Source organism: Apilactobacillus kunkeei (assembly GCF_005930975.1).
Classification (GTDB): Bacteria; Bacillota; Bacilli; order Lactobacillales; family Lactobacillaceae; genus Apilactobacillus; species Apilactobacillus kunkeei_E.
This window is the reverse complement of sequence record NZ_VBSE01000042.1, coordinates 1-57,671: the sequence shown is the minus strand read 5'-3', so window position 1 is coordinate 57,671 and position 57,671 is coordinate 1. Positions and strand designations below refer to the sequence as shown.

Genomic DNA, 57,671 nt, shown 5'->3' with positions numbered 1-57,671 from the left:
GTTTTCCATATAGAACACCAATACCGGTTGGAGCCATCATTTTATGTCCGGAGAAGGCTAACCAGTCAATTGGCGTTTTTTGGACATCGATTGGTAACTCGGGAGCAGCTTGCGCACCATCAACTAGGATGTCAGCGTCATGTTCATGAGCCAATGATGTTAGTTGATCAATGGGATTAATGTTCCCTAAAACATTGGAAACAGCGGTGACGGCCACTAATTTTGTTTTGTCGGAAATGATTTTTTTAGCGGCATTTAAGTCGAGGTTGGCATCTTCATTTAGAGGGATGAATTTTAAAGTTGCACCGTTGTTTTTCGCAATCTTTTGCCAAGGAAGGAGGTTACTGTGGTGTTCAGCTATTGAAACCACAATCTCGTCACCTTCCTGGATATGCTTGGCATAATATCCGTTAGCAATTAAGTTGATGCTATCGGTGGTACCAGCAGAAAATACAATTTCTTTTTCACTCGTGGCATTAATAAAAGAGGCAATGTTCTCTCTAGATTGTTCAAACATTTCAGTCGTCTCCCCAGCATCAGAATAGACACTTCTATGCACATTAAAATTATGGTGAGTGTAAAAACTACTGATTGCATCAATGACATACTTTGGCTTTTGAGTGGTTGCAGCGTTGTCAAAATAAATCATATCTGGGTGTTCCTTGAAGATGGGAAAGTGATGACGAATATTTAAGCTAGCCATGAATACGCTCCTCTAGATTATTTAATAAGTGTTTTTGTACAGATTTATCTGGGAATTTTTCAATTAGTGGTGTCAAAAATCCGCGGGTTAATAGGAAACGAGCTGTTTGAGCATCAATTCCGCGGGTTTTTAAATAGTATAGTTGTTCGGGGTTAACTTTACCAACACTAGCAGCGTGACCGGCAACCACATCATGATTATCAATTAGAAGAATTGGGTCAATTTTCCCTTTGCTTTCGGGATTTAAAGTTAATAAACGACTAATTTGATCGGAATCAGAATCACTAGCTTCTAGCTTGATTTGACCGGTAGTATCGTAGGTAGTCTTAGAATTATCAGCTACGATACCGCGTTGTGTTATTAATCCACTTGTATTGGGACTTTTATTGATAATTTTGGTTTGAACTACCTGTTTTTGTTTTTGATCGGATAGACTCACTAGATTTATTTTAGCGGAGCTACCCATACCATCTAAATCGATATTGCTGTAATAGCGACTGTCGCCGTGATTAAATAGGCTAACGTATGTTTTTAAATTCGCATTTTGAGCGAGATAAGCATTTAAAACACGGTGAGACTTTTCACTGTTAGTCATTTCGGCGTCATAAAATGAAACATTAGCGTGATCACCAAGTAATACTTCAATCATTAAGCGGTCATTATCGGGATGTTCTTTGGAGTCTTTGTAGGTAAAAGAAACTTCACTTCCAGACGCTGCAATGATGAGGAGGTGTTTTTCCTGCATGTTGTGATCGACTAAGTCGGAGATGTCGATTGATTCATCAACGCAGACATCTTTAGGGATGAAAACAAACCCACCACTTTGTAGATACGCAAGATGGTTCGCATTTAATGCGTTATCACGCCAATAAATTGCTTTTTCCATCAAGTTTTCTTGGATTAATTCTGGAAACTCGTTTGCAGCGGCGAACAAATCCATCATGATGATGCCCAAATCTTTTAGATTTTTCGATGCTAAATTTTTCGTATCTATTGAACGGCAATTAAGTTTTGGTGATGCAAAGTAAAACTTTCTTAGTGATGCTGGAACCTTCAATGTTTTTGTTATGTCGTTTGCAACAACGCGTTTAACAGTTAACCATTGAGGTTCGTTATGTGATTGAGCAAATTCTTGAATAGACATACTCATTATTCATCCACCAGCTTTACATCTATTCCTAATTGGTCACGTAATTGAGCGTATCCGTTTTGTTCTAGTTGTTCGGCTAGGCGATAGTCACCGCTGGTAACGACGCGACCACCCATCATAACGTGCACAACATCTGGCTTTACGTAGCGAAGAATACGATTATAGTGAGTGATGATAAGTGAAGAGAAGTGATTGTCTCGCATGTGATTGATTCCCTTTGAAACAACTTTTAAGGCGTCGATATCTAGCCCAGAATCGATTTCATCTAGGATTGCTAGGTTGGGTTGAATCATCATCATTTGCAGGATTTCATTTCGCTTCTTTTCACCACCGGAGAATCCTTCGTTAAGGTATCTGTCAGTGTATGATTCATCGATGTCTAGGAAATCCATGACGTAATCTAAGCGTTTCATGAAATCTAAAACGGATACTGGCTTGTCAGTCACCGCATTCATAGCGGCGTGAATGAAGTCGACATTTTTAATTCCGCTGATTTCAGTAGGGTATTGCATACCAATGAAGAGACCCAAACGGGCACGTTCATCGGTTGCCATGTTGTTTAATTCTTTGCCATCAAATGAAATGGTTCCGTCGGTAATTGAATACTTGGGAGAACCCATGATGGTTTGAGAAAGAGTCGACTTACCGGTTCCGTTGGGGCCCATGATGACATGGACTTCACCGTCGGGAATGGTTAAGTTTAATCCTTTGATTACTTCTTCATTGGTTTCGTTGATTTTAACGTGTAGGTTTTCAATTTTTAACACAATAATCCTCCTAGTGAACTAACTTGTCCCAAAGTACAACTTTGTTTTCTTCGAGTGACTTTGGCACATTGATAATTCTTTGGTTAGCACTACCGCGGAATTGAAGAGTTAAATCTTTTTGATCTTCCATGAAACGACCATCAACTAGGATGTCGATCATTGAAAGGAGTTTTAATTTGTCATATGAATCTTTTAGTAGTTCATCGAATGTGTAACCTGACCATGACCAGATGTCCTTGGTGTGGCCGAATTCTTCCCTAACTCGTTTGCATAGACGAAGGCACACTTGCGTATTCAAAAATGGTTCTCCACCCAAGAGGGTAAGACCTTGAACGTAATCTTTTTTCATATCTTCAATTATTTGGTCTTCCAAGTCTTGTGAATAAGGTTGTCCGTAATGGAAGTTTTGTGAGGCGACATTATAACAGCCGGGGCATAAGAACTTGCAACCAGAAACATAGATACTGCAACGGATTCCCTCACCATCAACGAAATTAAATGGCTTATAGTCAGCAATATATTGTTGGCTTAAGTCTTTTGCAAGCCATTCCTTAGGCTTTGGATTGTTTGGCTGTCTCTTCATGTGCGACACTTTCTACCATTCCTTTCGACATATTTTTTTGACGTGATGAAATTTCAACATGACGACCGTGAACCATTGGACGTGCTTGAGGGTTACCCAAGTAACCACAAGTTCTCTTAACAACGTCGCAGTACTTAGGATCGTGATTACCACATTGAGGACACTTGAAACCACGGGCCGTAGCTTCAAATTCACCCTTGAAACCACACTTGAAGCATTTATCGATTGAAGTGTTAGTACCTAGGTATCCGACGTGATCGTATGCCCAGTCCCAAACGGCTTCTAGTGCCTTAGGATTTTGCTTTAAGTTAGGGTATTCACAGTAGTGAATGAATCCAGCTGAAGCATAGTGGGGATAAGCCTCTTCAAATGTTAGTTTTTCAAATGGGTTAGGACGTTTTCTAACATCGTAATGGAAACTGTTTGTGTAGTATTCCTTGTCGGTGATGTCTTTTACTTTACCAAATTTTTCGATATCGTCTTGAGCGAATGTATCGGTTAATGATTCGGCTGGAGTGGAGTATAGACTGTAGTGATATCCACTTTCCTCACTCCAAACCTTGCATAGACGGTTTAATTCAGCAACGATGCTGACAGTGAAGTCATGAGCTTCTTGATTTGATTCCCAATCTGGACCAAAGAATGCAGTCCCTACTTCGTATAGTCCGATGTAACCAAGCGATACCGTGGCACGTTCGTTTCTGAAAAGTTCATCAACACTATCAGTTGATTTTAGTCGTTTCCCAAATGCACCATACTTGTATAGTAGTGGAGCGTTATCTGGTTTTGCTTCCTTAGTTCTTTCAATACGGTATGCCATTGCTTGGTGGACAATACCTAGTTTTTCTTCAAAAATGTGCCAGAACAAGTCCACGTTACCTTTGGATAATAGAGCAATACGTGGAAGATTTACGGTCACAACACCTAGATTCATACGACCGGCGTTGACGGCTTTGCCTTTTTCATCGGTCCACTTAGGTAGAAATGATCGACATCCCATTGGCGCTTTAAAGTCACCAGTAATTTCACAAAGCTTGTCGTACATCAAAATATCAGGGTACATACGCTTTGTAGCACATTCAATGGCTAATTCTTTGACGTCATAGTTTTTGTCGTTAGGGTTTAAATTTAAGCCTTTTTTCAATACATAGATTAGTTTAGGGAAAATTGCTGTACGACGTTCTTTACCAAGTCCTTTAATTCTGATTCTTAGAATATCTTTTTGAATCTCTTTTTCAATCCAATTGGTTCCTAGACCAAAACTAACAGTGGTGAAAGGAGTTTGACCTTGTGATGAGTATAGGGTGTTAATTTCGTATTCTAGTGATTGCATCGCATCAAAGATATCTTTTTTAGTACGATCTTTTGCGTATTCTTCACGCTTATCTTCTTCAACCCATTTAGAAGCGGTCTTTAGATGTTTTTCATAGTTGATTTCGGCGAATGGTGCCAATACTTCATCGGCACGGTCGAATGATAGGCCACCGTATTGTAGGGATGCAACGTTTGCGATGATTTGAGAAACTTGAGCGGTTGCAGTTTGGATTGAACGAGGTGATTTAACTTCGGCGTTACCAATTTTAAAACCGTTATTCAACATTTCTGCAAAATCAACTAAGCAACAGTTGGTTTCAGGAGTTGCTGGTGAGTAGTCTAAATCATGCCAGTGAATGTCACCTCTAAGGTGTGCTTTTGCAACGAGTGGAGGTAGCATTTGAAGTCCAATGGCTTTGCTAGCTGCTCCTGCTTCTAGGTCTCTTTGGGTGTTAAAGACGTTACTATCTTTGTTGGCATTTTCGTGAACAACACGGTCATAACGGTTGAATAGTTGGTCGATACGAGCCTTTACATCGGTTGCTCTTTTGAATTTTTCAATGTCTTTTTGTTCATATTTTAAGTATTGCTCTTTAGCATCTAAGAAATCATTTTCTTCAAGAAATTGAATGATGAAGTCATGAATATGACTTGAAGTAATTTCTTCTTGATCCTTAGTAAATAGGTTCAAACGTTCAAAGAAACGTTTGTTATCTTCTTTACTAATACCCAATTGATTTAGTACAAAATCAATTTTGTATTTATAGAATTTGGTCTTGTCGCCAGAATTCTTTATAACGTTTAAATGAGCAAAAGTTTTATCAAACATTATATCAGTCCTATCCTTAAAATATACACTATAACTTGTGTCTGAAATAATGGTAACACGCATATATAGTGTAAAAACATTCTTGAATGTCAATTTGAATAGTGCGTACTGAATGATTATAATAATTTAATTTTCTCATAATACGTAGTGTAGAGTGATTCCGCATTTTTTCATCGAACATTTTTGAAATTTTGTCTAAAAATGTTCAAATTGAATACTTACATATCGTGCCCAAAGTATTGATATACTAACGTTTAATAAGTAAAATCCGAATAAAAAAGAACTTCTTTATTGAAGTTCTTTTTTATTATCTTTGAATATTTGGAAGTAACCAGTATCCACTTGTTCTTAAAGAATCCAAAATAATTTTATTTACTGCAGGATCATTTTCATTTAAAGACTTTAGAGAATTTTGTTTATCGATTGAAACAAGTTGGGAAAGTCCATATCTACCGTTTGAAACTAATTTAGCGACTTCGAATAATGTGTAAGCTCTACGCATATGTGATGCACTGGAAACAATGGTGGCATGTTTAGCATGATTTTTATTTAATATTTTTGTCACGTTTAATGCGTTACTGACGGTGTCTAATGATCCTTCTTCTGTAATGATTCGATTACTAGCTACCCCGTGTTTGACTAACCAATTTTTCATTACCGTAGCTTCAATCTTTGGTTCCGCAGGAAGTTCACCACCAGAGACGATAATTTTGGAACTTGGTTGTTCTTTTGCTAACGTTAGTCCTTTTTCAAGTCTTTGAACCAATGTCATTTGAGGCTTTCCATTTTGATTTAGTACGAAACCTAAAATGATAATATAGTTATTTTTCTTTTGCTTGTTATTAATGGTTTGATTTAGATTCATAGTTAATGATTTTTTGATTAATTGAGATATTTTTTTGATTTCATTTGTTTTTGTACTATTTAGACGATTTAGATTTTGAATTGATGTCGCGAATCTTTTCGGTTGTTTGAATAATTCATTATTCATTGCTAATTGAAGTAATGATTGGTAGTTACTCGGACTTAGATGTCTGATTCGATTTAATACCAATTGTGCTTCTTTTGGATTGTCATTTAATTGATAGACAGACGATAATCCTAGTAGATATTTAATGTTATTTGGACTGATTTTTAATGCTTTTTCATATAAAGAGATTAACTCTTCATTGTTTGAGGAGCTGGTTACACCTACCTTTTGAGTTGAATTGAAATCAGGCTTGTGCCAGTAATTATATTTGATAGCTTCATCTATAGATTTTAACTTTAATTGGTTGTTTTTATCTTTTTTAATATGATTTAAAACATATTTGTAAGAAAAGTTATAATTGTATGGTTTGGCTTTAGTTTCATTACGAGCATGAGCCGTAAATTTTGGTGATATTGCCGATTGACCCATAAATATAAGTGTTGATAGTAGCAAAAGATATTTATGCTTTTTAATCATCTAACCACTCCTCTGTGTTTTTGTAACTATAGATTAGCAGTGTAATGTCATTTTTAAGTAAATTGAACGTAAAAAAAGAGTAAATTTTCTATTTACTCTTTTTGTAATTTATTTTCATGTTTATAGATCAAGATAAATTTAAACTGGAATAGCAAAATTATGATTAATTCAACGCTAACCACCCAAATAGTCTTGGTATGTAGGAATATCGATAATATACTTGCTTCGAATGCTCCACATAAGAAACTAAATACTAAGCCACTATAATAAATTAATTTAGTTTTAAATTCATCTTCTTTGGTTTTTAAATATAAGAATAAATTATTCATTGTCTTTTGCAGGTTTCCAGTACTAAACATGTTGGAATAACCCAATCCTGACATTGTATTAAACGTTGAAAGTTGAAGAGCGGTTGTTAGAGACATGGAAGTGGTAATGACTAGTTGGGGAACGTTATGTTTTAAAAAACCGACTATAATAGTCAGAGTTATTTCAATTATTAGAATGTAAACCTTCCAATAATTTAATTTATATTTATCGAGATTATGGTGAATCCAGTTAGCTAATAAAATACCAAATGAAAAAGCGATAACTGGCAAAATACGTTCTAAAAAGTGACCAAAGTTGAATTGTGTTAATGCTAAAGCAGATAAAATTAAATTACCGGTTTGTGTACTAGCGAATATCCCACCGTGTTCTATGTAAGTGTAGGCATCTAGGCATCCGCCAATTGAAGTAAGAAAGAATGCAGTGGAAATCTTTTCGCCAAAATGAGCGGGATGAGGCGCATCCATAATGTTGACTCCCTTTCCTTAAAGTAATAAGTTATTTATAAATGTTACTACTTTATTATTTTTTTATAAACAAGATTGTTTCATCGGGGGAGAATGATTTATTTGAATTATTTAATTGCATTGTTTTTGATGATTGCGTTTGCGAAAATTTTCGGACTAATCGCATCAAAAATACATATTCCAGAAGTAGTCGGACAGATTTTCGGGGGAATCATCTTAGGCCCTTCATTTTTAGGATTAATTCATCGTCAGGATGTAGTCGTCTCATTAGCGGGACTTGGCGCTGTTCTTTTGATGTTTGTAGCTGGACTCACTTGTGACGTAGACAGGTTAAAAAAGTATTTTGGTCCTGGATTGATTGTTGCTTTCATGGGAGTCATATTTCCGGTAGCTTCAATTTACTTTGTATGTCGATACCTTCAAGTTTCATTAATAGAAAGTGCTTTTATTGGTATTGTATTTGCAGCAACATCTGTTTCAATTTCGGTCGCTGTGCTAGAAGAGATGAATGAATTAAAATCTCCAGCTGGAACCACAATTTTAGCGGCAGCCGTTGCTGATGATATTATTTCTATTGTTTTATTGAGTGTGGCAATTCCACTTCTAGGAATTGGAAGAGGTCATGGTAATTCCGATGCACTATTATTAATTGTTTTACAAGTTATATTTTTTGTATTTCTATGGTTATGCTATAAAGTAGTCACCTTATTGATCGATGTTTTAGATTTAAGTCCACAAAAGATTGGATTATATTCATTTTTATTATGCTTATTCCTATCCGGAACCGCGGAAATGGTTAAGTTAAGCGCAGTAACTGGGGCATTCTTTGCTGGTTTGATATTTAGCAAAACAGAATTCCAAAAACCACTTACGTCAAGGTTAAAGGGGATGGGAGGATTATTAGCAGTTCCAATATTCTTTGTTAGCATTGGTGTGGAAATGCAAGTGACAGGAATATTAAAAAATGGTTGGTTGTTTGTAATTTTAACTTTGTTAGCAGTAGTAACTAAATTCTTAGGTGCATTTATTGGTGCAAGAATTAGTAGAATTGACAAGTTTAATTCCGCAGAAATTGGAGCGGGAATGATTAGTCGAGGAGAAGTTGGAATCGTTATTGCTCAAGCAGGATTAGGCAGCCACTTTATTTCCACTAGCTATTATTCTACTTTGATTGCAGTGATTGTAATGACAACCATCATAGCTCCTTTAATCTTAAAACCCATTGTATTATTAAAACGAAAATATAAAAACTAATGTCGGCGTGAGCCGACTTTTTTTATGGGAAATATGAAATTAACACTATAACTAAATCAATGACCAAGGCTGTTAGTATCGCAAAAATTAATGCATATAAAGGCAGAATTTTATCATCACCGAAAAAAGTCATGTGCTTTATTCTCTTATCAAAAGAATTCGTTAATCGTATGCATGATTTTTTTAAATCTACTTTTAATTGATTTTCGATCATTCTGCAGTATTTGCATTTCAACTGATTGAAAAATAAATTTCCACATATTGGGCATTTTAAATGGACGATTATTAAAGCCCCCCTTACTAATTTTTAACTTATTGTATCAGGGGTTTTAATTGATTTAAATTTAGTGAAAAAATTAGAAATAAACAACGTGTTCACTAATAAATGTTTTTTAGGCGATATTGATAAATTATTGAACAGATAGTGAAAATAAAAAAATTACAGATTCATAACAAGTTATTAAAATCACAATCGAATTTATGCAATTACTCCATAAAAATTTAAATAGTTAGCTTTGCTTAATATTGACATTTTGTATACTAAATATAAAAAAGATGATAAAAATTCATACGTATATGGATTGAAAATCGCCAACATCCTTATAAAATATGGATTGAACGGCGTATATATTAACTTTATATTATTAGAAGTTTGTTATTATGTAATAGACTTTATATAAATATTATAATAATATGAAAAAAAGTTAAATGAATTTTTAATATTATTACATATATATTTCGGGGGGATTTTGATATGAAAATCAAAAAGTCTTTTTTTGCCATTTTGGCAGTATTAACACTTTTTGCTGCGAGTGCATCAACTTCGATTAGTTCATTTACTTCAGTTGAAGCGAATGCTGCTACTCATCATAAGAATGAAAAGAAGCACAAGAAAGCAAAGAAATCTTCAAAGAAGCACAAGAAGACAACAAAGAAGAGCAAGAAGAAGGCTACTAAGAAGCATTCAAAGAAAAAGGTAGCTAAGAAAAAGAAGAAAGCTACTAAGAAACATGTAGCTAAGAAAAAAGTGGTAAAACATGTAGCTAAGACTCCTGCGGGACCTACTCCAATTACTTACAGTAATCCAACAATCACTATCAATACAAATAATAGTGATCCAATTAAGGTGGAATACACTAATAAGCAGTACAAATCGTACAATAATCAACTTGTTAAAGATGACAGTACTGATAATCAAGCACCAAATAAGCTAATACTAAAAGGTATTACCTACTATAATTTAACAAATAGTCAGTACCATACGGCAATGACACTTACTTTCTTGGTTCAAAATCCTGATAGTTATTCTCATGATTACTTCTTTGCTGCTGATAATAATAATTATATTGCGTCAAACAATGTTGATAAGAAGCTATACCCAGCATGGAATACTGATAGTGGATATGCGATGAATGTTCCAGCAAACAGTCAACAAGTAATCGACCTAACATTCGTTGGAAATGATGATTCAACTCCTGCGGACTTTAGTTCGTTTACGTTTAACTACACACCTGAGGTTACTGATGATACAATCGCTGTTAATCTTAACCTTTAACATCTAAAAAAGCCCACCGTTTCGGTAGGCTTTTTTATTTTGTTTTTTAAGAAAATTGGATTCCACCATCGACAATAATGGATTGACCGGTAATGTAATTTGATTTTTCACTAGATAAAAACGAAACAAGGTTAGCAACATCTTCGGGCTGTTCACCACGTCCTAACGCAATACTTTTAATCGCATCATTTAGAGCTGAACCTTTTTCACGACCGTCTAGTTTAGTCATTTTATCATCAATTTCGTCCCACATTGGCGTTAAAACTATACCTGGACAGTATGAATTTACTGTGATTTTATCTTTTGCTAATTCTTTTGCAGCAGCTTGCGTTAATCCTCTTATAGCAAATTTAGTTGCTGAATATACACTTAGCATTGGAAAACCCTCGTAGCCTGCAATTGAAGAAGCGTTAATGATTTTACCTGGTGTTCCTTGCTTTTTAAATTGTTTTGCAGCGGCTTGAATTCCGTATAAAGAACCTAAAACATTAATTTCTAATAGATTACTTGCATCTTTTTCTGAGATTTTTTCTACTGGATCCACGATAGCGATTCCGGCATTATTAATATAAACATCAAGTTGACCGAACTCTAAAACAGTCGATTGAATAATTTTTTCTACATCCTCTTTTTTGCCGACGTCACATTGAATTCCAATTGCTTGGCCACCTTTATTATTAATTTCTGTGACAACTTCATTAACTTTATCTAAGTGACGACCAGCTAATGCTACTAGAAATCCGTCATTACTTAGTTGTAAAGCGATTCCTTTTCCAATACCTTGACCAGCACCTGTAATTAAAGCAACTTTTTTAACCATAATCAGAACCTCCAAGCATGTAATAAAATAACTTCGAGATTATTATAAAATTATTTTAATAGTTAAAACAATATTTGTTAACAAAACTTATGCAATAATAAACATTTTTATAAATTTACATTTAATATTCCATTTTAATATGATTAATACCGGCTTCTATAAATGGTTCACTGGTAACTTTGAACCCACTTTTTTCGTAGTAACCAACTGCGTATGCTTGAGCATCGATTTCGATTCTGGTATTAGGGAAATATTGATTTATTACATTTAAAATTTTTTCTAGTAGTTCTTTTCCTTTTCCTGTTCCACGAACTTTTTTAGTCGTTAAAACTCTACCAAAAGTAATGTGATCATGATCTTTAAAAATTCTAGCGTAAGCAGTGATATTCCTGCCATCTGTTTCGAAAATATGAAGTGCTTTTTTATCGTTCTCATCTGGATCAGCATAGACGATATGTTGTTCCTCGACGAATACCTCTGATCTGACACGATAAATTTCAAAAAGTTCTTCTAAAGTTAATTCTGAAAATTGTTTAGTTTTCCACATGATTGATACCACCTTTTTCTAGTAGCTGATTCAATGTATTAATTGATTGATAAAAGGACTCTTGTTCTTCATTGCTGAGATTATCTATGATTAATTGAATTTGTTTATCGGAATTAATATTTAGTTGTTCAACAACTTGCTTTCCAGTATTTGTTAAATATATTAATTTTGTTCTTTTATCTTTTTTTGTATCTTTCTTTTCAATGTATTTTAAATTATTTAACTTGTTGATGACACGACTGACGTAGCTTTTATCAAGGTCTAAGTTGATTGCAATTTTCATTGGTGTAGGATTTTTCATGTACCCAACATCCATTAGAATTCGAGCTTCAGCCCAACTTATTTCGCTATTAAAGACGTTTTTCTGCAATATTCCTAATTGTTGTGTATATTTACGGTTAAAGTGTCTGATAGTTTCGATTTGTTTATTGTTGATATAATCACTTCCTTTTAAAGGATTATATCAAAGTAGTGGCTTTTGTCCACTAATTAATTTTGACTATTGCATAGAACTAATGTATTATTTTAAACATACAAACATTAATGGGGTGCCCTAAAAGGCTGAGATTATACCCAAGAACCTGATCCAGATAATGCTGGCGCTAGGGAAGATAACGCACTTGGACTGTCCCTATCTATCAAAGATAGGGACTTTTTTAATAAAGTACTGTATGGGTGCATCCATTGATGAAGTATACATATTTGAGAGGGGCTTTATTAATGGATTCAAAAGTTAGCATCAAGAAAGTAACAATTTTAGCAATTATGATTGCACTAGATTTTGTTTTATCACCAATTTTTAGAATTGAAGGAATGGCACCTATGTCATCGGTATTAAATGTTACTGCTGCAGTTTTGATGGGACCATGGTATGCGCTAGTTATGGCTATCGTCTGTGCTTGTCTTAGAATGTTACTGTTAGGGATTCCACCACTAGCATTAACTGGAGCAGTTTTCGGGGCATTTTTGGCCGGATTACTATATCTTATCTACCGTAAAAACTGGATGGCGGTCATTGGTGAAATCGTTGGAACCGGGGTATTAGGATCACTTGCTTCATATCCTGTGATGGTTTGGTACACCGGAAGTTCTAACCAACTATTCTGGTTCGTGTTCACTCCTAAATTCTTTGGTGGTGCAATTTCAGGATCCATCATTGCATACATTATCTTGTTGAGACTTTCCAAAACTCGTCAGTTTAAAGACATTCAAAAGTTATTTTTTAAGTAAACAAAAAAAGACACCCATTGGGTGTCTTTTTATATATTTTTGATTTTGAGTACGATTGGTTTCAATAGTATTGGCGTTAAAATAGTAGTGAATATGATTATAGCGATTATTGTCGAGTAGTAATTATCTGAAATTATATTGTTTTTTAAACCAATCTCAGCAATAATTAAACCAACTTCGCCACGACTAATCATTCCAACACCAATTTCAGTTGCTGATAAACGACTGAATTTAAAGAAACGTGATCCTAAATATGCTCCTAAAAACTTAGTAATTACCGCAATAATGGATAATGATAGGAATAATGATATATTGTCTATAATTCCTTTTATATTCATGTTAAGTCCAACGTTAACAAAGAAAACAGGAATGAATAACAAATTACCAAATTGATTCATTTCGTGGTTAATTGATTCTTTGTATTTAGTTTGTCCTACCAATATTCCGGAGAAGAATGCACCGGTAATGGCACTGATTTGAACGTGTTCAGCTAGAGAGGATAATAATAAACAAAGAATTAATCCGAGTATTGGTGCCAATGTAGGAATGAGTGTAATTCTGAATTTTTTGACTAAGATGAATAAAAACCAAATCAAAATAAAGAATCCAATTTGCATTAATATCAAAATGATAATGTTAGAACTGCCTTGTGACGAATCAATACCCGTAAACGTAATAACAATACTTAGCAATAAGATTGAAAGAATATCATCCGCAACTGCAGCACCTAGGATTGTCACACCAGCTTTTGTGTTCAAGGCTTTCATTGACTTTAGTACGGCAACCGAAATAGAAACGGATGTTGCTGAAAAGATGACACCGATGAAGAGACTTTCTACATTTGATAGGTGAAACAATTTACTAGTATAAAAAATACCAATAACCGGAAAGATGATTCCTAATATTGCTACCACTATACTTGGTTTCAAGTATTTTTTGAGTAGATTTAAATCACTTTCTAACCCAGCAATAAACATTAATAAAATTACGCCTAATTCAGCTAACGATGAAATTAAACTTGTAGTTTTAACGATATTTAAAATTGCTGGTCCAATTATTATTCCAGCTACTAACTGTCCAACTACTGATGGCAGATTTATTTTTGTAAAAATTGTTCCCATAATTAATGCGGACAACAAAATGATGGGAATTGATAAGAAATAATTCACTAAATCTTCCTTTCAAGACTATTTAAAATGATTATAGTGGTTGATCCTAATAGTGTAAATGTCATTAAAAATACGCTTATAAATATGAAAGAAACGTAGATATTTTTAATTAAATTATTCATTATAATGCTGTTGCAACAATGATTTTTACAATTATGATAAAAAAACTTCCAGAAATCAATCTGGAAGTTTTTTTGTGGTTATCCTTTATTGTTTTTGAAGTTTTCTTCAGCATGTGGAAGTTTGAATGTATCTTCACCCAACCATTTCTTTGAAAGTTTATCCAAATAGCCATCTTCTTTTAACTTCTTTAAGTCCTTGTTAATAGCATCTAACAATTGTTTGTTTTTGTCATTCTTACTTGCAACGATGTAGTCGTTTTTAACACCAATCGATGGTGATACGCTTAACCCCTTGGCTCCACCAGCTTTTTGAACTCCAATGAATGCTTGGTATGGATAGAAGACAGCATCGAATTGCTTTTCTTGAAGTTGTTTCAAAGCATCACCTGAACTGATGTCACCGATGGCAGATAGGTTAACTTTGTTTTTTGGATTATCTTTGTTGTATTGTTCAATAAAGTTGTATCTAGCATCATCACTTGAAATAGGAGCTAACTTAAGATTTCTTTTTGCAATATCTGTAAAGCTGTTAATTTTCTTTTCATTTGAACGGTACACTAGACGTAAATCAGCAATTGCTGTTGGATTGGAAAATAGGTATTGTTGGGCACGTTTTGATGAATACCAAAAACCAGATGATGCAATATCATATTTACCGCTTGATAAACCAACGAATAATGAGTTTTGTGAGGTTGTTGAATATTTAAATTTATATTGAGGTAAATCAGCGTCTAACTTACGTAGTAATTCACCATCATATCCACCGATCTTATTACCATCGGCATAAGTGTATGGATGATTATCAGCAACACCAGCAACGTTAATTACCTGAACGTGATTTTTTGAAGCTTTCTGTGAATTATTAGATAAGAAGTGTGCTGCACCAATAACGACGACAATAATTGCGATAATTCCTGTATAAATATAACCTTTTTTTGACATATTAATCTCTCCATTCTTCATGCAAATACATGTTTTTTAATTTTGTTCTCTAACAATGAAAGTAGATTTGCAAATACGAAACATACTACTAAGTAGATGATTAGGGCATCTAGATATGCCTCTAAATAGTTAAAACTAAATGAAGCTAAAATATTGGCCTGTCCCATAATTTCAACAATTCCAATGTTATATACCAAAGCAGTATCTTTGATTAAATCCAATAAGATGTTTGTAAAGTTTGGAATGAAATTGGGAATTAATTGTGGAATAATTATTTTTTGAAAAGCAGAAGCTTTAGTTAATCCGACTGATAATGCAGCATCATATTGTGATTTATCCACACCATGATATGCTGATCTAATTGCTTCTGATACATTGGCCGATGAGTTTAAGGCAAATGCGACAATTCCAATAATCATGCTCGGCATAGTGAAGCCTTTTGCCCCTGGATGATTCTGATTAAGCAGAAATAATAGTCTGGGTAGCCCATAATATACTATGTAAATTTGTACAATTATAGGTATTCCACGGAACAGTGATATATAAATATCAAATAATTGTGATAAAATCGGTATTCGTTTTTCTCTAATAATTGAAATAGGAACCGCAAGGATTAAACCAAAGATGATGCCAATAAATGATAGAAAAATAGTAACTGGTAAAACAGAAAGTAATTTTGGCATTGATTGAAACATAAAATTCCAATTCATTTGTTTCACCTCCTAACTGTAGTTATGTTTTTTGATATATAGACCGAATAGAAACTCAAATATTAGTGTAATTATCCAGTATATTATTCCTAGTACGATGAAAATTTTTAGCTGGAATACTCCTTGACTAGCATTAGCTAGTGTCGTGGCATCTCTATACATATCAGCAATTCCAATGACGTATACCAAAGAAGTGGCTTTTAAAAAGCTCAAGAACATCGTTTGAATATTGGGGAGTGCTAGGGTAAACATTTGAGGAATAATGATAACTTTTAGAACATCTTTTTTATTCATACCCACTGAGTATGCCGCGTCAAATTGGGCACTGTCTATGTCGTTATATGCTGATCTAAATAATTCACCCATATATCCACCGAATCCAATTGCTAGACCAAATATCGCAAAGAAATTTTTACTCCAATCATTAGCATCAATTCCTACGAATGATAATAGCCGAGGGAATTCATAATACGCTAATAGTAATACTAGTAAGGGGGGCGTTCCTCTTGATAGACCAGTATAAATTTTAGAAATTACTCTGGAAAATTTATCATTTTGTAGCGATACCCACATTACCAATAATCCGATTACACTCGAGATAATAAATGATGTAATTAGAATAAAAAGAGTGTTGGGTAGTCCAGATAATAGATTTTTTATAATTTCTGACAAGCTCATGTATTAGTCACCTTCTTTCATTACTTATCTCTAGATACAGCTGCTAGGAATGTTTTAATTCGATCATTTTTGGGATGATCAATGATTTCTTCAGGCGTCCCAGCTGCTAGTATTTCACCGTTTTCAAAGAAAATAACTTTATTAGCAATTCTTTTGGCAAATGAGATTAAATGGGTAACTACAATCATGGTTTGTCCATTTCTAGCTAATTGATCAATGTCGTCCACTACGGTTCCGACTAATTCTGGATCAAGTGCTGAAGTGGGTTCATCGAATAGAATTACAGATGGTTTAAGAGCAGTGGCTCTAGCAATTCCGATTCTTTGTTGCTGACCACCTGATAGTTGAGATGGATAAAAGTCTTTTTTATCTAGCATATTTACTTGCTTTAGTTCTTCTTCGGCAATTTTTTGTGCTGTTTTTTTATCAAGATGTTTTCCGTAAATTAATCCGGTTGTAATGTTTTCGAATGCGTTTTTATTTTTAAATAATGCGTAATTTTGGAAAACCATCGCAATATGTCGACGTAGCCATAATTCATCTTGTGTGCTGACATTTTCTAATTCTATTTTTTTGGTTTCAATTGATAATGAACCACTATCAGGATGTTCTAGTAGATTAATATTTTTTAAAAATGTTGTTTTTCCTGAACCACTTGGACCGATTATTGCAATTACATCACCCTGATCTACTTCCAAATTTACGTCTTTTAAAATTGTTTTTTTATTAAAACTTTTTTTCAGATGGTTAATTTTTAACAATGTCATTTTGAATGTCCTTTCCTTTGATTATAGGTATGTGCTGCTTGAGATGCCCATCTAATGTGATTATCAGGAGTATCTCTAGGAACTGTACAATCTGCCCCAATAATTACTCCGGCTGTTCCCGTTTCATCTAATAATTTATCGATTTCGTTTTGGATGTCTTCTTTACTGCCTTTTACTAGTACATCTTCATCAGTGTTACCTAATCCACCTAAAACGACTTTATTTTTAAATAGTTTTTTTCCTTCACTAAGTGAGTATCCATCGAATTTAGTTGCCCAGTTAAATACCGGTAAATCATAGTCAACAAACCATTTTAGATGGTTTTGTGCACCAGCGAATCCACAGATATGTAAAATACCAATGTCAAAGTTTTGATTAATGTAATCAATTAATTCACCGTCCAAACGTTTTTGAACTTCATCGAAGAATGATTTATCAATTCTTGGGTCTTGAATTTCCTGAGTACTGAAGAAAATTCCATCAACTCCAGCATCGTGTCCTAACTTGATTTGTTTCTTAATGTCTTTGTTGATAACCTCCAGCGCATGAATTACAACTTGGGGATCTTTTTCGTATAAATCAGCAAATTTTTTATTAGATATCTCAACGTCGATATCTGGTTGATCGGCGATTAAAATCCATTTAAATATTGTAATGGCGGAGAATACATTACTAAATTTAAATTTGTTTGAATCAATTGATTTAATTTGTTCTTCTAAAATTTTCTTTTGATTAGTTAACCAGATATTATCGTTATTAATTTCAGTTATTTTATTCAGTGAACTTATTTCATTAGGATTTTCAACATTGTTTAAATTGTATGTAAAAAATCCGTCATTCATTAACTTTACAAAATCTGAATCTACACTTTCGACAAATTTTGATTCATTGGAAATATCTGCATTGACAAAATATTGATCATTATCTGCTTGGACATGTTCGTTTGGCGTGAAGTGATGCCAAACAGAAAGCGGAACTATACTTTCTTCTTCATTGTTAAATGCTCTGATTAAATCATCACGAATGTTACTCATACTAACCACCCCTATAAATTTTTTAATAATAAAAAAGGGACCACCTATCAGCATTACACTGAAGGTAGTCCCTTACATTTAATTCGAATATTTTAAAGCCCAAGTTAAGGTTTTATCAATTCAACAAATTAAGTGTATGAAAAAAGAGTTACCACTCAGTGCTAACTTGTTCATACACATACACATCATTGCTGAATTGTTAAACATAAAAATGGTACCCCTTTTCTTTTTTATTATTGACCAAAGTATATCACTTATTTTTTGTAATACAACCATTGTTCTCATTTTTTTCTAATTTTAATATAAAAGTTACATTTACTATAAACGTAGGTAATACGAATGAAATGACTAAATCACTTAGCTTTTGATCATTTATAAATGAGTTAAATATTAGAAAATATGATGAATTAACATTGTTGATATAAAATGAACAACTATCTATTTTTAAAAATATAAATATAATTTATTATGTTGTGATATGATTTTAATGTTTGGTGAAATGTTAAAAGACAATTTGTCAAACTTTAATCTGAGGAGATGTTATTTAAATGGCAATGAAATTTTGTCCAAATTGCGGAGATAAGCTAGTCTCAGTTACCAAATTTTGCCCAAATTGTGGTAACAGTTTAACTGAAAGCAGTGGTTTTTCATCTGTTGATAATGAAAAAGTACATAGTATTAATGTTAATGCACCTGTACCTGCTAAAATTGGGTATGGAAATGATATTAAATCTGATCGTGTTATTGCATATAAGCGAGCCATGGGAATAGAACCCACTGCCGATAATGTTGTTGTTGCTCAAACTGCAAATATGGGGAGAATGATGATTTCTACAGCATTTGCAGCATTAACACAAAAATGGTTTGTTTTATCTTTTGAAAAAGATGGTATTTTATTCATTGGAATTAATAATCTTTCAAGATTTACCGGAAAAAATATTTTTGTTCCAAAAGAGTCTATATCTGATATAGGTTATCGAGGTGGGTTCCTTAGAAAGGTCTTCAGTTTTAAAACTGATGGTCGGAATAATAAGTATTATCTAAGTACAGTCATGTTAGTTTCTGACTTTCAAGGACGAAACATGAAAAAATTGGATGATTTTATTGAACTATATAAGTAAAAACAAAAAAGCAGGATCCTCGCTATCAAAGCGAAGTCCTGCTTTTTTTATATTGTAAGTATTATTTTTTGTCTTTGCTCAATTTATTAATTAATTTATATGCAGCTAACCAAAGTAGCATAAATAAAGTTAAAATAGCGATTCTTTCAATTTAACTTAAGTTATCAAGTCTAATACTGGATAAACCATGCGGTATTTTGTTACTGATTAGTGAATGGGGTGAATATTGCAGAAAAATTTTTGAAAACAAAAAAATCTGATGTAATAGGTTATTAAACCATCACATCAGATTTATCAGTTATGGGCAGTCAGGGGATCGAACCCTGGACCCACGGATTAAGAGTCCGTTGCTCTGCCAGCTGAGCTAACTGCCCAAAATATTATCTGTCGGCTATCAACCAACAAAAACTATAATACCACGTTGGAGTAAGGATTGCAACACTTTTTTTTAATTAATTAACAAGATGTTAATCAATTCCTTGCCTCAAATCAACGATATTTATAATAGCATGATAATTATTATTTTGACAACCCCTATTTTTGGAAAAAGTCATATTTTAAATCTTCATTGCAAGAACATTACGTTTAGAAAACAAAAGTCCAAGCGTGTTATAATGTAGTAAGTTAACGGTTTAAAAATAGATAAAAGTATAAATATCCTTGAAGTGATAGCTTTTCGTTAACGTTAAAATAAACAAAAACAAATCAATTCCTGTTAAGGAGATAGAATATTATGGCAAAAATTTTAGTAGTAGATGATGAAAAACCGATCACAGATATTGAAAAATTTAATTTAGAAAAAGAAGGATACGACGTTGTAGTCGCATATGACGGGGAAGAAGCACTTCAAAAAGTTGAAGAAGAATCCCCAGATTTGATTATCCTAGATTTAATGTTGCCTAAGGTTGATGGACTAGAAGTGGCTAGAGAAGTCAGAAAGACTCGCGATATGCCAATTATCATGGTAACAGCTAAAGATTCTGAACTGGATAAGGTCTTAGGACTTGAATTGGGTGCTGATGACTATGTTACTAAGCCATTCTCAAACCGAGAATTAGTTGCTCGTGTTAAGGCTAATTTGCGTCGTCAATCAAGCAACGACAATGGACAAGTTTCTGATAATGAAAACAAGGACATCAGGATTGGTGACTTAGTAATTCATCCAGAAGCTTACACCGTTACAAAACGTGGTGAAAATATCGAATTAACTCACCGTGAATTCGAATTGCTACATTACTTAGCTCAACATATTGGTCAAGTAATGACTAGAGAACATTTGCTACAAACGGTTTGGGGTTACGACTACTTTGGTGATGTTCGTACAGTTGACGTTACTGTTCGTCGTCTAAGAGAAAAGGTTGAAGACAACCCAAGTCACCCAATCTGGCTAATCACAAGACGTGGGGTAGGGTACTACCTACGCAACTCAGAACAAGAATAATCGACAGAACTAAGGAGTAGTTTGCGGTGAATAGTAAGATTAAGTATTTTCAATCAATTCATTTTAAAATTGCGCTTGTGCTTGCGCTAATCTTATTGGTGACCCTAGAAATTGTTGGGGCCGTTTTTGTTAACCAATTGGAAAACAAGAATATGGCTTCATTTAAAAAACAAGTTCAGGTTCCTACTTACGTGAACACAACCTTAACGAATGAGCTTTCTAGCTCTAATATTGCCAATGCCAACGTAAAAATTAAGTCATTATTATCTAACATTGATAGTAACAACTACACCGAAATTAAGGTTGTAGACGCTAAGAACACTATTCGTGGTACTAATGAAGTTGGTGATCAAAGCTCAGTCGGCCAAAAAAACTTTAGAACAGATATTAAAAACGCGATTATTAACCGTCGTTCATCTAGTTCAATTACTAGTAACCCGGGCGATAGTTCGCGTTATTATACTATTATCACACCGCTAATCAAGAGTAGTAATAACGAATTAGTCGGTGTTGTTTATGTGCACGCTAATTTAAATACCGTTTATAACGAAATTAACCAAATCACGGTTATTTACGTTGTTGCCGCTGTTGTGGCTATTTTATCTGGTTTATTAATTTCTATTGTTATTTCAAAGGCGATTACCAAACCAATCGATGAAATGAAGAAACAAACTCTCCAAATTGCTCGTGGGGATTACTCTGGTCAAGTTCACGTTTATGGACGTGATGAATTAGGACAACTTGCCAATGCTGTTAACAACCTTTCAGTTAAGGTTGAGGAATCCCAAGAATCAACTGAATCAGAACGTCAAAGACTGGATTCCGTTCTAACCAACATGACTGATGGGGTTATTGCGACCGACCGTCGTGGATATGTCATCATCATGAATGATGAAGCGGCAAGTTTCCTAGAAACGACTGAACAAGATGCGTTAGGTAATTCAATTCTAGACATTTTGGATATTAGAAAAGAATATAGTCTACGTGACTTAATCGAAAACCCTGATGAAACAATCATTGATCGTTCTGATAAAGATCATGATTTAATCTTACACGCACACTTCTCATTAATTCAAAGAGACTCTGGTTTTGTATCTGGACTAGTCTGTGTGCTACATGATGTCACCGAACAACAAAAGATTGATAATGACCGTAAGGAATTCGTTTCAAACGTTTCTCACGAATTAAGAACACCGCTAACCAGTGTTCACTCATACATTGAAGCTTTACAAGATGGTGCCTGGAAGGACCCAGAGATTGCACCAAACTTTTTAAAGGTTACGCAAGAAGAAACAGACCGTATGATTAGAATGATTAATGACCTATTAACCTTATCTAGAATGGACTCAGGAACACAGAAGATTGATAAGGAATTAGTTAACATCACCGAATTATTCAACTATATTTTGAATCGTTTCGACATGATTATTAAGTCAGATGACAACAATAGCGAAAAGCCAAATAAACATTACCGCATTGAACGTCATTTTACTAAACAAGACCTATGGGTAGAAGTCGACACCGACAGATTTACTCAAGTAATCGATAATTTAATGAACAACGCCATCAAATATTCTCCTGATGGGGGAGTAATTACTTGTTCACTATACAAGACCAAGCACAACGTTATCTTAAGCGTTAGAGACCAAGGACTGGGGATTCCTAGAAGTTCCATTCCACATATTTTTGATCGTTTCTACCGTGTTGATAAAGCTCGTTCCAGAGCGCAAGGTGGAACTGGTCTTGGATTAGCAATTTCCAAAGAAGTGGTTGAAGCACTTGGCGGTAAGATTTGGGTAGAAAGTACCGAAAATAGAGGTTCTACTTTCTATATCTCACTACCATATGAACCAATCGAGGAGGACTTATGGGATGAAGATTAAATATTTTATACTACCAGCATTATTAACGATTGCAGTTGTAGTCAGTTTTGCCCTTTCTGCCTCCATTTTGATTAATCCAGCTCACTACGATCGTTCAAGTCAAAAGGTTTCTACTCAAAGTAGTCAGATTGATGCTAAACCAATGTCGACAATTTACTCACCAACTCAGGTGATTAGAACCAAAGATTCTGGTAAGCAATACGTTCTAACCAACCAATCAGTTAACTTAACCACTGAAATTGGCCAACAAATGAATAACTACAAAGATCCTAAATTTACGGAATTAAATAGTAATGAAAAAAACTACCTTAAGTATCTAAATACGGATGATTCTGTGATGCTAAACTATCCGGATGATTTGAACCTAAAAATTGTTAGCCAATATATTAGTAAGAATTTCAAATCATTACCTAACGTTTCAATTAATCGAATCGTAATTCCGTTTGATGATAGTAATGATATTTATTTATTCTCTGATCACAACTACAAGGTCTACAAGGTTCACGTTTCAGACACTAATGTGAGCGGAATTAAAAAGGTTATTGAGGATAACGTAAGATCAATTCCCGTTAAGATGAAGATGATTAATCATACTCCATTTATTGATTTTTATAAGTCATTTACAATGCCTCAATATGGATACTTAATTAATCGAACTTCACAAAATTACTACGTGACGAGACTGCTATCTGATTCACAAGATATCAGTGTAAAACGTCATCGCAACTCAACTGTATACAATGACGAAAATTCCCGTCAATTGTCGTTTTCAAATGATGGTGAGGTCAACTACTATGATAGTCATCCAGGCAATATTTCTACCAATATGACTCAGTTCTTGACTGATTCTTACCAAAATATTTCTCAGCTATTAGTTAGTGATACATTGGCCAACATTCGTTTCTTCAATTACGATTCTAAGAATTCTAAAGTTGTCTATAGAAACTACGTTGAAGGTTTCCCAATCTTTGACCAAACTAATTACGGAGCAATCGAAATGAGATTAGTTGACAATACTTCCTTGAAGTACAACTTCTCATTGAATACCCTTCAAATTCCGGTACCAACCGGACGTAAGGATACTAAACTAATTACTACCGACGAACTATTGAACAGTTTACGTAATCATGGATACAGTTCCAATAAGATTACAGACATTGAATTAGCTTACCAATGGAGTAATACAAAATCATCAAACATTCTAATTACCTTACAACCAACTTGGTTCGTTAAATATAACGGTAAGTACATGAACTACACCCAAATGTTATCAAAGGGACCACAATAAGATAGGAGGAAAGCTACATGGACTTTAAAAAGATACAAATCATTTTCTTGATTATCTTTGTAATGATTGATGTCTTCTTATTCTCACTTTTTAGAGAAAATTCACATCTTCAAACTGAAAACAGTAATCAAGGTAGTGATACCGAAATCATTAAGCAAATGCAAAATGATCAAATCACTGTAGCACCTAAACTATCTACAAGTGGTCAAACCGGATACTATCTATCCGCAGTTAATGATGACACTTTAAATAATGATGTAAATAAGTTATCAAATCAAAAAGTAAGTTATGAAAATCACTTTTTAAGAAGTACGTTCAAACGACCAATCGGTCTATATTCTGGTGATTATAGTGACATTTTAGATAAGTTGATGAAGAAGTCCAGCTTCATTTCACATGGCACGGAATATGAATACAATTCTGACTTATCTACCAAGAACAGTGTTGTGTATTCACAAAAAACATCTGACGGATTATTATATGGTACAAAACATGGTCAGGTTACCTTCAACATTAGTAATGATCATCTATTAGAAGGATATACACAGAGTTATATGAATGATGTTAGTATTTTGCGTGAAAAAACTGATATCATTTCACCAGCAAAGGCTTTAGTCTGGTTATACCAATACAACGAAATTCCAGATAATTCAAAAATTAAATGGGTTCGTTTGTACTACACCCAACTACTATCAATTAAGAACAATATTGTTTTAATTCCGACCTGGGTAATTGGATATACCACTTCAGATTCCTCTTCAGTAGTAGTTAAGAGAATCAATGCCTTTAATGGTGCTATCTTGGATAGCAGTAGTGCTACTCAATCGACTACTAATTAGAATTTTAGAAAGAGGATTAAAATGAACAACGAGACAGACGATATGAAAGTTAGTGTTTTATCTAGTGGAAGTGGGGGAAATGTAACCTACATTGAAACTAATCAACATAAAATACTATTAGACGCTGGTTTGAGCGGTGTCAGAATTGAAAAATTGATGAAATCAATCAATCGTTCAATGAAGGATGTCGACATGTTGTTGGTTTCCCATGAACATACTGACCATAGTAAGGCGGTCGGTGTTTTGGCTAGACGTTACCCACAAATTAACGTCTACGCGAACCAACCAACATGGGATGCAATGCATGAAACCATTGGAGAGATTCCAAACGAACAAAAGAATATCTTCCCACCAAATATGGTAATGAACTTTGGTGATATCGATATCGAAAGTTTTGCGGTTTCTCATGATGCTGCGCAAGCGCAATTCTACGATTTTCATCATCACAATAAAAGTTTCGTTGTTCTAACAGATACTGGATATATCTCAGATCACATCTTCGGTGTTATCAATAATGCCAATGCATATGTTTTAGAATGTAACCATGACGTTGAAATGCTTAGAAGTGGGGAATACCCATGGTCATTGAAGCAGCGTATTATGAGTGACGAGGGCCATTTATCTAACGAAGATGGTGCTAACTCATTGATGGAATGTATCGGATATGATACTAAACGCATATTTATTGGGCATAGAAGCCATCACAATAACGTGAAGGAGTTAGCTCATCTAACGGTAGCATCAATGTTAGAAGAAAACGATTTTGGGGTAGGCACCGATTTTGATTTATTAGATACCGACGTTGAAAAGGCATCTAAATTATTTACACTTTAGTTTGATTTAAGATTATTTAATATAATAAGATTAATAAAATTGATAGGGGGAAAACCTTATGAAAAAAAGTGACCGATTTGTTTTAAAAACAGGATTAATTGCTTTAGTGGCTGGACTATTGGGTGGTGGAATCGCCTATGGTGGTGCGAGCTTGTTACAAAGCACTGGCGTCGATGTTGCCGTACCAACTGGTTCTAACGCCGGTGGAACAGCTTCAACATCTAATTTAAAAGTTAACGTGCAATCACAATCAGAAAAGGCATATCAAGCTGTGAAAAATTCAGTTGTTTCTGTAATTAACTTAAAATCAACTAGTTCAAGCTCATTTGATTCGATGCTAGGAAAGAGTTCTAGCAAACTAGAGGCGAACAGTGAAGGTTCTGGTGTGATTTACAAGAAGAGCGGTAACGCTGCTTATATCGTAACTAATAACCACGTTGTTTCCGGAGCCTCAGCAATTCAAGTGCTGTTAAGCAATGGAAAACAATTAGAGGCTAAGGTGGTTGGTACCGATAGTGTGACCGACTTAGCTGTGTTAAAGATTAACGGAAGCATGATTAAATCAGTTGCTTCATTTGGTAATTCCGACAACATTAAGGTGGGTGAAACTTCTCTAGCAATTGGTTCACCATTAGGTTCTGCATATGCATCATCATTAACGCAAGGAATCATTTCAGCTAAGAAACGTGAAGTTCCTTTGACTGGGTCAAATGGCCAAGCTACTGGAAACACCGCCACAGTAATTCAAACTGATACAGCTATCAACCCAGGGAACTCGGGTGGTCCATTGATTAATTTAGCTGGACAAGTTATTGGTATTAACTCAATGAAGTTAGCTTCTGATAGTGAAGGTACTAGTGTTGAAGGAATTGGTTTTGCTATTCCAAGTAACGAAGTGGTTAATATTATTAACCAACTGGTGAAGAACGGAAAGATTGAACGTCCGGCTCTTGGAATTCAATATGTGGATTTAACAAACATTGCCGTTAGCCAACAAAAATCAATTCTAAAATTACCATCATCCGTTGAAAATGGGGTTGTGGTTTACACAGTTACCAAGAATAGTCCTGCTGAAAATGCTGGATTGAAGAAATATGACGTGATTGTTGAACTTGCTGGTAAGAAGATTTCTAGCCAAGACGAAGTTAAGAATATTCTATACAGTCAAAAGCTTGGATCAACAGTAAGCGTTAAGTACTATCGAGACGGAAAACTAAAGACCGGAAGCATTAAGTTGACGGAAAGTACTTCTCAATTGAAAATCAATCAATAACATGCAATAAATTGAAAAAAATTTAAAGTTATGAAAACGCTGACATGCTGGACATTGTCAGCGTTTTAGCGTTTTTAAGGGGTTGTATTTAATTTAAATAAGATGTATAAATTTATATATCGGATTTTAAATTGATATATATAAAGGAGTTTTTCATTATCACTATTTTTGGTTTTAGTGTATGGACATTGCTATTATTCATCCCAGTTGGTATCGTTGCCGGTATCTTAAGTACAGTAACTGGACTAGCTTCACTTGCCTCATACCCAGCGTTATTATATTGGGGTGCTTTAAACCCTATTTCAGCAAATATTACTAATACTTCCGCTTTACTATTTAACGTAGTAAGTTCTGGTATTTCATCCAAGCGCGAATTAGATGGACACTGGAAGGAACTATTTAAAGTTATGACTATCATCTTCTTTGGTGGTATCGTTGGTGTTATTCTATTAACATTCTTACCATCAAAGGACTTTGAATATGCAGTACCTGTATTTATTGCTGCTGCTGGTATTGGTATCTTATTACCAAGTAAGGACACTACTAAGGCACCTACTGCTAAAGTAGTAGAAGAACCAACTATTGGCTCAAAGAAAATGCTTGTAGACTTCGGTATGATTGTTCTATTCTTTGCTATTGGTATCTACGGTAGTTACTTCGGTGCTGCTGCTGGTGTTATCCTATTAGCTGTTCTATCAAGAACAAGTAAAGATCCATTCCCTGTTTACAACGCAATCAGAAACGTGGCCATGGGTTCAGCTAACGTTATCGGTACTATTCTATACTCATTCAAGTATGGTCAACACGGTAGCACCCACATTTACTGGGCACTAGCTATTCCTCTAGGTATTGGTTTCTTAATTGGTGGTTACGTTGGACCTAAGATGGTTCGTGTATTACCAGTTAAGTTAATCAAGATCGTTACTGGTATTTTAGCGCTATACCTAGCTTACACTCAATTCGTGTCAGCTTACGGTATTCACTTATTCTACTTCTTCTAAAGATGAAATTTTTGCACCTATTGTTATTTATAACGGTAGGTGCTTTTTTTATCCTTTTCTTTTATTCGAAAAATGTTAATATGAAATTATGATTTTATTTTAGAAGAAAAAGAGATGAGAAGTCATTACTATTTTAGGTGTAAGTATTTGGATTATTTTATTGTTTATTCCTGTGGGTATCTTGGCAGGAATCTTGGGAACGGTCACTGGGTTATCATCACTAGTATCCTATCCTGCATTGCTATACTTTGCTGGCCTACCAGCCGTTTCTGCAAATGTGGTTAACAAGGCATCACTAATGTTTAATGCCGTCGGATCATGTATCTCTTCCACCCGTGAGCTTAGAGGTCACTGGAAGGAACTATTTAAGATTATGGTTATCATCTTCTTTGGTGGAATTACAGGAGCTATTTTGCTAACTGCGTTACCATCATCTAGTTTTACTCATATTGTGCCATTTTTTATTGCCTTTGGTGGTTTAATGATTTTGCTTCCTGACAAGAAAGAAATTAATGAAAATACTGAGGGTGCGATGAACTTTAATCCTGCAGCCAAAAAAGATACTCCATGGACTTGGTTAAAGAATATCGCCATCATTGTCCTTACATATTTAATTGGTGCATACAGTGGATATTTTGGCGCTGCATCAGGAATTTTATTATTAGTCCTACTAACTAGAACTACATATAACGAATACACTGTAAGCAACGCAATTAGAAATGTTGCGATGGGAGCTGCAAATATTGTTGCTACTGTCTACTATTCACTTTTTTCCCATGTTGTTTGGATCTTGGTTTTACCGCTGGGAATTGGCTTTTTCATTGGTGGATATATTGGACCTAAGATTGTGCGTGTGCTACCAGTTAAATTCATTAAGATTGCGACTGGAATTTTGGCTTTGATTTTAGCTTATACTCAATTTGTTTCAGCTTATCATATCCACTTCCTATAAAAAGAGCGAAAAAAGTTCGCTCTTTTTTTGTGCCTAAAATGTGAGTAATTTTAGAAAAGTTAAAATTGATAATTAAAGACTATTTATATTTATAAGTAAAAAAAGAAAATTACTTTATGCACGATTCAATCTTCTTGCTATTAGTTAATACTAAGTTTATCCATTACGTTTTTTGTGATTATGCCGTACAAGACTGAAAATTAAAATTAAGAGTTAAATGATAAAAGGTGATGTTGCAATGTTTCAGTCCTGTAATTATTAATTAAAACTTAACTGAATTATAACTACAAATTATGTAAAAGTGGTGCTACAATACAAAATTGTTCCTCAAGTGATGCACACAGATGATCATTTTTGTGGAGTTTACATCTTTATAATCTCTATATTTAATATATTGATTTAATTACCATTCTTATTTTTTCTAGAACGCGCGATGAAAAAATTCGGTGGACGAATGGTAGTTGAATGATGAATCAGTATGTTGTTTATATCGAAAATGCATATTGTTATGGGTTGTATGTAAAATACATGAACCTAAAACAATTTAAGCAATCTAAATAATGCACTTTTCGTTGATTACTTCTTAATTGGAATAAATAGTCTAACTTGAGAGACTATTTCTCATCAATAACTTTGCGATGGATATCTAGCAACAATGATTTGGTAGGATTATTGTGATGCTTTTATCTATTAGCATTGCTCCTTTTATTGGTTGAGGTGGATCCATTAGGACACATAGTGTTTAGCTATTATTTATTATTTTTGATTCATATGATTATGTACTGTTTTGTGTGATGGTAGACACACATGATAGTAAATTCCCCCAATCATTTATTAAGTTATGTTTCATAACGTACACGTAAGCTTTAATAATGACAGTTTCGTATGAATTTCATTTTTAAAAGTTGTTGAACCTTCTCTAGTATTTAGATGCTGCATTTAAAGATGTATTTAAGTGGCAATTCTTTTATTAAGATGTAATGGTCAAAAAGCAATTGGTAGTTATTTCGAGAATTTAAGCAATCGGTGATGCATCTCCGTCACGCAGATTTATCCCAAAATCGTAATACTTTTCATTCCTTATAATAAAAGCATTCTCGATTATGATTATTATTCAGATCATTATTATATTGCACTAAAAAAAGCTTATCCTTAACGGGATAAGCTTTTTTATTTATTCTTTACCAGTGTGAAAAGAATCCATTAGCACCAAAGAAACGGCAAGTACTTGGGACGAACCAGTTGTAAATACCAGTAACCCATTTGTCGATACAATTGAATAATCCATAACTTCTGTTTGAATAAACAGGATGGCACCAATTCCAACTCCAAATCCATCCACATCCCCATTTGTGAGGTCTGCAGTTGTTATTTGGTTGTTGGTTGTTGTTGTTATTGTCGTTATTTGGTTGTTGGTTATTGTCATTGTTGTTGTTATTATCGTTTGGTTTTGCATTGTCATATTTAACGTCTGCATTACCACCAAATGAAACAGCAGCAGTTACTGAAGAATTAGCATTGTTTTCAGTTCCTTGACCTGAAACAGCAACAGTGTTTTTGTAAACATCACCATCAGGATTTCCATTAGCATCAGTATCATAAGTTAGGTTGATACCGTTGTTGAATGCACCAGCAAAGCTAAATTCTAGGTTGTTGTTTACTTGATTTACAGTGATAGCAGGAACTGCCTTATTATCAGGGATGAAGTTGTTGTTTTCGTCCCAGTAACCAGAAGTTGCCTTGACGCTACCCGCAACGTATTTTTGGTTATTTCCTAGTGAATCAGTCAATTTAACATCTTTAAGATCCTTATGTTCAGGATTCATAGCAACATTCCAAGTTACTTGTTTATGATCATCTTTTTTAAACCAACCAGTTTTATTAACAAACCAATTTTTGCTTGTATGATCGATGTTTTTACCAGATACGTTCAAGTTGATGTCACCTTGGCGGTTAATCTTCTTATCCATCAAGCTACTGTTGAAAGTAAGAGTTGCGGTAGAGCTGTTGACGTTAACAGTTCCTACAGCAACGTTGTCGGTATTGTAAGCTGGGAAACTGTTAGCTCCATCAACTCTAACGTTTTGAGGGATGCTTAATTGAATACTGTCGTTTTCCTTAACACCAACGTTATCTCCCATGTTCCAATGGTATTTCAACTTATATTGTGTATAATAATCCAAATTATTTTGACTAGTTACATCTTTACCTTGGCTGTCTGAAACTTGATATGAGGAATTGATTTGATTTGTAATGTCATCGGCATGAGCTGATACATTAAAAAAGAACAATCCCAAACAAGCAAAGACAAGTAGGCTAATTACTTTCTTTACCATAATCCTCATCACTCCGTTCAATGTTCTGTCTTGTCCCATTTGAGTTCACCAACCATGATTTTATAAAGACTCACAATTGGAATGAAGAAGGTGATAACGTTAACCACAAAATAATATAAAGTATTGATGAAGGCTCTCCATATCGATAGATGCATTTTAGGATTTTCACGATTTTTAAAATACCAATTAATGTACCTTTGATACGAAATAGTAGCCAGAAAAGTTATTACTATCCAGATAAATAAAAGAGACATCAGCGTATAATCTACGGAATGGTAAGTAAAGAGTGTATATATTTGTCGATAAAGCACATAAATATTAATGATATTAACAAATATATATAAAAACGGTATTACCATATCGATTGTTAAATCGATTTTTAATCCAATTTGAATATACTTGCTTCTATAAAGATCTCCTAAGTATTTAAAGCATTGCAGACCGCCTGTACACCAACGAATTCTTTGCCTTATATACTTATACATACTACTCACTGCTTGTTGTCTGACGATAACATGATCATTAAAGATACTAGTGTACCCTTTAATCCACCCTCTAAGGGTAAACTCCATATCTTCTAAGAGGGCATTACCCCAGCCCACATTCTTGGCCATGTCAAGACTCACAAATTGACCATTCCCCGAGGCAATTCCATCGCCTAAATTGTCACGGGTGATTTGTGCTTTACGGTTCATTCCGCAAAACTCAACATCTTGAGCAATTTCTAGAGCATTGTTAATGTTAATCATTTTCACGGCTGATTGAACCATTCCGAGACCAGGATTTTCTTGAAAGTCAAAAATAGCGGTTTCGATGTCGACGGAACTAATTCGACCATCTGCATCAATGATTAAGATAATATTCTCAGCAGCCTCACTTTTATGTTGTTCAACGAAGTTTGTTGCGAAATTTAATACTGAACCTTTACCTGTATGGGCAATGTCAGACGTGGTTTGAATCACAATTTCTTTTTTTGATTGAACAATTGCAAAAGTGTCGTCATTGGATTGATCATCGACTACTAAAATATGACCGGTGATGTTTGGATTGAGCTTATCAATCTCGTTTCTTAGTGAAACAACGGTATCACCAATTACAGATTCTTCGTTCAATGCTGGAATTACAATCCACAAACAGTATCTAGATACAATATTAATTTTTCTTTTCTCGCGTTTATAATGTTTTGAATGATTAACCAATAGAAATAGTACTTGTAATATATACAAAATATAAAAAATCACGGATATTACAAATAGAATTTTCACTTTATCTACCTCCATTTTAGGGACAAGATAACTTCATTATATTCAGAAGTTTATAAATGTCTTGTCTAGCCTAAATGCATAGGTAGTTCACGATGACACCGTGTCTCCACTAGGATTGAGCACTTTTATATTTTTTGACTATATGTCATGTTCATGTGATTGGTATTTCTTTTACATAAACTTATGTAAAAAAGAAAAAAATTTACTTATTTTTTTGACTTTGAGTATAATTATTCAGCTTCTACATTGATGATTTTTTGTTGGTCGAAGTCGTATAGGCCCTGATCAGTTAATTTTAATGTTGGAATGACAGGAAGTGTTAGGAAAGATAAAGTGATAAAAGGATCGAAGTCAACGCCATCACTGATTTCTTTAAATGCAGATTCGATTTCTTCTAGTTCGTGACTAGCTGATTGCCAGGACTTATCAGACATTAGTCCAGCGACTGGTAGTGGCATGGTTGCTAAAGTCTTTTCTTCATCAACGACGGCGATACCTCCTTTTGATGCAGTTACTTCTTGAATGGCTCTATAAATAGCCTCCTTTGTGGTTCCAACAGCTACTATGTTATGTGAATCGTGAGCTACTGTTGTGGCGATTGCACCGTTTTTAATGTTAAAACCATGAACTAATGCTAATCCGTATGTACCTAATTGATGATGACGTTCGGCATCAACCATTAATAGGACGTCGTTTTTTAAATCAGTTTTGAAATAGCCATCTTCGACAGGAACGTCTTGAATTGAATGGGTAGTTTCAATGTGATTAGCAATAACTCCCATTACGTGGCATTTGTTTGAGTTTAAAGGTAGTTTTAAATCATCAACCGATAGATTTTGGTGGACACAGTTTTCGTCGAAATCCATAGGAGTGGTATTAAAACTGTCTTCGGTCATGACTTCCCCGTTTTTGATGACAGTCTTAACGTCAACCTGGTCTAGGTGGTCAACGATGACTAAATCAGCTTGATAGTTTTCTTTGATGGCCCCTAACTTATCTAGTTTGTGAGCAATTGCAGCGTTGTAGCTGGCCATTTTGTATGCTGTTTCAGGTTTTAGGCCGTATTGAATTGCTAACTTGATATTGAAGTTGATGCTACCTTCTTTAATGATGGTAGTGATGAATTTGTCATCAGTACAGAAGGAAAAACGGTCAGCATTTTCTTCATTTACTGCTTGGATTGTGTTTTGCAAATCTCTTTCGACGGTTCCTTCTCTTAAGAAGACATTCATTCCTGCAGTAAGTCGGTCTTTCATTTGATCTAGACTAACTGATTCATGATCGGTGGTAATACCATTTTCGCGGTATTCTTTTAGTTGGTCTAAGGATAATCCGGCACCATGACCATCAATTTGATATCCGTGGTCTAAGGCATCCTTTAGTTTTGCAATCATGTCCTTATCTTTATTATGTACAGCTGGATAGTCCATTACTTCGGCTAAACCGATAACGGATTCTTCATTATATAGGGGATGCAAGTCTTTGGCTGTTAAAGTAGCACCATTATGTTCGAAGCTGGTTGCGGGAACTGATGAAGGTAACATTACTAGGACTTCTAGTGGTGTTTGTTTAGCATCTTCAATCATGTATTTTATTCCATCTGCACCGGAAACATTCGCAATTTCATGTGGATCTACGACAATAGATGTAACTCCCATAGGAACTAAAACTTTACCTAATTCTGATGGAGTAACCAGTGAGCTTTCGATGTGAACATGAGAATCGATAAAACCAGGAACCACAAATTGGTTATTAGCATCTATGATTTCTTTAGCCTTAAGGTCTGGATGATTTCCTAAAGCAATAATCTTGCCATTATTAATGAAAATATCATTAATTTCGAAGCTGTTTGTGAATACATTTAAAACTTTTCCATTTTGAACAAGTAAATCAATTGTTTGCATTTTTCCACCCCAACATTTATTTAATTTTGATTAAAATTATCAAGTATTATGAAACATTAATGAATGAAAGTCAAATCTATTTTAATGTTCGGAAAAACACTGAAACATTAAGCCGTTGGTAGATATATTTTCTATAGATGATAGAGTAATTTTTCAGTAGTACCTAAAAAAATGTTTAAAAAGGGGTAAATGTAGTGTACAATTATATTGTTCTTAAAAATAGAAAGGGTGAAGAACTTTGAGTGAAAACGTTTCACATGAAAAAAAGGGCTTCGTTGAATATGCCAACGGTCCTTCACTAGAAGAAATTAACGGTGGAATTAAAGTTCCGAAGGACTGGGGATTCTGGAAGACTTTATTTGCCTACTCAGGACCTGGTGCATTAGTAGCGGTTGGTTACATGGATCCAGGTAACTGGGCTACTTCAATTACAGGGGGTCAAAACTTTGGTTACCTATTGATGTCTGTTATCTTAATTTCAAGTTTGATTGCGATGTTACTTCAATACATGGCAGCTAAACTTGGAATCGTGAGTCAGATGGATTTAGCACAAGCCATTCGTTCAAGAACCTCAAAGACATTGGGTGTTGTTTTATGGATTATGACTGAATTAGCAATCATGGCTACTGATATCGCCGAAGTTATCGGTGGAGCTATTGCTCTTTATCTTTTATTCCACATTCCTTTAATCTTAGCGGTATTCCTTACCGTATTTGATGTTTTATTATTGCTATTATTGACTAAAGTGGGATTCAGAAAGATTGAAGCAATTGTTGTTTGTTTAATTCTTGTTATCTTAGTAGTATTCATCTATGAAGTTGTACTATCTAATCCAGATTGGTTTGGTGCAATTAAAGGATTAGTACCAACTCAACGTACTTTTGCTAGTGACCATCCTGTTGCAGGTATGACTCCACTATCAGGTGCTTTAGGTATTATTGGGGCAACTGTTATGCCACATAACTTATACCTACATTCAGCCATTGCTCAAACTAGATCTATTGACCATAACGATGAAGAAGATGTTGCAAGAACTGTTCGTTTTGCTACTTGGGATTCAAATATCCAATTAACATTCGCATTCTTCGTTAACGCTTTACTATTAATCATGGGTGTGGCCGTATTTAAGACTGGTGCTGTTCAAGATACATCATTCTTCGGTCTATTTGATGCTTTAAACAATACTAAGATGCTATCAAACCCAATTCTAATTGGTGTTGCTAAGTCAGGTATTTTATCAACATTATTTGCTGTTGCATTACTTGCTTCAGGTCAAAACTCAACCATTACTGGTACTTTATCAGGACAAGTTATCATGGAAGGTTTCGTTAACTTAAAGGTTCCTCTATGGGCTCGTCGTTTAATTACTCGTTTAATCTCTGTTGTTCCAGTGCTTATCTGTGTGCTATTAACCGCAGGTGAATCAACACTAAAACAACATGCTGCAATCAATGATTTGATTGAAAACTCACAAATTTTCTTAGCATTCGCATTACCATTCTCAATGCTTCCATTGTTAATGATGACCAATAGTGCTCAAGAAATGGGTAGTCGTTTCAAGAATACTCTATGGGTTAAGATTTTAGGTTGGATTTCAGTTATTGTTCTTATTTACTTAAACGCAATTAACATGCAACCTGCTGTCGCTGGTTTCTTCAGTGACAATCCAACTGCTGCTCAAAATGCAGAAGCTGGTGTAATTGCTAACATCATTAACGTTGTTATCATTCTTCTACTAATCTGGACATTAGTTGAACTATACTTAGGTAACAGACGTTTAAGAAACAGAGAAGACTAAAATAAAAAATTCAAGAATAGAAGGCGAAAATTATGCAAAACATGGACGTCGAAATTAATTTCAAGAATATTTTAGTTGCTGTCGATGATTCAGATGATGCTTTATTAGCTTTCAAGTACGCTATTTCACGTGCTAAATCAGAAGGTGCAAAGCTAACCATCGTTTCAGTACTAGAAGACGAAGAAATCAATGTTTTCCAATCATTATCAGGACAATTTGTTCATGGTAAGTATGAAGATTTAGAAAAACATTTAGAAAAATACAAACAAACTGCTGAATCGGCCGGTGTAGCTGATGTTGATGTTATCGCATCAACCGGTGAAGCTGGGGAAACCATCATTAAAGATGTTCTTCCTAAGGTTAATCCAGATTTATTGATTGTAGGATCAGAATCAAGAAAAGGATTAGCTCGTCATTTTGGTAGTCAAGCTGCCTATATGGCAAAATATTCACCAGTATCAGTTATGGTGATTAGATAAAAACTATTGATTAATTACTCACTCCGAAAAAGGACTCAAGATAATATCTTGGGTCCTTTTTTTTGCATAAAATAAAAATCCATAGGTTATCCTATGGATTTTTTTATTTATGCAACATCTAAAACAGTGTTATCTTGTTTATATTGTTCTTTTACGAATTCATAGAACTTAGCTAGAGTAATGTAATAGTATGGGTAGACGTATAGTCCAACGATTCCATAAGTGATGGCAACTAGAATGTTCCATCCAATAAAGGATAATTGAAGGACAAACATGTCAGACTTGTATCCATACATCATTTTATTACTTAAAGTGATTGCTTCATATGCACTTACCGGTTTGTTGTCTAAAAAGGCATCACGGTAAATCCAAAGAGCTTGTGAATAAGCTAAAGTTTTAATAATTAAGAATACAGAAGTAGCAATAATTCCGATTGATCCAATCAATGCACCAACCACTGGGACCAAAAATAGTAGACTGAAAACGATTGATGGAACGATTAACCATAAACCAAGAATAATAATTCTTAGAATAAATACCCAGACAGTTCCCCAGAATAAACGTTGGTTATCAATGAAAGTTAAGGATTTTCTAAGTGGGTTTTGGAAGTCTGTTTTACCTCTTAATACGTTAAAAACGGTGTAGAATGCACCCATTAAAAAGATTCCAGCTAAAATGCTAAATACAATGATAGATGTGGAAGTAGTAAGGATATCAGTATTACTTAATTTTATTGATCCATCAGTACTTAAAATATCATTTAATCTACTTTGATTATTTACAATTGAAGAAGCAATTTCTATTAATAAAAATGGTAGAAATAAGATGAAGAAAAAACGTTGGTTTTCACGGAGCAGTGATTTTGCCTCTTGCTTTTGTTCTTGACGATTGTACATAATAATCCTCCTGTTTGTATAGTGCTTTAATTATAACAAAAAAACCCAATCGAATATATCTGACCGGGTTTTAATTTTTCGTTAATAATGATTTAAATGTTCTTCCAAGTATCGTGACCAATTGAAGGGAATAGGTGAACATTTCTTTCAATTTCAAGTGGGGTCATCTTCATGTTAATGGCAGGAACAATCATGTCAACTGCGTTATCAGCTTGATCTGAGATTTCAGTAAAACCAACTAAGCGATGTTCTTTGTCAAAAATGTAGGCATTCTTAACAACAGGTTCCTTAGTGATTTGTCTAAACCATGTGTTAGTTGCATCATGTTCTTCAACAGTGTATTCATCACTAGCGTTTGCTTCATCAACACTAACACCCATTTGACTGATACGAGGTGAAGTGAATACCACTGATGGAATTGCTGGAAAATCGATTGGTTGATCTGTTTCACCGGCAAATAAATGCTTTAGATATTGTGATTCGAATGTTGCCGTTGGAGTTAGATTTGGTTGACCTGTAGCAGCAACGTCACCTGAAGCGTAGATGTTTTCAACTGATGTTTGTAGGTATTCGTTAACTAGGACACCTTTCTTATCATCGTATTTAACACCCACTTCGTCTAGTCCCATGTTGTGGACCATTGGAACACGACCAGAAGCGTCTAGAATGTAGTCAACAGTTAGTTGTTGGTTGTCAGCGTAAGTAACAGTGTATTCGTCACCATCTTGGCTGAATGAACGCAAACCAGCGTTTTCAACAAATTTGATGCCTGATGCTTTCATTTCGTCCATTAGGATTTTTACGTATGGTTGGTAGAAAGGACGTAATGCCTTGTCGCTGTGCATGAACATAGTAACATCAGCACCTGCTTCGTTAGCCATAGTAGCAAATTCCATGGCAATGTAACCAGTACCAACAATTGCCATACGCTTTGGCATGTCTTCTAGTTCCATGAAGTCTCTTGAATCATGTGATAATTCAGTTCCTTCAATTTCAACTTTATGAGGTGTTAAACCTGTTGCGATAACGATTTTATCAGAAGTTACGTGTTCACCATTAATTTCTAGTGTGTGAGCGTCAGTAAATTTAGCGAAGCCATGGATAACATCCATACCTAAGCTTTTCATAGTTGCTTCACGATCTACCTTGATTGGTAGGATACCTTCTCGTTTGTGCTTGATGTTTTCTTTCCAGTTTAGCTTAGTGTCACCTTCAACGATGTCTTTCATACGTCTTTGGGTCTTAGCTAGAGTAACTGGTCCATCAAGTGAGATCTTGGCGTTACAACCCCAGTTAGGGCAAGTACCACCCACGGCGATTGCTTCTACGAACGCAATCTTGAAACCTTGTTTGCACAAAGTTTTAGCACCGTCGAATGCAGCGTGTCCTGATCCGATGTAAACAACATCGTAATCAAAGTTAGGATTTTTCATGTTATAGCCTCCGTATTTATTACGTTAATTATTTTTATCTATATTAATTAATGTACAATATTGTAGTGTTTCAAACAAATATATTGACTCGTTTTAAATTATTTTTCAACAATAAAAAAACCACCCATTTGGGTGGTTTTTGCTTAATATTTTATAGATGTTGCCAAGCGTCACTACCAATAGTAGGGAACAAGTGGACAATCTTATTAATTTGGGCTTTGTCTAATTTTAGAGCAACGGCAGGTAGGATTGAATCAATTACGCTATCTGCTTCATCAGAGACTTCTGTAGCACCAACTAAATGGTGTTCTTTATCAAAGATGTATGCACGTTTAGCGATTTTTTCATTGGTAATTGAACGATACCAATCAGCAGTCATATCGTGTTCTTCGACAGTGTAGTCATCACTGTTCTTAGCTTCTTCAACTGAAACACCTACTTGAGCAATACGAGGTGAAGTAAATACAACTGAAGGAATAGCAGGGAATTCAATTGCATCCTTGGTTGCACCTGAGAATAAGCTTGTTAGATATTGTGATTCAAAGATAGCTGTTGGAGTTAATTTTGGTTGACCAGTTGCAGCAACGTCACCGGAAGCGTAAATGCTATCAACTGATGTTTGTAGATGATCGTTTACTTCAATACCGCTCTTCTTATCGTACTTAACACCAACTTCGTCTAAACCAATGTTTTCGACATTTGGAATACGACCAGTTGCATCTAAGATGTAGTCAGTGAAGACTTGACGGTCATTTGATAGTTCAATGGTAGTCTTGCATTTTTCTTCATGGAATTCTTTAACTTCTGCATTTTCAACAAAGGTAACACCTTTTTCCTTTAAGTCGTTAACTACAGAATCAACGTATTCTCCATTGAAACCACGAAGTGCACGATCACCATGCATGATAACAGTAACTTCTGAACCAGCGGCATTAGCAATAGATGCAAATTCCATTGCAATGTATCCGGCACCGATAATAGCGATGTGAACAGGAAGTTCGTCAATGTTTAAGAAGTCCTTAGAGTCATGTGCCATTTCCTTACCAGGAACATCTAATCTGTGTGGACGTAAACCAGTAGCGATGACAATCTTATCAGCAGTGTAAGACTTACCATCAACATCAACAGTATGAGGGTCAGATAACTTACCATAGCCATTAATAACATCAATACCAAAAGCTTCTAGACCACCCTTGATGGCACCAGAAATACCATCGATTACTTTATGTTTGTTTAACATATTTTGGGTCCAGTCAATGCTTAATTCACCCTTAATGATGTTTTGTAGACGTTTTTGAGTTTCTAAAACTTGTGCTGGTAAATCTAAAGCGATTTTAGCGTTACAACCCCAGTTGGGACATGTACCACCAATTTTATCGCCTTCAACGACAGCAACTTTGTAACCTTTTGCAGCTAATGGCATGGCACCGTCAAAAGTACCATGTCCAGCACCGATGTATAATACATCATAGTCAAAATTTTCAGCCATAATTATCAAGTCCTTTTTTCAATTATTATGAATTACTAATTTATAAGATAAACTCATGTATTGTGTAATTCAATTAATTTGCCTCAAATTATATAGTGTAAGACATAACAAAATTTATGTATTTTATAAAAAAATAATAATAAAAGTACTGTAAAAATAATAAAAGTAGTATATAATTGCTTTGTGAATAAATAAACAAAAGATGAAAAGAGGATGTTACTATGACTCAAAAAGTTGCATTTGTTACAGGTGCCGGTCAAGGTATCGGTAAAGCAATCGCTGAAAGATTAGCTCAAGACGGTTTTGCAGTTGCAGTTGTTAACCGTACTGCTGAAAAAGGTGAAGCGGTAGCAAAAGAAATTAACGCAAATGGTGGTAAGGCAATTGCTGTTCAAGCAGACGTTGCTGACAGAGACCAAGTATTTGCTGCAGTTGAAGAAACTGTAAAACAATTGGGTGACCTAAACGTTGTTGTTAACAACGCCGGTGTAGGTCCTACTACTCCAGTTGAAACTATTACTCCAGAACAATTCAACAATGTATACAACATTAACGTTGCATCAGTTATCTGGGGAACTCAAGCAGCCAAGGCTAAGTTCAACGAACTAGGTCATGGTGGTAAGATCATCAACGCTACTTCTCAAGCTGGTGTTGTTGGTAACCCTAACTTAACTCTATACGGTAGCACTAAGTTCGCTATTCGTGGTATCACTCAAACCACTGCTCGTGATTTAGCTGGTGAAGGTATCACTGTAAATGCATTTGCTCCTGGTATTGTTAAGACTCCAATGATGATGGACATTGCCCATGAAGTTGGTCAAAACGCTGGTAAGGATGACGAATGGGGTATGCAACAATTCTCTAAGGATATCGCATTAGGTCGTTTAGCTGAATCAGAAGACATTGCTGCAGGTGTTTCATTCCTAGCAGGTAAAGATTCAGACTACATGACTGGTCAAACATTAATTCTAGATGGTGGTATGCAATTCCACTAAAATCATATCTTGGATATGAAAAAAGCCGTAGCTTATGCTATGGCTTTTATTATGTATAAAAGTTCTAAAAAAAGAGCCGCTTCAATTAAGAAGCGGCTCTTTTTTTGTGAGATATACAAAAACAAACTTTTATTCTTTAACAAAAAAGTACCCCAAAGATAAAATCTTCAAAGTACTTTAGTTAGTGAGCTGTGATGCTTTGAACACCATCTTCTCAGCAAAGGACTGAGTGCTTTTACCTTAAGCTAACAGCTCAAAATATTAAGTTTGTCTGTGAGATGTAACCTCAAGCGACATATAATATTAAACCATATCTATTTATTTTATGCAACATTTTTTTGAGAAAAAATTGAAAATTAGCTATAATTTTATCAAAAGATGAAAAACTAGGAGGGATTGGATGCTAGTGATCGGAATGATTATCATGGTAATTGTATTATTTATTATTTCTACATTATCCACTGTGTTAGTAATTTCTTTAAAAAACAAGCGTAAAAAAGACGACAAAGACTAATATGACGGTCTTTTGCTAGTTGATATAAAAAATATTTATAATGAACTTATCCTTTGACTATATCTTTAAATGTGTTTTATAGTACTTATCGTGTTTTAAATTAAGCAATAATTATTTTTAATATCAAATAGGAGGATTCATAATGGGAGTATTTATTAACTCAATCCAAAGTGTCCTTGTTGTTGTTCTAATTATGTTATTAGGATATGTATTAAGAAAAACCGGTTGGTTTGCAGATACATTCAGCAAGAACATTTCTAAATTAATCAAAAACATCGCCCTACCAGCTTCAATTTTCGTAGCGGTGTTAAGTCGTCTAACTAGAGGTAAGCTTGTAAGTTTCGGTAGCTACCTAATCTGGGGTGTTATCTCAGTTGTTATCGGTTACCTAATTGCATTTGCACTAGTTAAAATCATGAAGGTTAGACCAGGTCGTCGTGGTGTATTTATTAACGCTATTGTTAATGCCAACACTATCTTCATTGGTTTACCATTGAACATCGCCTTATTCGGTGATAAGTCAATGACTTACTTCTTGGTATACTACATCATTAACACTGTTTCTACTTGGGCATTTGGTGTCTTCTTAATCAGTAATGATGATCCTACTAAGTCAGGTCAACCAAAAGAACACCACAAGATTAACTGGAAACAAGTTATTCCAATGCCACTTGTTGGTTTCTTGGTTGCATTAGTATTCTTACTACTAAACATTCCAGTACTAAAGGTACCTTTCTTATCACAAACACTATCATACGTTGGTAGTTTAGTTACTCCACTATCACTAATCTACATTGGTATTGTATTAGCTGATGCTGGTCTAAAGAGTATCTCATTCGACCGTGATACTGTTGTTGCATTATTAGGTCGTTTCGTATTGGCTCCAGTTGTTATGATTGCTATCCTAACTGCTGCTGCTCATGGTGGTGTATCACTACCAACAATGTTTAGCCAAACTATGATTGTTCAATCAGCTACTCCAATGCTAGCTGTATTACCAATCCTAGCTGCTGAATCACACGGGGATGTTAAGTACGCTACAAACATTGTAACTACTTCAACTGTATTGTTCATCGTTGTTATTCCTATCTTGATGACAATCGTTCAATACATCTAATAAATATAAGAAACGTTGGAATTATTCCAACGTTTTTTTATTACATATAACAAAATTGACAAGTGCGGGCAGTTAGCCTAAACTTTAGATAAATTAAATGCGGAAGCAAAGAAGGAAATTCATATGTTTGAAAAGATTTGTTACACATTAATGATAATCGCCGTTATTATTATAGCCATAGTATATTTTGTATGTTATTAAAAATAAGAGGAGCTGACGTTTGTCAGCTCCTTTTTTATTAATAGGAAAAAATCTTATAGTGCCGATCCGTTAAAAAGGTTCGGCTTTTTTTGTGCGCAAAATATAAGCATAAGAATAATTAATGGACCAATTAATCAGAAACTTAAATGTATAAAAAATGAATTATATCTTTATAAAGACTTAACTAAAAAGTGGTAGCTAATTAAAAACTTAAGGAATATAATTTAGTTATCGATTAGTAAAGCGCTTACATTATTGCCGCTATAGTAATCATAGCCACTAAATGATTATATTTGATAAAGGAGAGTGAGCTATTATGACATCCAAACTAAAATTACCAAAACTATCTAGGTTCCAATTATTTAATATTACCTTCGGTTATTTTGGTTTAAACATGGCGTTCTTTTTACAAACTTCTCAAATGAGTAGAATTTTCCAAACTATTGGTGCAGACCCTAATAAGTTGGGATGGTTTTTCATCCTACCACCATTAGCAGGAATGATTGTTCAACCAATTGTTGGAAAGAGATCAGACAAGACGTGGAATCGTTTTGGTAGAAGATTGCCATATTTGATTATTGGTTCAATTATTTCCGCAATTGTTTTAATTGTTTTACCAAACGTTGGATCCCTAGGTTTAGGTTATGGATCATTAGCCGCTTTGCTATTTGGTGCGGTTACTATCATGCTTCTAGACGTTTCTTCAAACATGTGTCAACAACCATTCAGAATGATTATTGGTGACATGGTTAATTCAGACCAAGAAGACAAAGCATGGTCATTCCAAAACATTTACTCGAATGCAGGTGGGATGCTAGCAGCAATCTTACCATTCGTGATTACTGCAATTGGTTTTTCAAACGTTGCTCCTAAAGGTGAAGTTCCAACAACTGTTAAGATTGCCTTTTACATCGGAGCAGTCGTAATCGCTGCAACGACTATCTACACTGTTGTAAACGTTAAAGAATACGACCCGGTAGAATACGCAAAATACCATGACATCGAAGAAGAAGACAGTAAAGAAAAAGCACCAAGTCTATGGGAATTAGTAAAGACTGCTCCCAAGATTTTCTGGGAATTATTAGCAGTTATGATGTTCTCATTCATCTCAGTTCAATTTGTATGGACTTACAGCACTGGTGCTTTAGCAGAAAACATTTGGCATACAACTAACCCTGCTAGTGCAGGATTTCAAGCAGCTGGTAACTGGAATGGGGTATTAACATTCGTTCAATCACTAGCTGGAGTTCTATGGGGAACATTCGTATTGGCTCGTCTAAAACCAAGTCAAAGAAGAAAAATACTATCATTTTCATTGGTATTAGGTGGGTTAGGATTAATTATGATGTACTTTGTAACTTCAAAGATGTTATCCATTATTCCATTTACACTATTTGGAATTATGTACATCACAATTGGAACGGAAGCATTTGCAATGATTACAGGTGCTGTTAAAGGTAAAAATGAAGGTGCTTACTTAGGACTATTCAACTGGCAAATTTGTATTCCACAAATTGTAGCTTCGATTTCTAGTTTTGCTATCTTCCCAATGCTACACGGATCAATGAGTGCAATGTTATTCCTAGCAGGAATTTGCGCACTAATTGCTGCCGGAACAGTCTTCTTTGTAAAACCAGTTAAAGAATAATTAAAGGAGTTGAATTAAATATGACTAAGGATATTAGATTAAAACTAAAAGACGTGAGTTCAAGTAATCCCGGAAATTTAGAATCTGTTTTTTCATTCGGTAATGGTCACTTTGGGGTTCGGGCAACTAATCCAATTAAATCAAATGCAATTGAAGGAACATTAGTTAACGGTTTCTTCGAATACAGTCCAATCACTTATGGAGAAGCAGCTGCCTATTACCCAAAGAGAAATGAAACCATTGTTTCGCTACCTAACCTAAGAAAGATTCGCGTCTTTGATGACAGTCATGATGAATTCACTCATTCGACATTAGTAGATATGCAATTAGATTTATCTGACGGTAAGTTGGTTGAAGAATATGAATTAAGCAATGATGCACACCAAACAATTAAAATGATGGTCACTTCAGCCATTGATCAAAAAGAAGTGCATTTTTATGGAATTGAATATTCATTTGAAGCCGGTTCGTACAAGGGAGATATCTACGTTGATAAAAACTTTGTACTAGAAGAAGTTAATAATGTTACTCAAGATGATATTGATGATCCTAGAAAGACTAGAGAACTAAAATCAATCAAACGAGAAGTTGTATCGAGAGATGATTTATCTCAGACTATAGCAATTAGTACTTCTGAATCAGATCAACGCATTGAAATTACTGTCTATGGTTTCGATAACAATAGTCCATTGGAAACTAAATTATATTTAATTGATGAACCTAAGGTATCCTATGGATTTGTTGTTGGTGAAAAAAACGAATCATTTGAATTTGGTAAAGAGGATTTTAAGACTATTAAACAAAACAGTGCTAGTTTTTGGCACGATACTTGGGAAAACAGTGAAGTCACAATTTCTGGAAATGACGAATTGAATTTAGCTCTTCATTACAACATTTTCCAACTAAACCAAGCTACTGGTCGTGATGGTAAGACAAACATCGCAGCCAAAGGGTTAACAGGACCTGGTTATGAAGGTCATACATTCTGGGATACAGAAATGTACATGATTCCTTACTTCATTTACACTAACCCAGAAATCGCCAAGAAATTATTGATATACCGTTACAACACGCTAGATTTCGCTCGAATTCGTGCTCGTGAATTAGGTGTTAACCAAGGAGCACTCTTTGCATGGCGTTCGATTAATGGTGAAGAAACTTCTGCATACTATCCAGCAAGTACAGCGGCTTACCATTTAGATGGTGATATCGCATATGCGATTGGTAACTATTATCAAGCAACTCATGACACAGAGTTCTTAAAAAAATACGGTTTCGAAATGCTATTAGAAACTGCTCGTTTCTTCAGAGAATTTGGGACATGGGCACAAAGAGATGGCGAATCCGTCTTTGAATTTCATACAGTGACTGGTCCAGATGAATATACTGCAATGGTGGACAACAATTACTTCACTAACAGAATGGCACAAAACAACTTTATATTGGCATACAAACTGGGATTAATCTTAATGGAAGAAGATCCAGAGGGATTCAACAGTTTAGGTGCTTCAGTTGAGGAACTAGAATTATTTAAGGATATTGCCGAAAGAATCTACTTCCCATACAACTTTGAATATCAAATTAATGCACAAGATGAGACTTTCTTTAGCAAGGCGATTTGGCCTTTTGATGAGACACCAAAGGATAAATATCCATTACTATTGCACTACCACCCATTGAACATTTACAGATACCAAGTAAACAAGCAGGCTGATACAGTTTTAGCAGACTTGTTGTTCCCTGAAACGATTGATGATGATCAACTAAAGAGGGAATTTGATTACTACGAAAAAATTACTACTCATGATTCATCGCTATCACGTTCTATCTTCAGTGCATTAGCCGCTAGAATGGGTAACATGGAAAAAGCTTATAGCTATTTCTCAGACACTGTTCGCATGGATTTAACCGACTTACAAGGCAACACCGAAGATGGTTTGCACTTGGCTAACTTAGGTGGAAGCTGGTTAAGTGTTGTTCAAGGATTTGCGGGGATGCAAGTGACTTCAGCAGGCGAATTAAAGCTTATCCCTCATCTACCAGCTGAATGGGATGGATTTGAATTCAGAATTGTTTTTAACGGCAGACTACTAGACATTCACATTGTTAAAGGTAAAACATCGATTAAACTACTAGATGGACAACCAATGAACATCATTGTCAACGATAAGTCATACAAGTTAGAAAAAGCATTGTTAGAAATTTTATCAAAGGGGGAATAGCCATGGGATTAGAAAAAATTAAAGGATTTATCTTTGACCTAGATGGTGTCATTTCCAATACGTCTGTGTTGCATAGTAAGGCATGGAAACAAATTGCTGAAAAAGTTGGCACTCCCTGGGATGATAAATTAGCTGAAGATTTAAAAGGGGTCGATAGAATGGATTCATTGAACCTGATTTTAGATCGTGGAAATCTTCAGGGGAAATATAGTGAAGAAGATAAGTTGGCATTAGCACAAGAGAAAAATGATAACTACCTAAATCTAGTTGATCAAATGTCGCCAAATGATATTCTCCCGGGAGTCAAAGACTTTTTAGACAGCTTGAAAGATAATGGATATTTAATTTCTTTGGCTTCCGCTTCTAAAAATGCGCCAACCGTATTGGAAAAGTTGCAATTAAGTGATTACTTTGAAAAGGTAGTTAACCCTGCCGAATTAAGTAAAGGTAAACCAGATCCAGAGATTTATGTTAAAGGTGCTGAAATTTTAGGCCTTACCCCCGAAGAATGTATTGGTATTGAAGATGCTGAAGTGGGTATTGCTGCCATTAACGGCGCAGGTGAAATTTCAGTCGGTATAGGAGATGCTGAGATATTAAAAGACGCTAATATTGTCTTTTCAAATACTAAGTATTTAACACTAGACCATATTGAAAAAGCGTTATAAAAAAAGGACTGACATAAGTCAGTCCTTTTTTGTTCGTATTTAAATTTTTTTATTTTTTAATGCAGATTACAATGTTATTATAGTTTTATAATAACCTTTTATAGCAGTTGATTTTACTTAGCAAATTAGTTTTGTCTACCAGCAAAGTGAGGTCAATGCGGAAGGTGAAAAATTAACTACATAGTTTAAAAGGGGAATTTATAATGACTAAGTATAATAAATTACTATCTAAATGCGCAGTTTTACTAGCTACTCTAGGGGCAGGTGCTACTTTAGCATCAGCTCATGTTGCAGCTCACGCTGCTAGCTCTAACGATGGCTGGGAAGACGGTGTAGTTTACACTGGCAGCGTAGATGCACCAGGTATTTCAGCCGAAGACAAAGCTAGAGTTCAAAAAATGATTAATACACCAGAATCCGAAGCTAACAAACGTGCAGACGCTAAGGATGACGCACGTTTAGCCAAGCTAAACAAGTTATATCTAAAGCAACAAGCTGAATATGATGCTAAGATGGATGCTGTTGCCAAGAAGAACCATGTAAAAGATTATGACACACCATCTGAAACAGCTGAAACAACTGGAGCTCAAACTACTCCATCTAAGAAGACTACTACTAAGAAAGTAGCTAAGAAGTCTTCAGCTAAAAAGGCTTCAACCAAGAAGACTACAAAGAAACATGCTAAAAAGGCAGCTGCTAAGAAAGTTACTAAGAAGCATGTTAAGAAGTCTTCAGCAAAGAAGGATACTAAGAAGGTAGCTAAGAGACATGTTAAGAAGGCTACAGTCAAGAAAGCAACAAAAAAAGTTGCTAAAAAGCATGCTAAGAGACTTTTTAGCATCCGCGTAAAAGCCCACAAGATTTATGCTTACAAGTCAGCTAACATCCACCACAAACAAGGTCGTAAAGCTGAAAAGAAGGGTACCAAACTATATGTTTACGGTATCGTTAAGAAAGGCCACAAGACTTTCTACAAGGTTTACGGTGGTCGTGTAATTACTTCAAACAAACATTTTGTAGTAAGAACTGCTAGATAATTTAGATATTCAACAAAGAGCTAACCAAATCGTGATACTATAAGAACAAAAATCTAGCGTCTAACTCATTCAGAGCTATTAGTGAGACCATTTTTTATCAAATCCCCGCGGAACTAGCGTTCCGCCCGAAAAGACATGATTGATTGATTATGAAATCTCGCTAATAATTTCTGTAAACAAAACTACATAAATTATTTAAAGGAGATTTTATTATTATGAAAAACAAAACCAAATTATTTTCTAAATTCGCAGTATTACTAGCTACATTAGGTGCAGGCGCTACTCTAGCATCAGCACATGTCTCAGCACACGCTGACGACGGTTGGGCTGAAGCTGAACCAAGTACTGGGAAATCATATGCTCCCGGTCTAACTGACGCTGAAAAGAGAGAAGCCGACAAAATCGGTTCTCAACCTGAATCTGAAGCTAACAAGCGTGCTGATGCTAAGGTTCAAGCCGCATTAGATAAGCTAGACGCTAAATATGACAAGCAACAAGCGGCTTATGAAGTTAAAATGGAAAAACTAGCTAAGCAAAACCATGTAAAAGATTATGGTAACGGTACTAACGAACCTACAACCACTACGTCAACTACAACTTCAACTAAGAAGTCTGAAACTAAAGCAACTGCTAAGAAGTCTTCAGAAAAGAAAGCTTCAGCTAAGAAGACTACAAAGAAACATGCTAAGAAGGCAACTAAGAAAGTTACAAAGAAGCATGTTAAGAAGTCTTCAGCAAAGAAAGCTACTAAGAAGGTAGCTAAGAAACATGTTAAGAAGGCTACAGTCAAGAAAGCAGCTAAGAAACATGCTAGAAAGCATGCTAAGAGACTTTTCCGCATCCGCGTAAAAGCTCACAAGATTTACGCTTACAAGAACATTAAGCTACAAAAACAAGGTCGTAAATCTGAAAAGAAGGGTACTAAACTATATGTTTACGGTATCATCAAGAAAGGCCACAAGACTTTCTACAAGGTTTACGGTGGTAGAGTAATTACTGCAAGTAAGAGTGCAGTTACTAAAATTAACAATTACGTTTCTAGAGTAATTGTATAATTGAAAAATATAAAAAAGAGCAATCCATTTCGGATTGCTCTTTTTTTTAAGATTAGCCTAATTTTTGAAATTCATTAATTTCGTCATCCGTTAGTTGGTACAAAGTATTAAAGACGGTTGATAAAAATGAATATGGTAGGTTGTCGGTAATACCGCCGGCAATTTCTCCTGCAATACTTAGAATGCTTGATGCTAATACAGCTGAGTTTAAAGTGTTGTCGACAGCTAGACATGCTCCCAAGATTCCATCTAACATGTCACCACAGCCAACGTTGACGGCAAAGTAGTGGTGACCATTTTTTACCTCAATTGTTTTTGTGCCGTCTGAAATTACATCGATTACTCCAGATAGTAGTGTAAGGCAGTTGAACTTTTTAGCAACTGCTGCCGCAATTTCATGAAGATCACCATCACCACTTCCGGCATCGATACCTTGAGCATTCCATTCAATGTTCGCTAAAAATGCTAATTCACCAGCATTACCACGGACAGCATCGAATTTTACCTCTTTTGCCACTTTGGCAAAGTTATCCTGACGTAATTTGGAAGCACCGATGGCGACTGGATCAATAACTACAGGGATTCCTTTTTGGTTTGCATACTTTCCTGCCGCAATCGATTTGGCGATGTCTGCATCGTTAGATGATCCCATGTTAATAACTAAAGCATTGGAAATGTTAACTAGGTCTTCAGCCTCTTTGATGTCATCAAACATAATGGGTGAGGCGCCAATGAAATTAATGGCATCGGCGACGTGTTGAGGTGTTACCATGTTAGAAATATTTAGGATGATTGGTGAATTTTCTCTAATTTGTTGGATAGTAGTCATTATGCGTTCCCCTTTAGATGGTTAATTGTTTGTTTAAAGTCATTGCTGTCGATGATGTCAGAAATTACAGATACACCATCGACATTATTGGTTAAGACTGCTTTGGCGTTATCTTCCTTGATACCACCGATAGCAACTGCAGGATGAATTGATTCTTGGTACAAACGATTTAATTCGTCGATTCCAATAGCTGGTTTGACTTTTAGCTTGGATTGGGTGGCAAAGATGGGTCCAATTCCGATATAGTCGATTGATTCAACATTGTTGGCAGCTCTCACTTCTTCTAATGAATGAGTGGATAGACCAATAATCTTATTTGGACATTCAGCAATGACTCTTTCAATCTTAGTGTCGTCTTGACCAACGTGAATACCGTCGGCGTTAATTTTCTTCATTAAATCGATATCATCGTCAATAATGTAAGGAACATTGTACTGGGCGGTAATTTCCTTTAACTTAATGGCTACCTTTAGTTTTTCATTATCAGAAAGAGTGGAATGATCTTTTTCACGGTATTGAAACATCGTAATTCCGTTTTGACATGCTTTTTCAACGATTTGAATTAATCTATCGACATCACCGCCAACGTTTTGACTTCCGGCAATAAAGTATACGGATAATTGTTGCTTATCGAATTTCATCTTCAGCCCCCCAATGATTTAATGGTCCGTGCCCATGGCCCACAATAATTTCTGATTGTAGGATGGTATCAATATAGTGTTTTCCTTCAATGATAGCTTCTTTAATAGATAATCCCTTTGCTAGATTAGATACAATTGCTGATGATAACGTATCACCAGTTCCGTGTTTTCTAACAGTGTCATATTTAGGGCTTTCAATGGTAAAACTGACGCCGTTTTCCAATAGGACGTAATCGGATAACGTATCGCCTTCTTGGTGGCCACCTTTGATAATGACATTTTTGGCTCCTAATTGTTGGATATAAGTAGCTGCTGCAATTACATCGTCGTTTTTCTCAATCTTCTTACCATAGATAACTTCAGCTTCTGGTAGGTTGGGGGTGACAATATCTGCGATTGGGATTAACTTATTGATAATTGCATCGATACCAGAGTCATCTAACAATCTTGCCCCGCCCTTAGCGACCATTACGGGATCGACTACGATAGGGTGAATATTATGTTTATTAATATTTTCGACCACTGTTTCCACACGTTGTAGGTCAAATAATGCGCCGGTTTTTGCTGCTTTGATGTCAAAGTCGTTAAAGACGGAGTCAAATTGGGCGTTAATCATGTCGACGGGGGTAGGTAGCACGGATTGAACACCTAATGTGTTTTGCGCAGTTAAACCTACGACAACACAAGTGGAGAAGACATGGTGTTCTTGCATGGTTTTGATATCTGCTTGCATACCAGCGCCACCACCAGAATCTGATCCAGCAATTGTTAATGTTTGAGGGACTTTTTTACTATTCATTGTTGCCACCTCCATGAACCACTTCAGCAAATCGCCAATCTTGTTGGTAGAAGGCTTGTTCCCAGAATTCCCATTCCAATTCGGTACTCTTTAAGAAGAAACCCTTGGCCTCTTGGATTTGTTCATCAGACATATCTTTAGCTAATTCATCTAACATGTTGAATAACTTTCTAGTTAAACCACCTTCTGCATCTTCATCATCTGCGATGTAAAAGTCAATCCAACTTTTGAATGGATTGTCATCAGTGTTCTTACCAGTAGCAGTAAGTTGTTTGGCAATTTCGTTATATGTCCAAGGGCATGGAAGCAGTGCACAGATGATATTTGCGAGACTGCCAGTTCTAACAGCACGGTACATGTGTGATTGGTATAAATATGCCTTAGGACTTGGAGTGGCATGTTGCAAACTTTCGTATGTAACGTTAGCAATATTGCAGAAAACGTGGTGAGGATGGATTTCACTGTTTAGAATAAAATCAATATTTTCAGCGAAAAATTTCATATCATCTCGTTTTTTTAGGATAGGGATGATACTAGCGTAAATTTTGATGAACTCAGATAAGTATTGAAAGTCTTGTTGAACATAAAACTTTAGGGCGGCATCATCGACGTGACCGTCACCGATACCTTTAACAAATGGGTGATCAAAGATAGCTTCTAAAATGGGATTAGCTTCTTTGACTAGTTGATGTGAAAACATGAAATAATACCTCCATTGTGCTGCCACAAAAAAATACCCTCCCACACGAAGGTGGAAGGGTACACTTGGATAGACTAGGTCTAATTCTTTACTTGGAGTGCGCCTGACTTCCTTCGCTAGTGTTAACTAGATCAGGTTCAATGGGTGTAATCTCAGCCGAAAAACGGCACCCCAGTGGACAGCATTTTTATATTTAATTCATTTATTAGTATATCTGTTTTGAAACATTTGTAAACCTGATAATTTTCGTAAATAAAAAAGAGACATTGTCGTCGCGTCTCTTAATTCTATTGATAAATTTCAAAGTGAATTTGACCCATTTTATCGATTGAAACTCCAAACTCCTGTTTAGCTGAATTATCGAAACCAATACCTAAGAAGTTATCAGCATGTCCCCAATTGGAATCAGCATCATCAAACATCATGGCACAAATTGCACCATAGATGCTTTCCTTAACGTTAGCAAGTGTGATTGGTCCATTGATGTATGAGTTAGCTAGGAGGGAAGCTGCAATGTTTTCACCATAGCTGTTGTATTTAAACTTGGTAAAGACCTTATTCAAGACTTTAACGTCATGATTACCTTTGGTCGCAAAATTCCAGTGATCCTTGTTATACCCTTTTGCAACATCATTGGAAGCTAAAAGTGCACGGTTAGTCACCTTTAAGTCCTTGGTATATGGGTGGTGATTGGATAATTTGTGTCTGAAGTCATTAACTAATTTGGCAGCATACTTAGATAGCTGTCTTTGCATTTTGATGTTAATTTTTTTAATATTTACAGTCTTATTAACGTCTGCTGAATTAGGATGAAAAACATTGGTTTTCATGCTTTGCTTAATGAAGTTATGGTTGGTTTGATGTTTAAAAACGATTCTTTTTTTGTGACTGTCAAAATAAAATAGATAGTTAGATGGCAAACTTAATGAATCTGAAGCTTTATTGGTAGGATGACTATCTGCAGGAAAGTTAAATCCATCAACAGATTGATAATGTTTTATTTTACGATGCTTTCGGTGAATAGAATAATTTCTTTTACGGGTTACTTTTTTTGCTTTAGTTGCTTTATTATTTTGAACCGTCTTCTTTTTTAGCCTATATTTTTTTAATTGTTTGCGACCTTTTAGTTTGTATCTTTGAGTCGATGATTTAGTACTTTGAGCACTAACGGATATGTGGTTGACACTGCTGCTTCCTAAAAATAGTACTGCTATAGCAACAATGATGGATAGGCAAAGTGCTTTTGACTTCGACATAACGATTACCCCTTATAAAAGTTTGATATTTATATAAGTTTAACTATACCAAATATCTCTCTAATGATGGAATTAATTTTAACTTTGTGGTTTAATAAAATTAAAGACAAGGGGAGATATTTAATGACTAAATTTAAACGTGCATTCGCAATGATTTTGACTGCTGTTATCATTGCATTAGGATTAACAGCTTGCGGTCAATCTACCTCAAAATCGACTGCTAACAACAATAATAGTACAAATGATGTGTCAGCAATTGCTTCGGTTAGACCATCAAAAAATGCATGGAAACACTCATCTGAAAAGAAGCCTTACCCAAATATGAAACTATCAAAGAAGAATTGGCTAGATGTTTCAATAAAGAAACAACGTGTCTATGTTAAAAACAAGGCAGGTAAGGTCCTATACACCATGCTATGCTCAACTGGAAATGACGATGGTACTCCACGTGGTACATTCCACATTCAAAAAGAACGTGGTAGTCACTTCTACAATGCATCTTCAAAAGAAGGGGCCAACTACTGGACTTCATTCAAGGATCACGGAATCTACCTATTTCATTCTGTGCCAGTAAATGCTGCTGGAAAGTACTTGAAAAAAGATGCACACGAATTAGGTAAGGTTGCCAACTCACATGGATGTGTTCGTTTATCGATCCCAGATGCTAAATGGATTAACAGCTCAGTACCAACCGGAACTAAAGTTGTTATTCATTAATAAAATAACAAACAAAAAAGACGTTCATAATGAACGTCTTTTTTTAATGCAATGTGCTTACATCGATTAGGATTAACACCATGATGATGGTAATTCCTAAGATAGTTGCTACATATTTATTTTTAAATGATTGATGCTTGCGGTATAAGAAAAATAGCAATGTTAATAATGCAAGTACACCAATTGCATACATAATGATTAATTTGATTTGGACTGATAAATCGTCTGCTAGCATGTAAGCACCTTCTATTATTTAGTTAATAGTTGGTATGCAAATCTAGCGGTCCATGGGTGACCATTTTCGCGCATATGGATAATACCACGTTTTTCAAAACCGTTAGAAGTGATAACGTGTTGCATACCTTTGTTTTCAGGATGAGTATCAATTCTGATATCCTTAAAACCTAGTACACGTGAAACGGTGATTAAGCTACTAACCAACTTTTCAGATAGATGTTGACCACGGAATTCATTTGAGATAGCAACTCTATGGATAGCGGCATAGTGAGCTTCAGAACCGTTAATCCAATCACCTTCTTCAATTTTTAGGTAGTTAGGATCAATTCCTTGGTGGATAGTTGCAGTACCTGCAATTTGACCGTCTGTAATTAATACGTAGTTGATACCATCTTTAACGTCTTTTTCTAGGTCTTCATCGGCTGGATAACCGTGTTGCCATTGGTCAATACCTTGTTCATGTAAGTATTTGATTGCTGAATGAATGATGTCCAGGATTGCTGGTAAGTCTTCTTGAGTTGATTTCTTTAAGTATGTTGCGGGCATTTTTACACTTCCTTTATGAAAATTATAAGTAAAAAGTATATAGAAAAACGTTGCAATTTGCAACGTTTGTAAATCAAGCCTATTCATAGCATACTACAATGATACTTTTAGTAAACTAATTAGAATTATCTATAGTAGTGTAATCTTCATGGCCATTCCCATGCCACCACCGATACAGATGGTAGCTAGACCACTTTTTTGATTGGTTCGTTGTAGGTTGTAAATCAATGAACCAACAATTCTAGCGCCGGAATCACCTAGGGGATGTCCCATTGAGATGGCACCACCCGAGATGTTTAATTTGTCCATATCGATGTCGTAGTCATGAGCAACGGCAAGAACTTGTGCAGCGAATGCTTCGTTTAGTTCAACTAGGTCGATATCGTCCATAGTAATGTTTAGTTTATCAAATAATGATTTAGTAGCGTCATAGGGAGCGTATCCCATGTAGTCAGGATCGCATCCTGCTTCGGCATACCCATCGATAACTGCCAGTGGTTTAACGTTTAAACGTTTAGCAGCAGATTCACTCATTAATACTAATGCAGAGGCACCGTCGTTTAGACTAGCGGCATTGCCGGCTGTTACAGTTCCGTTTTCTTTAAATGCAGGACGTAGTTTATTTAAAACTTCGATAGAAGTATCACGACGAATGTTTTCATCTTCCTTCATAATATAAGAAGATTTTTTGTTTTTGATTTCGATTGGGACTAGTTCTTTATCGAAGTAGCCATTATCAAATGCATTAGCAGCCTTCATATGAGATTGGTAGGCAAACTCGTCTTGTTCTTTTCTTGAAACGTTGAACTTTTCAGCAACGTTTTCTGCGGTAACTCCCATTGGTTGTTTGTTGAAGGCATCCATTAAGGCATCGTTGTTTAATGAATCAATTAAAGTAACGTTACCAAACTTGTGACCGGATCTAACGTCCATGTTTAAAAAGGGTGCGTTAGACATACTTTCAACACCACCGGCGATAACAACATCAGCGTCACCCATGACGATGGCAGCTTGTGCATTGCGGACAGCCTTTAGTCCAGAACCACATACTTGGTTAACTGTGTTTGCGGTACTACAGTAAGGGATGTTTGAATTTATTTCGATTTGTCTTGAGATGTTTTGACCAGCACCTGCTTGGATGACATTTCCAAATACAACTTGATCTACATCAGATGGTTTAATGTTCGCCTGTTCAATAACAGCCTTGGTAACGATGGTTCCTAGATCCACAGAAGTGAAGTTCTTTAGGGCACCATTTATCTTACCAATTGGTGTTCTCTTGGCAGCAGCAATCACGACTTTTTCCATATAATAGTAAAACTCCTTTAATATTATCTATAAGAAATAGTATAACGATTATTCTATTTATTTCTATTATAAAGAATAAAACTGAAAAGTTTAAAAAAATTTAAAAAAGTTATTGACCACAGTGTTTATAATTGTTAAGATTATATCCGTTGTCATTTTTCAGATAACAATAAAATTTAATTGAAACGAATAATAAAAAGTTATTGACCTGATGGCCTTAATTTGATATTATTGTTTCTGCTGTTGAAAAAGTTGATCGTTAATTTCGATTGAAAATAAGCAAAAAAAGTTATTGACTTTTACTTGCTAAGATGGCATAATAGTTTTTGTTGTCATCGCGATTGAGCGACTTTTGATAACAAAGTTGATAAAATTAATTATAAAAAGTTGTTGACATTTAGTTAACGCTTTGATATAATTAAAGAGCTGATTGTTTCAATTAGCAATCAACAAATTTGGTAGATCTTTGAAAACTGAACAAGATTGATAATCGATGATGTGTAAGGAACTTACAACTTGGTTGTAAGAATTAAA

52 protein-coding genes, 1 tRNA gene and 2 riboswitches (1 of these 55 running past the window's edge) are annotated in these 57,671 nt (G+C 35.1%); of the genes, 22 read left to right on the top strand and 31 right to left on the bottom strand.

What is annotated here, in order from left to right; translation table 11 throughout:
- The 7 genes from FD688_RS05540 to FD688_RS05510 all read right to left on the bottom strand — a co-directional run.
- A protein-coding gene (locus FD688_RS05540; RefSeq protein ID WP_138742141.1) for an aminotransferase class V-fold PLP-dependent enzyme crosses the window boundary here: on the bottom strand, window positions 1-703 show its 5' portion. The gene continues 512 nt to the left of window position 1, outside the view; only the first 703 of its 1,215 coding nucleotides appear in the window; its start codon is at window positions 701-703; its stop codon lies beyond the left edge, outside the window.
- Entirely contained in the window at window positions 696-1,853 is a 1,158-nt protein-coding gene (locus FD688_RS05535) for a SufD family Fe-S cluster assembly protein (RefSeq protein WP_138742140.1), read from the bottom strand. Before FD688_RS05535 ends, FD688_RS05540 begins: the two co-directional genes overlap by 8 nt.
- Window positions 1,853-2,626 (bottom strand): Fe-S cluster assembly ATPase SufC, encoded by a 774-nt coding sequence (gene sufC, locus FD688_RS05530; protein ID WP_138742139.1) that lies wholly within the window; start codon window positions 2,624-2,626, stop codon window positions 1,853-1,855. The genes FD688_RS05535 and sufC overlap by 1 nt, the downstream gene beginning before the upstream one ends.
- Window positions 2,627-2,630: 4 nt before the next feature.
- Window positions 2,631-3,203, bottom strand: a complete 573-nt coding sequence (nrdG, locus tag FD688_RS05525) for an anaerobic ribonucleoside-triphosphate reductase activating protein (RefSeq protein ID WP_041152657.1) — start codon at window positions 3,201-3,203, stop codon at window positions 2,631-2,633.
- Complete coding sequence (nrdD, locus tag FD688_RS05520) at window positions 3,172-5,346, bottom strand: anaerobic ribonucleoside-triphosphate reductase (RefSeq protein ID WP_138742138.1); 2,175 nt, start codon at window positions 5,344-5,346, stop codon at window positions 3,172-3,174. The genes nrdG and nrdD overlap by 32 nt, the downstream gene beginning before the upstream one ends.
- 307 nt (window positions 5,347-5,653) lie before the next feature.
- Window positions 5,654-6,793, bottom strand: coding sequence for an ElyC/SanA/YdcF family protein (locus FD688_RS05515; RefSeq protein ID WP_138742137.1), 1,140 nt, complete (start codon window positions 6,791-6,793; stop codon window positions 5,654-5,656).
- A 92-nt stretch (window positions 6,794-6,885) separates the two neighbouring features.
- Entirely contained in the window at window positions 6,886-7,587 is a 702-nt protein-coding gene (locus FD688_RS05510; protein ID WP_138742136.1) for a YoaK family protein, read from the bottom strand.
- Window positions 7,588-7,680: 93 nt separating this feature from the next.
- Here FD688_RS05510 and FD688_RS05505 point away from each other — a divergent pair, with 93 nt between their 5' ends.
- Complete coding sequence (locus FD688_RS05505) at window positions 7,681-8,841, top strand: cation:proton antiporter (RefSeq protein ID WP_138742135.1); 1,161 nt, start codon at window positions 7,681-7,683, stop codon at window positions 8,839-8,841.
- A 754-nt stretch (window positions 8,842-9,595) separates the two neighbouring features.
- Window positions 9,596-10,396 (top strand): hypothetical protein, encoded by an 801-nt coding sequence (locus FD688_RS07375; protein WP_190242923.1) that lies wholly within the window; start codon window positions 9,596-9,598, stop codon window positions 10,394-10,396.
- Between the two features lie 46 nt (window positions 10,397-10,442).
- Here FD688_RS07375 and FD688_RS05495 read toward each other — a convergent pair whose 3' ends face one another.
- The 3 genes from FD688_RS05495 to FD688_RS05485 form a co-directional block, all read right to left on the bottom strand.
- A complete protein-coding gene (locus FD688_RS05495; protein ID WP_138742134.1) occupies window positions 10,443-11,216 on the bottom strand; it encodes an acetoin reductase in 774 nt (257 codons plus the stop codon).
- A gap of 121 nt (window positions 11,217-11,337) precedes the next feature.
- Window positions 11,338-11,763, bottom strand: a complete 426-nt coding sequence (locus tag FD688_RS05490) for a GNAT family N-acetyltransferase (protein ID WP_138742133.1) — start codon at window positions 11,761-11,763, stop codon at window positions 11,338-11,340.
- Window positions 11,750-12,133, bottom strand: coding sequence for a MarR family winged helix-turn-helix transcriptional regulator (locus FD688_RS05485; RefSeq protein ID WP_225426111.1), 384 nt, complete (start codon window positions 12,131-12,133; stop codon window positions 11,750-11,752). Before FD688_RS05485 ends, FD688_RS05490 begins: the two co-directional genes overlap by 14 nt.
- Window positions 12,134-12,298: 165 nt before the next feature.
- Window positions 12,299-12,390: riboswitch (TPP riboswitch) on the top strand.
- 93 nt (window positions 12,391-12,483) lie between these two features.
- On the opposite strand from FD688_RS05485, the gene thiW reads away from it, so the two are divergent.
- Window positions 12,484-12,993 carry an energy coupling factor transporter S component ThiW gene (thiW, locus tag FD688_RS05480; RefSeq protein ID WP_138742131.1) on the top strand — a complete coding sequence of 170 codons (510 nt, stop codon included), beginning with the start codon at window positions 12,484-12,486 and terminating at the stop codon, window positions 12,991-12,993.
- A 29-nt stretch (window positions 12,994-13,022) separates the two neighbouring features.
- Here the strand turns inward: thiW and FD688_RS05475 are convergent, their stop codons facing one another.
- The 6 genes from FD688_RS05475 to FD688_RS05450 form a co-directional block, all read right to left on the bottom strand.
- Window positions 13,023-14,114 (bottom strand): cation:proton antiporter, encoded by a 1,092-nt coding sequence (locus FD688_RS05475; protein WP_190242922.1) that lies wholly within the window; start codon window positions 14,112-14,114, stop codon window positions 13,023-13,025.
- 248 nt (window positions 14,115-14,362) lie between these two features.
- A complete protein-coding gene (locus FD688_RS05470; protein ID WP_138742129.1) occupies window positions 14,363-15,226 on the bottom strand; it encodes a transporter substrate-binding domain-containing protein in 864 nt (287 codons plus the stop codon).
- A gap of 17 nt (window positions 15,227-15,243) precedes the next feature.
- On the bottom strand, window positions 15,244-15,936 hold the full coding sequence (locus FD688_RS05465; RefSeq protein ID WP_138742128.1) for an amino acid ABC transporter permease: 693 nt from the start codon (window positions 15,934-15,936) through the stop codon (window positions 15,244-15,246).
- Between the two features lie 12 nt (window positions 15,937-15,948).
- A complete protein-coding gene (locus FD688_RS05460) occupies window positions 15,949-16,614 on the bottom strand; it encodes an amino acid ABC transporter permease (protein WP_138742127.1) in 666 nt (221 codons plus the stop codon).
- Window positions 16,615-16,634: 20 nt separating this feature from the next.
- Complete coding sequence (locus FD688_RS05455; protein ID WP_190242931.1) at window positions 16,635-17,375, bottom strand: amino acid ABC transporter ATP-binding protein; 741 nt, start codon at window positions 17,373-17,375, stop codon at window positions 16,635-16,637.
- Between the two features lie 2 nt (window positions 17,376-17,377).
- Window positions 17,378-18,415, bottom strand: a complete 1,038-nt coding sequence (locus tag FD688_RS05450; protein ID WP_190242921.1) for a uroporphyrinogen decarboxylase family protein — start codon at window positions 18,413-18,415, stop codon at window positions 17,378-17,380.
- Window positions 18,416-18,963: 548 nt separating this feature from the next.
- On the opposite strand from FD688_RS05450, the gene FD688_RS05445 reads away from it, so the two are divergent.
- Window positions 18,964-19,536 (top strand): zinc-ribbon domain-containing protein, encoded by a 573-nt coding sequence (locus FD688_RS05445; protein ID WP_138742124.1) that lies wholly within the window; start codon window positions 18,964-18,966, stop codon window positions 19,534-19,536.
- A 301-nt stretch (window positions 19,537-19,837) separates the two neighbouring features.
- Here FD688_RS05445 and FD688_RS05440 read toward each other — a convergent pair.
- Window positions 19,838-19,910: transfer RNA gene (locus tag FD688_RS05440), tRNA-Lys, on the bottom strand.
- Between the two features lie 356 nt (window positions 19,911-20,266).
- Between FD688_RS05440 and yycF the strand changes: the two genes are divergently transcribed.
- The 8 genes from yycF (at window position 20,267) to FD688_RS05400 (ending at window position 29,047) form a co-directional block, all read left to right on the top strand.
- The gene (yycF, locus tag FD688_RS05435; protein WP_190242930.1) at window positions 20,267-20,977 is read left to right on the top strand and encodes a response regulator YycF; all 711 of its coding nucleotides are present in this window, start codon (window positions 20,267-20,269) and stop codon (window positions 20,975-20,977) included.
- Between the two features lie 26 nt (window positions 20,978-21,003).
- Complete coding sequence (gene walK / locus FD688_RS05430) at window positions 21,004-22,860, top strand: cell wall metabolism sensor histidine kinase WalK (RefSeq protein WP_138742122.1); 1,857 nt, start codon at window positions 21,004-21,006, stop codon at window positions 22,858-22,860.
- On the top strand, window positions 22,850-24,148 hold the full coding sequence (locus tag FD688_RS05425) for a YycH family regulatory protein (protein WP_190242920.1): 1,299 nt from the start codon (window positions 22,850-22,852) through the stop codon (window positions 24,146-24,148). The genes walK and FD688_RS05425 overlap by 11 nt, the downstream gene beginning before the upstream one ends.
- A gap of 17 nt (window positions 24,149-24,165) precedes the next feature.
- Window positions 24,166-24,987 carry a two-component system regulatory protein YycI gene (locus tag FD688_RS05420; protein WP_138742120.1) on the top strand — a complete coding sequence of 274 codons (822 nt, stop codon included), beginning with the start codon at window positions 24,166-24,168 and terminating at the stop codon, window positions 24,985-24,987.
- A gap of 21 nt (window positions 24,988-25,008) precedes the next feature.
- Window positions 25,009-25,821, top strand: a complete 813-nt coding sequence (locus FD688_RS05415) for an MBL fold metallo-hydrolase (protein ID WP_138742119.1) — start codon at window positions 25,009-25,011, stop codon at window positions 25,819-25,821.
- 58 nt (window positions 25,822-25,879) lie between these two features.
- Window positions 25,880-27,094, top strand: a complete 1,215-nt coding sequence (locus tag FD688_RS05410) for a S1C family serine protease (protein WP_054449508.1) — start codon at window positions 25,880-25,882, stop codon at window positions 27,092-27,094.
- A 188-nt stretch (window positions 27,095-27,282) separates the two neighbouring features.
- The gene (locus tag FD688_RS05405; protein WP_053794932.1) at window positions 27,283-28,095 is read left to right on the top strand and encodes a sulfite exporter TauE/SafE family protein; all 813 of its coding nucleotides are present in this window, start codon (window positions 27,283-27,285) and stop codon (window positions 28,093-28,095) included.
- Between the two features lie 160 nt (window positions 28,096-28,255).
- Complete coding sequence (locus tag FD688_RS05400) at window positions 28,256-29,047, top strand: sulfite exporter TauE/SafE family protein (protein WP_053794931.1); 792 nt, start codon at window positions 28,256-28,258, stop codon at window positions 29,045-29,047.
- A 1,181-nt stretch (window positions 29,048-30,228) separates the two neighbouring features.
- Here the strand turns inward: FD688_RS05400 and FD688_RS05395 are convergent.
- The 3 genes from FD688_RS05395 to ade form a co-directional block, all read right to left on the bottom strand.
- Window positions 30,229-31,422 carry a collagen binding domain-containing protein gene (locus FD688_RS05395; protein WP_138742117.1) on the bottom strand — a complete coding sequence of 398 codons (1,194 nt, stop codon included), beginning with the start codon at window positions 31,420-31,422 and terminating at the stop codon, window positions 30,229-30,231.
- On the bottom strand, window positions 31,401-32,648 hold the full coding sequence (locus tag FD688_RS05390; protein WP_190242919.1) for a glycosyltransferase family 2 protein: 1,248 nt from the start codon (window positions 32,646-32,648) through the stop codon (window positions 31,401-31,403). The genes FD688_RS05395 and FD688_RS05390 overlap by 22 nt, the downstream gene beginning before the upstream one ends.
- Window positions 32,649-32,878: 230 nt before the next feature.
- Window positions 32,879-34,552 (bottom strand): adenine deaminase, encoded by a 1,674-nt coding sequence (ade, locus tag FD688_RS05385; RefSeq protein WP_138742115.1) that lies wholly within the window; start codon window positions 34,550-34,552, stop codon window positions 32,879-32,881.
- Window positions 34,553-34,790: 238 nt separating this feature from the next.
- Here ade and FD688_RS05380 point away from each other — a divergent pair, with 238 nt between their 5' ends.
- Both FD688_RS05380 and FD688_RS05375 read left to right on the top strand, forming a co-directional pair.
- On the top strand, window positions 34,791-36,350 hold the full coding sequence (locus FD688_RS05380) for an Nramp family divalent metal transporter (protein ID WP_138742114.1): 1,560 nt from the start codon (window positions 34,791-34,793) through the stop codon (window positions 36,348-36,350).
- A gap of 32 nt (window positions 36,351-36,382) precedes the next feature.
- Entirely contained in the window at window positions 36,383-36,829 is a 447-nt protein-coding gene (locus tag FD688_RS05375) for a universal stress protein (RefSeq protein ID WP_053794956.1), read from the top strand.
- A 107-nt stretch (window positions 36,830-36,936) separates the two neighbouring features.
- Here FD688_RS05375 and FD688_RS05370 read toward each other — a convergent pair whose 3' ends face one another.
- From FD688_RS05370 to FD688_RS05360, 3 genes are all read right to left on the bottom strand, one after another.
- On the bottom strand, window positions 36,937-37,725 hold the full coding sequence (locus FD688_RS05370; RefSeq protein ID WP_138742113.1) for a DUF975 family protein: 789 nt from the start codon (window positions 37,723-37,725) through the stop codon (window positions 36,937-36,939).
- Window positions 37,726-37,817: 92 nt separating this feature from the next.
- Complete coding sequence (locus tag FD688_RS05365; RefSeq protein ID WP_138742112.1) at window positions 37,818-39,158, bottom strand: dihydrolipoyl dehydrogenase family protein; 1,341 nt, start codon at window positions 39,156-39,158, stop codon at window positions 37,818-37,820.
- Between the two features lie 151 nt (window positions 39,159-39,309).
- A complete protein-coding gene (locus FD688_RS05360) occupies window positions 39,310-40,647 on the bottom strand; it encodes a dihydrolipoyl dehydrogenase family protein (RefSeq protein WP_138742111.1) in 1,338 nt (445 codons plus the stop codon).
- A 221-nt stretch (window positions 40,648-40,868) separates the two neighbouring features.
- Here FD688_RS05360 and FD688_RS05355 point away from each other — a divergent pair, with 221 nt between their 5' ends.
- From FD688_RS05355 to FD688_RS07365, 7 genes are all read left to right on the top strand, one after another.
- Window positions 40,869-41,642 carry a (S)-acetoin forming diacetyl reductase gene (locus tag FD688_RS05355; protein WP_054604445.1) on the top strand — a complete coding sequence of 258 codons (774 nt, stop codon included), beginning with the start codon at window positions 40,869-40,871 and terminating at the stop codon, window positions 41,640-41,642.
- Window positions 41,643-42,298: 656 nt separating this feature from the next.
- Window positions 42,299-43,273: an AEC family transporter gene (locus FD688_RS05350; RefSeq protein WP_054604446.1), complete on the top strand. Its 975-nt coding sequence runs from the start codon at window positions 42,299-42,301 to the stop codon at window positions 43,271-43,273.
- Between the two features lie 517 nt (window positions 43,274-43,790).
- Window positions 43,791-45,122 carry an SLC45 family MFS transporter gene (locus FD688_RS05345; protein ID WP_138742110.1) on the top strand — a complete coding sequence of 444 codons (1,332 nt, stop codon included), beginning with the start codon at window positions 43,791-43,793 and terminating at the stop codon, window positions 45,120-45,122.
- 20 nt (window positions 45,123-45,142) lie between these two features.
- Window positions 45,143-47,344 (top strand): glycoside hydrolase family 65 protein, encoded by a 2,202-nt coding sequence (locus FD688_RS05340; protein WP_138742109.1) that lies wholly within the window; start codon window positions 45,143-45,145, stop codon window positions 47,342-47,344.
- A 2-nt stretch (window positions 47,345-47,346) separates the two neighbouring features.
- On the top strand, window positions 47,347-48,012 hold the full coding sequence (gene pgmB / locus FD688_RS05335) for a beta-phosphoglucomutase (protein WP_138742108.1): 666 nt from the start codon (window positions 47,347-47,349) through the stop codon (window positions 48,010-48,012).
- Window positions 48,013-48,215: 203 nt separating this feature from the next.
- On the top strand, window positions 48,216-49,049 hold the full coding sequence (locus FD688_RS07370) for a DUF5776 domain-containing protein (RefSeq protein ID WP_190242918.1): 834 nt from the start codon (window positions 48,216-48,218) through the stop codon (window positions 49,047-49,049).
- A gap of 215 nt (window positions 49,050-49,264) precedes the next feature.
- Window positions 49,265-50,104, top strand: a complete 840-nt coding sequence (locus FD688_RS07365; protein WP_190242917.1) for a hypothetical protein — start codon at window positions 49,265-49,267, stop codon at window positions 50,102-50,104.
- A gap of 52 nt (window positions 50,105-50,156) precedes the next feature.
- Here the strand turns inward: FD688_RS07365 and thiM are convergent, their stop codons facing one another.
- The 5 genes from thiM to FD688_RS05300 all read right to left on the bottom strand — a co-directional run bounded on the left by thiM (window position 50,157) and on the right by FD688_RS05300 (window position 54,329).
- Window positions 50,157-50,933 (bottom strand): hydroxyethylthiazole kinase, encoded by a 777-nt coding sequence (gene thiM, locus FD688_RS05320; protein ID WP_054604448.1) that lies wholly within the window; start codon window positions 50,931-50,933, stop codon window positions 50,157-50,159.
- The gene (gene thiE, locus FD688_RS05315) at window positions 50,933-51,574 is read right to left on the bottom strand and encodes a thiamine phosphate synthase (protein ID WP_138742107.1); all 642 of its coding nucleotides are present in this window, start codon (window positions 51,572-51,574) and stop codon (window positions 50,933-50,935) included. The genes thiM and thiE overlap by 1 nt, the downstream gene beginning before the upstream one ends.
- Window positions 51,561-52,373, bottom strand: coding sequence for a bifunctional hydroxymethylpyrimidine kinase/phosphomethylpyrimidine kinase (gene thiD / locus FD688_RS05310; RefSeq protein ID WP_138742106.1), 813 nt, complete (start codon window positions 52,371-52,373; stop codon window positions 51,561-51,563). Before thiD ends, thiE begins: the two co-directional genes overlap by 14 nt.
- Window positions 52,366-53,073, bottom strand: a complete 708-nt coding sequence (gene tenA / locus FD688_RS05305) for a thiaminase II (protein ID WP_138742105.1) — start codon at window positions 53,071-53,073, stop codon at window positions 52,366-52,368. The genes thiD and tenA overlap by 8 nt, the downstream gene beginning before the upstream one ends.
- Before the next feature lie 91 nt (window positions 53,074-53,164).
- Window positions 53,165-53,257: riboswitch (TPP riboswitch) on the bottom strand.
- Window positions 53,258-53,360: 103 nt separating this feature from the next.
- Window positions 53,361-54,329, bottom strand: coding sequence for an SEC10/PgrA surface exclusion domain-containing protein (locus FD688_RS05300; protein ID WP_138742104.1), 969 nt, complete (start codon window positions 54,327-54,329; stop codon window positions 53,361-53,363).
- A gap of 123 nt (window positions 54,330-54,452) precedes the next feature.
- Here FD688_RS05300 and FD688_RS05295 point away from each other — a divergent pair, with 123 nt between their 5' ends.
- Entirely contained in the window at window positions 54,453-55,046 is a 594-nt protein-coding gene (locus FD688_RS05295) for a L,D-transpeptidase (protein WP_138742103.1), read from the top strand.
- 43 nt (window positions 55,047-55,089) lie between these two features.
- Here FD688_RS05295 and FD688_RS05290 read toward each other — a convergent pair whose 3' ends face one another.
- From FD688_RS05290 to FD688_RS05280, 3 genes are all read right to left on the bottom strand, one after another.
- Window positions 55,090-55,281 carry a hypothetical protein gene (locus FD688_RS05290; protein WP_053796094.1) on the bottom strand — a complete coding sequence of 64 codons (192 nt, stop codon included), beginning with the start codon at window positions 55,279-55,281 and terminating at the stop codon, window positions 55,090-55,092.
- Between the two features lie 14 nt (window positions 55,282-55,295).
- On the bottom strand, window positions 55,296-55,829 hold the full coding sequence (locus tag FD688_RS05285; protein WP_138742102.1) for a GNAT family N-acetyltransferase: 534 nt from the start codon (window positions 55,827-55,829) through the stop codon (window positions 55,296-55,298).
- 129 nt (window positions 55,830-55,958) lie between these two features.
- Window positions 55,959-57,137, bottom strand: coding sequence for an acetyl-CoA C-acetyltransferase (locus FD688_RS05280; RefSeq protein WP_138742101.1), 1,179 nt, complete (start codon window positions 57,135-57,137; stop codon window positions 55,959-55,961).
- Window positions 57,138-57,671 lie beyond the last annotated feature (534 nt).

What these genes read in the sequence shown, in the direction of transcription:
- FD688_RS05510 (WP_138742136.1), bottom strand. Translation starts at nt 7,587, where the DNA reads ATGGATGCGCCTCATCCCGCTCATTTTGGCGAAAAGATTTCCACTGCA.
- FD688_RS05365 (WP_138742112.1), bottom strand. Translation starts at nt 39,158, where the DNA reads ATGAAAAATCCTAACTTTGATTACGATGTTGTTTACATCGGATCAGGA.
- thiD (WP_138742106.1), bottom strand. Translation starts at nt 52,373, where the DNA reads ATGAATAGTAAAAAAGTCCCTCAAACATTAACAATTGCTGGATCAGAT.
- FD688_RS05300 (WP_138742104.1), bottom strand. Translation starts at nt 54,329, where the DNA reads ATGTCGAAGTCAAAAGCACTTTGCCTATCCATCATTGTTGCTATAGCA.
- FD688_RS05470 (WP_138742129.1), bottom strand. Translation starts at nt 15,226, where the DNA reads ATGTCAAAAAAAGGTTATATTTATACAGGAATTATCGCAATTATTGTC.
- FD688_RS05465 (WP_138742128.1), bottom strand. Translation starts at nt 15,936, where the DNA reads ATGAATTGGAATTTTATGTTTCAATCAATGCCAAAATTACTTTCTGTT.
- FD688_RS05340 (WP_138742109.1), top strand. Translation starts at nt 45,143, where the DNA reads ATGACTAAGGATATTAGATTAAAACTAAAAGACGTGAGTTCAAGTAAT.
- FD688_RS05395 (WP_138742117.1), bottom strand. Translation starts at nt 31,422, where the DNA reads ATGGGACAAGACAGAACATTGAACGGAGTGATGAGGATTATGGTAAAG.
- FD688_RS05425 (WP_190242920.1), top strand. Translation starts at nt 22,850, where the DNA reads ATGAAGATTAAATATTTTATACTACCAGCATTATTAACGATTGCAGTT.
- FD688_RS05355 (WP_054604445.1), top strand. Translation starts at nt 40,869, where the DNA reads ATGACTCAAAAAGTTGCATTTGTTACAGGTGCCGGTCAAGGTATCGGT.
- FD688_RS07370 (WP_190242918.1), top strand. Translation starts at nt 48,216, where the DNA reads ATGACTAAGTATAATAAATTACTATCTAAATGCGCAGTTTTACTAGCT.
- FD688_RS05350 (WP_054604446.1), top strand. Translation starts at nt 42,299, where the DNA reads ATGGGAGTATTTATTAACTCAATCCAAAGTGTCCTTGTTGTTGTTCTA.
- FD688_RS05535 (WP_138742140.1), bottom strand. Translation starts at nt 1,853, where the DNA reads ATGAGTATGTCTATTCAAGAATTTGCTCAATCACATAACGAACCTCAA.
- FD688_RS05495 (WP_138742134.1), bottom strand. Translation starts at nt 11,216, where the DNA reads ATGGTTAAAAAAGTTGCTTTAATTACAGGTGCTGGTCAAGGTATTGGA.
- nrdG (WP_041152657.1), bottom strand. Translation starts at nt 3,203, where the DNA reads ATGAAGAGACAGCCAAACAATCCAAAGCCTAAGGAATGGCTTGCAAAA.
- thiW (WP_138742131.1), top strand. Translation starts at nt 12,484, where the DNA reads ATGGATTCAAAAGTTAGCATCAAGAAAGTAACAATTTTAGCAATTATG.
- FD688_RS05280 (WP_138742101.1), bottom strand. Translation starts at nt 57,137, where the DNA reads ATGGAAAAAGTCGTGATTGCTGCTGCCAAGAGAACACCAATTGGTAAG.
- FD688_RS05410 (WP_054449508.1), top strand. Translation starts at nt 25,880, where the DNA reads ATGAAAAAAAGTGACCGATTTGTTTTAAAAACAGGATTAATTGCTTTA.
- FD688_RS05420 (WP_138742120.1), top strand. Translation starts at nt 24,166, where the DNA reads ATGGACTTTAAAAAGATACAAATCATTTTCTTGATTATCTTTGTAATG.
- FD688_RS05515 (WP_138742137.1), bottom strand. Translation starts at nt 6,793, where the DNA reads ATGATTAAAAAGCATAAATATCTTTTGCTACTATCAACACTTATATTT.
- thiM (WP_054604448.1), bottom strand. Translation starts at nt 50,933, where the DNA reads ATGACTACTATCCAACAAATTAGAGAAAATTCACCAATCATCCTAAAT.
- FD688_RS05460 (WP_138742127.1), bottom strand. Translation starts at nt 16,614, where the DNA reads ATGAGCTTGTCAGAAATTATAAAAAATCTATTATCTGGACTACCCAAC.
- FD688_RS05285 (WP_138742102.1), bottom strand. Translation starts at nt 55,829, where the DNA reads ATGCCCGCAACATACTTAAAGAAATCAACTCAAGAAGACTTACCAGCA.
- FD688_RS05370 (WP_138742113.1), bottom strand. Translation starts at nt 37,725, where the DNA reads ATGTACAATCGTCAAGAACAAAAGCAAGAGGCAAAATCACTGCTCCGT.
- FD688_RS05375 (WP_053794956.1), top strand. Translation starts at nt 36,383, where the DNA reads ATGCAAAACATGGACGTCGAAATTAATTTCAAGAATATTTTAGTTGCT.
- tenA (WP_138742105.1), bottom strand. Translation starts at nt 53,073, where the DNA reads ATGTTTTCACATCAACTAGTCAAAGAAGCTAATCCCATTTTAGAAGCT.
- pgmB (WP_138742108.1), top strand. Translation starts at nt 47,347, where the DNA reads ATGGGATTAGAAAAAATTAAAGGATTTATCTTTGACCTAGATGGTGTC.
- FD688_RS07365 (WP_190242917.1), top strand. Translation starts at nt 49,265, where the DNA reads ATGAAAAACAAAACCAAATTATTTTCTAAATTCGCAGTATTACTAGCT.
- nrdD (WP_138742138.1), bottom strand. Translation starts at nt 5,346, where the DNA reads ATGTTTGATAAAACTTTTGCTCATTTAAACGTTATAAAGAATTCTGGC.
- FD688_RS05290 (WP_053796094.1), bottom strand. Translation starts at nt 55,281, where the DNA reads ATGCTAGCAGACGATTTATCAGTCCAAATCAAATTAATCATTATGTAT.
- thiE (WP_138742107.1), bottom strand. Translation starts at nt 51,574, where the DNA reads ATGAAATTCGATAAGCAACAATTATCCGTATACTTTATTGCCGGAAGT.
- FD688_RS05415 (WP_138742119.1), top strand. Translation starts at nt 25,009, where the DNA reads ATGAACAACGAGACAGACGATATGAAAGTTAGTGTTTTATCTAGTGGA.
- FD688_RS05505 (WP_138742135.1), top strand. Translation starts at nt 7,681, where the DNA reads ATGATTTATTTGAATTATTTAATTGCATTGTTTTTGATGATTGCGTTT.
- FD688_RS05450 (WP_190242921.1), bottom strand. Translation starts at nt 18,415, where the DNA reads ATGAGTAACATTCGTGATGATTTAATCAGAGCATTTAACAATGAAGAA.
- FD688_RS05295 (WP_138742103.1), top strand. Translation starts at nt 54,453, where the DNA reads ATGACTAAATTTAAACGTGCATTCGCAATGATTTTGACTGCTGTTATC.
- ade (WP_138742115.1), bottom strand. Translation starts at nt 34,552, where the DNA reads ATGCAAACAATTGATTTACTTGTTCAAAATGGAAAAGTTTTAAATGTA.
- FD688_RS05445 (WP_138742124.1), top strand. Translation starts at nt 18,964, where the DNA reads ATGGCAATGAAATTTTGTCCAAATTGCGGAGATAAGCTAGTCTCAGTT.
- FD688_RS05345 (WP_138742110.1), top strand. Translation starts at nt 43,791, where the DNA reads ATGACATCCAAACTAAAATTACCAAAACTATCTAGGTTCCAATTATTT.
- FD688_RS07375 (WP_190242923.1), top strand. Translation starts at nt 9,596, where the DNA reads ATGAAAATCAAAAAGTCTTTTTTTGCCATTTTGGCAGTATTAACACTT.
- FD688_RS05360 (WP_138742111.1), bottom strand. Translation starts at nt 40,647, where the DNA reads ATGGCTGAAAATTTTGACTATGATGTATTATACATCGGTGCTGGACAT.
- FD688_RS05490 (WP_138742133.1), bottom strand. Translation starts at nt 11,763, where the DNA reads ATGTGGAAAACTAAACAATTTTCAGAATTAACTTTAGAAGAACTTTTT.
- FD688_RS05475 (WP_190242922.1), bottom strand. Translation starts at nt 14,114, where the DNA reads ATGGGAACAATTTTTACAAAAATAAATCTGCCATCAGTAGTTGGACAG.